The following is a 57671-nucleotide window of genomic DNA, read 5'->3' as shown; positions in this document are numbered from 1 at the left end:
ATGAGGGATACCAGAAAATTCTTGCAGATGAACTGTACAATGTATTCCTGAAATTTATTCAGGTCAGCAGAGGAGGCAGAGGATTTACCTCTCTGGTATTCGGCATGGGACAATTGTCCGAAGAAGGAATCGCGAAAAAAATCGCCGAACAGATCAGTGTGATCGCGTTCAAGGCACCACGCCTGCTTCACATGGAAAAAGAATTCACCCTGCTCCGGGAAGCCGCCCTCCGGGCATATCGGCAGGAGTATCCGAACAGGGAGCATTTCCTGAACAAATATTGAGATGATTGCAGGAAATATCTGAAAAGTGGCAGACGGAAAGAGAAAGGAGAACAAAATGGAATACAGAAAATTTGACAATGTCATAGTAGCAAGGATTGACAAAGACGAGGAAATACTGGAGCAGCTGAAGGTAATTGCCATAAAGGAGAATATAAAGCTTGCCAGTATCCAGGCTCTTGGAGCGATCAACGATTTCACAGTTGGAGTATATAAGACAGACAAAAAGAAATATGATGCAAACAGCTTCCAAGGGTATTATGAAATTACATCACTGACAGGTACAATCAATACAATGGACGGAGAATATTATGCACACCTTCATATGAGCGCCGGAAATCAGAACGGCGAGGTGGTTGGAGGACACCTGAACAGAGCGATTGTCAGTGCAACCTGTGAGATGGTCATCACGGTAATTGGCGGAAGAGTGGACAGAGTTCATGATGAAGAAACCGGACTTAATATTTTTAAGTTTAACTGAAGCTGCAAAGCAGCTATTCGGTTATGAGCAAGTAGCGAAGCGGATTGCGAATATCCGCTTGACTTAAAAGCCTGAGAGGAAATAGTGAGAAGCAACATCGGGATGCAGCGTAAGCGAAATCGAGATGTGATCTGAAGAGATAATACAATTTACAAAAAAGTGGATTTTCCACATAAATACCTGAACTGGAGGTGTATGGGCTATGATAAAAGAACATTATTCGATCCTGTTTTGCAGCTTAACGGGTAATACAAAGAAGCTGGCTGATGTAATCTATGAAACGTTGCCAAAGGACAAATGCGATTATTTTGGCACAAACGATTCGCAGGTACCGCAATCCGACGTATGCTATATCGGATTTTGGACGGACAAAGGGAATGCGGACCAAAAGACATTAGAATTGTTGTCGAAATTAAAAAATAAAAAGATTTTCCTGTTTGGAACAGCTGGATTTGGCGGAAGTGATGCCTATTTTGAAAAGATTCTCGGACAAGTCAAACAGTCGATCGATGCAAGCAATACGGTCATCGGTGAGTATATGTGCCAGGGAAAGATGCCACAGTCTGTGCGCGAACGGTATATGAAAATGAAAGAAAACCTGGAACATCCGGCCAATCTTGATCTGCTGATTCAGAATTTTGACCGTGCTTTGTCACATCCGGACAGCGAAGATTTGGAAAGACTGAAAAAGTCATTATGAGATAGAAAAGTATGTTGTGCTTGATAAAAATAATCAGATAAGAGCAAAATTCGCGAAATGATTGCAATGGGTCGTCAAATGGAATAGAATGGAGAGAAAAAAGAAAGGTGTGGAAAAGGCAGGGCTGGCAAAGCATATCCGGCAGATGAGGTCATGCAGAAGTAAAAACAATGAAAACTACAACAAAACAAACTCATTTATACAGTAACACGGATCTTCGCAAGCTTTTAATTCCGATCATCATTGAACAGTTACTTTCTTCCCTGATGGGAACTGTCGACACGATGATGGTCAGCAATGTCGGGTCTGCCGCAATTTCGGCAGTCTCGTTGGTGGATTCCATTAATATCTTAGTCATTCAGGCGCTTTCTGCGCTGGCGGCAGGAGGAGCGATTCTCTGTTCGCAGTATATTGGAAGCGAAAAACGGGATGGAGCAATCCGTTCGGCACAGCAGGTGCTTTTTGTTATGACAGTTTTGTCCGTCGCATTATCCGCGGGCTGCCTGATTTTCCGTGTTCCGCTGCTGCGTGTGATTTTCGGGGCAGTGGAAGCGGATGTTATGAAAAATTCACAGGTGTATTTCCTGTTTACGCTGCTGTCATTCCCGTTTATCGGTCTTTACGATGCGGGCGCATCCATTCTGCGGGCGCAGAACAACAGCCGCAGTCCGATGGTGATTTCGGTGATTTCCAACTTTATGAACATCGGCGGAAATGCCATTCTTATTTTCGGCTTCCATATGGGTGTCGAAGGAGCCGCGATTTCGACTTTAATTTCGCGTATTTTCTGTGCGGTTGTCGTACTGTGGAAGCTTCGGGATGAAAGCAAACCGATTTTTGTGAAGCAGTATCTTTCCATTCGGCCGGACTTTGGTTTGATCAAAATAATACTGTTCATCGGTATTCCATCGGGAATCGAGAACAGTATGTTCCAGTTTGGAAAGCTGGCGATTCAGTCCACTGTGTCCACACTTGGCACGGTTGCCATTGCCGCGCAGGCGATGACGAACATCCTTGAGAACCTGAACGGTGTCGCTGCGATTGGTGTCGGCATCGGACTGATGACGGTAGTCGGTCAGTGTCTCGGCGCGGGCCGGAAGGATGAAGCAATCTACTATATTAAAAAACTGTGCTGGCTGTCAGAAGTGGTTATCGTTGCAAGCTGTCTGCTGGTATTTGTGCTGACAAAACCGATTACGATAATCGGCGGTATGGAGGCAGAGAGTGCAAAGCTCTGCATGCAGATGATGATCTTTATCACGATTGTAAAGCCACTCTGCTGGGTCATGGCGTTTGTCCCGGGATACGGCATGCGGGCTGCCGGGGATGTAAAATTCTCCATGATCACGTCCTGCTGTACGATGTGGCTGTGCCGTGTGAGTCTCTGCATTTATCTGTGCCGCGTATGGGGATTCGGCCCGATCGCCGTCTGGATCGGCATGGCGGCAGACTGGAGCCTGCGGTCCATTCTCTTTACCATCCGGTTCAAATCAGGAAAATGGCTGAATCATCATTTGATAGAAGAAAAGAAACAGGAGAGCTAAACATCTTCTTCCGGTAAAAAGGAAAGCGCATATGCAAGAGAGTCGTTGAGATGAGATTTTTGACCGCGGCTGGAAGCCGTACCGGATCAATCACCTGAGCTGGTGGAAAGAGGAGCTTGCATCCGAAGAAGAGATGGAAGAGGGACGGAACAATCTTGCAGCACATGACAATCGGAATGTAGATGAAAAGAAAATCCTTTTGTATGAACAGATCATTCGGGTTGTGTAGAAACAGGAAGAAAAAACTGGATTTTTCCAGTACCGGATGATAAGATAAAACTGTGTTTCGGGATGGCTTAAACATATGGAGGTGCAGGATGGAACCAATTTATTTGTCAATCCAGCAGAAAGAAACTGGCAGCCGCATCAAATCCCTTCTTCGTGAAAGCGGATACACCGTGAGAGACATTCAGAATGCCATGGGTTTTGAAAATCCACAGGCGGTCTATAAATGGATTTCCGGCAAGTGCCTGCCAAGTCTGGACAACTTTCTCATTTTAAGCAGATTATTAAACACAAGCATCGAAGATATCCTCGTCATTGACGGGGATATTCCTCGCTTCAGGATAATTTTAAACTACACACAACGGTGGCAGGAAAGTCTCCACCGGCTCCGTTGACTTTATATGTGCAAACTGATAAGATACTCATAAGTATGTTCTTAGGGGTATCTTATTTTTGTATTTCAAAAAGAAAAGGGGAAATTAAATAATGACAAAAAAGAAAATCATTGGCCTTTGCATCGGCGCTGTCGTTCTTGCCGTGGCTGCGGCCGGTGTGAAGGAAGGCAGCTGGCTGATGAAGCATCGCCGGATGCAGAATGAGTTTACGCATGAGATGAATGCATTCACGACTAAAACAAACGCTGAGCTGATCCAGCCGACGATTGTTGCGGAGGATGATATCTACGGCTGGCTTTTCCATGAGGAAGATGACGGGCTGTACATGAATCTCTATTACCGGATCAAAAACGAGTCCAATCAGCACGAAATTGCATCCAGTGAATTTCCTGTGAAGATCAAAAAGGAGCTTCTTGCGGATGATGAAGTGTGGAGCAGAACGACGCGGACCGCGAAAAATCAGGTTCACGCGGAATACCTGGAAGGAGAAGATGACATGACGGTTTCGTTTGACGTCTATTACCAGTGTGAGGGTTCCTGCGGGGAATATTTTGCGGATATTACCGTGACGGACAGTGAGACCGGAAAGCTCTACTACAGCAGTGAAGCAGAAAATGAAGCGGCAGAATAGGAGGAGCGATGGCCGAAAAAGAAAGCAAAAATAAATGGCACACACCGGCGGAGCGGATTATGATGCTGGGGTTTGCTGCGGTGATTCTGCTGGGGACAATTCTTCTTTGCCTGCCGGTTTCTGCGGCGGACGGAAAAAGCGTTTACTGGCTCGACGCCCTGTTTACCGCAACGACATCTGTCTGCGTGACGGGCCTTGTCACCGTTCCGACGGCGACGACATGGAGTACCTTTGGAAAAATTGTGATACTCGGGTTGATTCAGTTCGGAGGTCTTGGCATCATGGCGTGCCTGACGATGGTGTTTCTGATCCTGCGCCGGAAAATCAGTCTGCAGAGCCGTAAACTGATCCAGGACACTTACAATCTGCCGGTTTTAAAGGGCAGCGTCGGTATTGTGCGGAAGCTGCTGATCGGCACGGCGGCGGTGGAGCTGGCGGGAGCCTTTTTCTACAGCTTCTGGTTTGTGCCGGAATACGGTTTCTGGAAGGGAATCGGCTACAGCCTGTTCCACTCCGTATCCGCCTTCTGCAACGCCGGAATTGACCTCGTCGGGGAATCCTCGTTCGCCCCGTTTGTGACGAACCCTCTTATCAACTTTACGACGATGGGCTGATTTTCTTAAGCGGCCTTGGCTTTCCGGTCTGGTGGGAAGTGCTGGAGCGCGTGCAGGATCTTGTAAAAGGAAAACGGACCCGGAAAAACTTCGTGCGCGGCTTCACGCTCCACACCAAACTGGTTCTGACGACAACCGTCATTCTTCTGTTCGGCGGGGCGCTTCTGATCCTCGCGCTGGACTGGAACAACGCATCCTCGCTTGGCAGCTTAAAACCGGCGCAGAAGGCTATGGCGGCCTTCTTCCAGTCCGTGACGACGCGAACCGCCGGCTTTGAGACGATCCCGCAGGCAAACTTCTCGGACGGCTCCGCGATGGTAAGTATGATCCTCATGTTCATCGGCGGCTCTCCGATGGGAACGGCGGGCGGTGTCAAGACGACGACTGTTGCGATTCTGCTCGTGGTCGTCGCATCCTACATCCGCGGCGATTCCGACACCGTGGTCTGGGGACGGAAGGTCATGGAAGAAAACATCCGCACCGCGGTCGTTATTTTCTTCTTCGCACTGACGATGGCATTCACCGCGACGGTGCTTCTGATCTCTGTCACCGGAAGTCCTCTGCTGGACTGCCTGTATGAGATCGTTTCTGCTGTGGCAACTGTGGACTGACGCGGTCGCTTACGCCGACCCTTCCGGCGGCGGGAAAAATCATCGTAATTCTGGTCATGTTCATGGGACGTCTTGGACCGGTTACGCTGGCTATTGCACTGCGGCGGAGAAGCGGAAGAAAAGATGTGGATATCCAGCGCCCGGAACAGCGGGTGCTGATTGGATAAAAGAGGAGAAAAAACATGAGTAAACAATACGCAGTCATCGGACTTGGAAAATTCGGCTTCGCCGTGGCGACGACGCTGGCGCAGGCAGGAAAAGAAGTGCTCGCGGTCGATAAAGACCCGGAGCTGGTACAGGAGATCGCCGATCTCGTCACATATGCGGCGCGCGCGGACATCACCGACAGCCGTGTTTTTGCATCGCTTGGCATCAGCAACATGGATGTCGTGATCGTCGGCATCGCTGAAAATATGGAGTCGAGCATCCTCGCCACCCTGCAGGCAAAAGAGGCGGGCGTGCCGCTCGTCATCGCAAAGGGCATGAGCCAGATGCATGCCAATATTTTGAAAAAAGTCGGCGCGGACCGCGTCGTGATGGCGGAAAGTGAGACGGGCATCCGCCTCGGAAAAAGCCTGATTTCCGGCGGCTTCCAGGACTTCTTCATGCTGTCGGATTCGTTCTCCATGGTAGAGCTTCCCGTGCCGGAAGCGTGGACGGGGCATAACCTCGAGGAGCTGGATCTGCGGAAGAAATACAGTATCAACGTAATCGCCGTCAAGGACGGGGAAGACATCCGTGTCACGGTCAATCCGAAGACGCTGCTCCGCGCAGAGGAAGTGCTGATTCTGATCGGCGAAAACAAAGAACTTGCCAAATTGATGAAAAACAGGAAATGAGGGGACCATTCATGATTACAAGCAGCAGCAATGCACAGGTAAAAAACATTATTGCGCTGAACAAAAAAGCAAAAGAACGCCGGGAGCAGGACGTTTTCGTGGCGGAGGGCTGGAAAATGTTCCAGGAAGCGCCGCGGGAATGGCTGAAAAAAGTATATGTGTCTGAGAGCGGCAGCAAAATGCATGAAATGCCGTCCGACGGGACAGAATACGAAGTAGTGGACGACCGCGTGTTCCAGTCCATGTGCGACACGAAGACGCCGCAGGGTGTTTTAGTGTGATCCGCATGCCGCATTACACCGAAGAGGAGGTGATGGACAACGGAAAGACACCGCTTCTGATGGTACTTGAGGATCTGCAGGACCCTGGAAATGTCGGAACAATCATCCGCACCGCAGAGGGCGCAGGAGTCACCGGCATCATCATGAGCCGCGGTACCGCGGATATCTTCAATCCGAAAACGATTCGCTCGACGATGGGCTCGATTTACCGTATGCCGTTTCTGATCGTCGACGATGCGGTCGGATTTGTAAAAGGCTTAAAAGCGCGGAAGATCTGTACGTACGCGGCACATCTGCACGGCGTGCATTCCTACCGCGAGGAGGATTACACAAAAGGAACGGCATTCCTGATCGGAAATGAGGGAAACGGCCTGACTGATGCAATGGCAGAGGCCGCCGAGTGCCTGATCCGTATTCCGATGGAAGGAAAAGTGGAGTCGTTAAACGCAGCGATTGCATCCGCCGTTCTCATGTATGAGGCACACGGCCAGCGCGCATAAAAGAAAGAGCGTTACCGGTTTTCTTACATTTCTCTTAACCTGCCGGAAACCTACTCGACAGAACCGGTATTTTGAGCTAAAATAGAAAGAGCAGAGTCCGGGCTGAATTTCTGTCAGTCCGGTAAAACTGTAATATTTGCCAGAAAAGCAAAAGCTGTTTTGGGAGGAAGGAAAAATGAGTGAGAAAAAAAACATCAGTAAAAAGGAGCTCCGAAGAAGAAAGCGGAAGCGTGCGCTGATGATCAAAACAGGAATTCTATGTGTTCTGCTTGTCATCTTCGGCATTGGAATATGGCTTTGGCCGGAGGAACAGAAAAAATCCAGCAGAAAGCACAGGAAAAAGAGGATCAGAAAACAGCAGAGGTGGACGGTTCCGTATCGTCGGACAGCACGGGAAGTGCTGAAGCGCCGACAACGAAAGCACAGATTATGGCGGAAGCCGATGCACTTGCGCAGACATACGATTACGATGGAGCCATTGAAAAGCTCCAGAGCGTAGAGGGCGCAGCGACCGACGCGGATATCATCACAAAAGTAGCAGAGTACACCAGCACGAGAGATGCCTGTGTGCGCGTCAACGTCAACGAAGTAACCCACATTTTCTATCATTCTCTTGTAGTCGATCCGCAGAAAGCGTTCTATCAGGACAACGCACAGACCGCAGGCTTCTGCCAGTGGATGACCACCGTGGATGAGTTCAACGCGATCACCCAGCAGATGTACGACAGAGGATATGTCATGGTTTCGATCAACGATCTCGTGAAAAAGACCGTAGATGATGACGGAACCGTTCATTACGAGGAAGGGGACATTTACCTGCCGGAGGGCAAGAAAGCATTCGTTCTTTCTCTGGATGACCTTTCCTATTACCACTCTTACGACGGACGCGGCATTGCCAGCAAGATGGTAGTCGGCGACGACGGAAAACCGACCTGCGAATATATTCAGGATGACGGAACTGTTGTGACCGGTGCTTACGACTGCATCCCGCTGATGGATCAGTTTATCGAAGCGCATCCGGATGCCGTATACCACAATGCGCGCGGAACCGTAGCACTGACCGGCTACGATGGAATCCTCGGATACCGCACCGACGGTGATTACAAGACGAGAGAAGATCTGACGGATGATCAGGTAGCATGGCTTGATGCACACCCGGATTTCGACTGGGATAAAGAGTGCGAGGAGGCGAAAAAAGTAGCCGATGCGATCAAAGCAGACGGCTGGACATTCGCAAGCCATACCTGGGGCCATATCCGTGTCGGCGACAAACCGATCGAGACGATCCAGGCGGATACCGAGAAATGGCTGACGTATGTTGCACCGCTCATCGGCGGAAGCGATATCATCATCTTTGCACATGGACAGGATCTTTCCGACTGGCACGATTACACGATGGACAATGAGAAGTTTGCTTACTTAAAGAGTCAGGGCTTCAACATCTACTGCAACGTAGATTCCTCCCAGTATTTCGTTCAGGTAAGAGACAATTACCTGCGTATGGGACGAAGAAACCTGGATGGATACCGCCTGTACCAGAACCTCTACGGAGGCGGCGAGGACAGAACAAGCGATCTGTTTGATTCTGCCTCTGTTATTGATCCGCAGCGGCCGACAGATCCATCTCTTTACAATTTAGGTTAAAGAATTTTGAAAATGAAAAAGATCTCACAGAACTTTCTATTATTTATAGAAGAAAGTTTGTGAGATCTTTTTTTCAGCAGGGCGAACCGTTTACAGATATTTTTCTACGAGCGGAAACGGCAGAGGCCCGAGACGGAGCAGTTTTTCATGGAAACCGATCAATGAGAATGAGTCACCTTCCTGTTCCTGCACTTCCGAGAGGAGCTGTGAAAACGAGAGCGATCCGACACAGTATTTCAGATAGTTCGCAGGTGTCTCGAGAATATACTGATATAAAGAGGCAGCGGCCGACGCATCCGTGATTCCGAACTGCGCCAGAAAGGCTGACGCATCCGAGAGGAGCCATCCCTGGCTGTGGATTCCGAGATCCAGCAGCGAGCAGAGGGTAAGATGCACCGAGCGGTTCAGATACCAGAGACGGCAGAGCGCCTGCGTGTTTGCATCGAGATTACGTGCGGCGTAGCGGCAGGCATATGATTCAACGTAAGTTGCCCATCCTTCCACATAACCCGACGGCGCGTAGAGACGGCGGATCAGAAGCGGGTCGGAGCGCGAGAACGAGACGGTCTGGTACAGATGGCCGGGAAAGCCCTCGTGGGCAAGTGTGGAATACAGCTCGATGCCGGTCATCTCATCCGCGGGATTCAGGTAAATGGAGTTGGGTGAATTGACATCGGCGGGCGGTGTGAGATAAAAGGCGGGGCTTAAAAAATCCTTGAGAGAGTCATCCACGGTCTTTACTTCGTATGCGATACCCGAAAGAACGGGAAAATCTTCAGAAACGGCATTCTGCAGATCGGCAAGCATTTCCTCCGGCGTGGAGAACGGCAGCACGAGCGCCTGCTCGGAGAGGGAGAGCGACGGATTCTGATCGAGAATGATCTGCATTTCGGCACACTGGTCCGCAAGCTGCTGTGTTAAAAGGCGGGTCAGCTCCTCCGGTGAAGCATCAACACCGACGCGGCTGCGGAGCAGATACGCATAGTAGGAAAGTCCGCCTTCCTGCCGGGAAAGACCACCGGCGTTCTGTGTTCCTTTGCCGCGGAGTGAAGAAAGCGCATCGGAAAGAGAGCGGTAGGCGGGAAAAACACAGGAGGTAAGGAGTTTTTCATGCGTCTGCAGACAGAGATTCCTTTCCGCCTCAGAAAACAGTGAAGACGCCTGCAGTTTATTCTGAAAAACGGTGTGGAGCAGATGGCTTTCCGGTGTATCCGCGTCGGCGAGAAAAGCACTGCACTGGTGGATAATGCCATCGACCGCAAGGTCATTCTGAAACACGCCCTGCCGGGATTTTTCCTGTTCGAGTGCGATGAGGTCGGAGAAATAGCGCGGGAAATCCTGCAGAAGATGGAGGTAGTCGGCGATATCCTGCTGTGTGCGGAACGGGTACTCTGCGAGCAGAATGGGAAGCTGTGCCTGAATCCCGAGCGACGGACCGAGCGGTTCCGCAAGAAGGCTGGTGCTGCCCGGCATTTTCTCGCAGTCCAGCTCGTAGAGCAGAAGATCGAGCGTGATCTGATTTTCTGCGGAGAGGCGGTTTCGATGAAAGGATGTGAGCGTTGTTTCCACACTCTGCAGCAGGGCATCATACGAGGTGCGGTCAGGGATGGAAACCGTGCCGAACGAGGCAGTGCCGGGGGCAATTCCGCGGGAAGCCGGATCGGCGAGGGTATAGTGGAGCGTGATGGCAGAAGAGGTTACCTCGGAGTGGAACCGTTCCTCCACATACGCGGAAAACCGGCGGTTCTCACCAGGGGAAAAGAACGGGGAAAAATACCAGAACAGCAGGGCGAAAAGAAGTCCGCCGCACAGAAGCAGAGGGAACAGGATGCGGCGGTGCAGAGAAGCTGGTTTCATAGAATAGGCTCCGGTGCGGACAGTTATCATAAAGTATGTAAAAAATGCTGATTTTATGCGCTTTTTCCGTGGCCTTTCATTTGACTTTCCAAAACGGCTTTGCTATAATCAGTAACGAATGAAATAAGGGACTTTTCAGTGCAGAACGGATTTGAAAAAGAATCCGCGAAGGTAAAAGAGAATCAGGTGGAAATCCTGAGCGATCCGGTCACTGTAAGCAGGGAGTGTTAGCTGCAGAAATGCCATTGTGCGAAACGCATGAGAAGGCGCGGCTGCCGTGAAGATCTGCGAGTCAGGAACCTGCTGGAAAGGTTAGTGAATCGCTTCCGATGAAAGCATATATTCATGGAAAGATGTACGAAGTAAAATCGGACATCTGCTTTTTTGTCGCCATGCGTCCGAAAAAGAGCTCCGGTGGAGAAACTCTTTTGCAGAAAAAGCAGATGTCTGTTTGTCTTTTCGCAGAAAAAATGTGTCCTCAAAAACAAGATTACTTGCAGGGAGACATCATTGACGGGGGCAGGCACCGCCCAGCTGCCTGAAAAAGTCAGACGGAATCCGGAGCAGATGCGCGAAGGAGATCCGAAGAAAAGGAGAAGTTATGAAAGGAAATTCAAGCAAATTTCTGGCACTGCTGCTGTCGGCGTCCATGATCATGAGCCCGACTGCCAGCGTATTAGCAGATACGCAGGAAAAAGCAGCACAGACAGAAAGCAGCGCAGCCGCAGAGGAAGCGCCGCAGAGCGAAGAAACAGCAGAGACGGCAGAACCGGAAACAACACCGGCAGAAACCGAGAGCAGTGAAAGCACTGCAGAGACTCCGGCAGAAGAGCCGACGGAAACACCGGCTGCGCCTGCAGAGGATCAGACACCGGCAGGATCTGACGAGACCGAGACACCATCTGCAGATGAGGATGCTTCGGAAGATACTGCAGAGGACACTGCAAAAGACGGTGAAGAGACTGCCGATACCACAGAAAAAGAGCCGGAAGCAGCAGATGAGACTTCCCAGGATGCTGAAAAAGAAACACCGGCAAAAGAAGAAACCAAAGATGCTGTAAAAGAGAATACCAGTCCGGCGGCAGAACAGCCGAAAACGGAAGTAAAAGAAACAACCAAAAATGAGGCATCCAATACAGCCGAGGAGAAAGAAACAAAAGCAGCGGAAGCAGCAAAACCGGCAGATGGTGAGTATGAGACTTCTGCAGAAGCAACCGGAAGCATGTTCCGTGTGATTTCTTCCAGACTCATCGTAAAAGATGGAAAACTGAAAGCATCCATTCTGCTGAGTGGAACCGGCTATGATTACCTGTATACGGGAACAGCAGCAGAAGCTGCGGCAGCAGATGAAAAGAGCTGGATTGCTCCGACAGGAAGCGAAACCTATACGGATACGAAGACCGGTGCAGAAAAGACCGGATATCGTTTTGAAATTCCGGTGGAAGAGCTTGACAAACAGATGGATGTTGCCGTTCGCTCAGCCAAGAAAAAAACATGGCTGATAAAACTGTTACGATCCACAGCACCGCTGCAATCCCGACCGTAACCCCGGAACCGACCGAGCCCCCGGCCCCGAGTGAAACACCAGGCGATGATTCTTCCGAGACACCAGTCAGCGTAGAAGCACCTGTTGTAAAGGACAACGGTCAAGCATTCAAAATGTTCCTCATCTCTGAGGCAACCATGATCAACAAGGGCGACAAACTTGTTCTTACCCTGAAAACAAACAACACATCGTTTGATAAACTGTATTTTGGAAATAATGATGACCTTGCAAAAGCACCGGTTATTCAGGGAATGCAGGAAGCAAACGACGGTTTTTCCTTTGCGTTTGAAGTAGATGCTGACAAAGCCGGCACAACCGTTCCGATTGTTCTTGGAAAGAAAGACGGAACCTGGTATACGAAACAGCAGCTTTACTTTGTGATTCCGGGAACGAAAACACCAGATGTTACACCAACCCCGGAACCGACCGTAACCCCGGAACCGACTGAGACCCCGGCACCAACCGCAACGCCGACCCCGGAGCCATCTAAAGTTCCAAATGGCATTTACAGCGGAACCGCCGAGACGGGTGCTCAGATGTTCAAAGTAGTGGCTGTGGAGCTGACCGTAAAAGACGGTGATATGAAAGCTAAGATCACCTTAAGCGGTGTTGCTTATGACTACCTGTATATGGGAACTCCGGAAGAGGCAGCTGCTGCAGATAAGAGCGCATGGATCGCGGGCATCGGAACAGCGGATTATACGACCGATGACGGACAGACCAAAACCGGAATGCAGTATGAAATCCCGGTAGCAGCACTTGATCAGCCGCTTACCGTTGCATCCCATTCTGAAAAACGGGACAAATGGTATGCAAGAACCATCACCATCGCATCAGCAAGTCTGAAAAAGACCTCAGATCTTCCGGCAGATGAGACAAACAAAATTGCAGACGGTATCTACGAAGCAACTGCTGAGACTGGTGCAGCAATGTTTAAAGTAGTCAAAGTAAAACTGACTGCAAAAGATGGAAAAATGACAGCACTTATCACCTTAAGCGGAGTAGGTTACAATTACCTGTATCTGGGAACAGCAGCAGATGCAGCAGCAGATGAGAGTGCATGGATTGCATCCAAAGGAGAAGGTGAGTACACCTTAAACGGCGAGACCAAAACAGGACTGCAGTTTGAAATTCCGGTAGAAGCACTGGATCAGGGCCTGGCAGTGGCAGCTCACGCAGTAAAGAGCGGCAAATGGTTTGACAGAACCATCACGATCGCATCCTCCAGCCTGAAAAAGACCGGAGATCTGCCGTCGGATGATTCCAACGATCCGAAACCAACCATCGTTCCGACCAAGACCCCAACCGTATCTCCATCTGAGACACCGGTTGTAAAACCGACCAGCACCCCGGCTCCGGCACCGACCCAGAAACCGGCCGATACCAAACCGGAGCAGGAATCCAAATATGAGTCTGACTTAAGCGGCGGCACATCCAAAGTAGACAGTGCAACCACATTGGCAGACGGCGTTTACACACCAGACGGATTCTCCTTCTCCGGCGGATCCGGAAAGGTAACCATCTCCTGCAGCAAGATTACTGTAACGAACGGACAGGCTTATGCAACGATCGCATTCAGCAGTCCGTACTACGGATATGTAAAAGCAAACGGAAATAAATACATGGCAAATGTCAGCGGCGGAAGCAGCATCTTCACCATTCCGGTTGAGCTGAACAAGAACAATACCATCATCGGTATGACCACCAGAATGTCCGTTGCCCATGAGATTTCCTACAACATCTTCATCTCCCTGGCAGCAGCAAAGAAGGGCGGCAGCACTTCTTCCAGCACAGGATTTGTAAAAGCAGACGGAACAATCTCCACGATCAGCACCGATAACTCCAAGCTGGATACCACCGCTCCGGAGATCATGGGACTGGAATACAAAGCAGAGACAAAACTTGCTTACGCAGAGTACTTCAAGATGTATCATTACGACGAAGGCATCACCCTGCTGGAGATCGATATGACAAAAGATACCGAGCGTGATCCGGAGAAACAGACCGAGGACGACAAGAAAGCAGAAGATACCAATACCGCGGCAGCAACCGACGAGGAAGAAGCGGCAGCAGCATCCGATTCCAAAAAGACCGGCACTGAGAAAGCGAAAGATCTGACCGAAAAGACAAAAGAGCTGTACGAAGGCAATGTTGTCAAATATCTGATCGTTCCGAAAGATGTTGAGATTCCGGCAGGACTGGACAAAGATATGATCGTGATCCAGCTTCCGGTTGAGAAAGCATACGTAGCATCTGAGGATGCCCTGAAACTTCTCGACGAGCAGTTAGACGCAGCAGAGAGCATCAAAGCAGTCGGCATGGAGCAGAAAGACTGCCAGATCGAAAACATTGCAAAAGCAATGGAAGACAAAAAAATCTCCTTCGACGGAGCATTCGATGATCTGGACTACAAAGCTCTGGTAAAAGACGAAATCGACTTTGCAATTCTTCCGTCTGAGTTCCTTCCGGGAAATGCAAAAGATGAGGAAGATACTGACGCAGCCGACGAGACCGCAGATACCAAAGCTGAGGATCAGAAGGACGATAAAGACGATAAGACAACGGATGAGAAAGCAGACGAAGACAAGACTACGGAAGAACTTCTGAAAGAGGAAAATGAGCGTCTGTCCGACACCGCAGAGCGTCTGGCAACCCTGACCATTCCGATGCTGGTTGACCGTTCCGCAGACGAGAAGACCGATCTTGCGAAAGCAGAGTGGCTGAAAGTCTACGGCGTGATCTTCGGATGCGAGGATCAGGCAAACGAGCTGTTCCAGCAGATGGTAAAGGCAGAAGAGAATAAATAAGTACAATAATTTGCAGCAAAAAATGAGAAAGGGCTGCTGCCGTATGGCAGCGGCTTTTTCTTTAAGAAAGGAATATCAAATGACAGGAAAAAACGAAAGAAAGCTGAAAAAATGGGCCGCACTTTTTCTTGCAGCAGCGATGTCACTGACGGCCTGCGGCAGCATCGCATCAACGGGAAGCAGCACATCGTCCGCGTCGGGCACTTCGGCAGTTTCTCAGAGCAGCACATCCACAGCATCCGCAGCAGACGTTTCCGAAAGCCAGACGGAGAGCACATCCGTCTCGGAAAGTACGGCTGAAAGTGAAAGCATCTCCGAAGCCACTGCCGCGAGCAGCACCTCCGGGAGTGATACCGCATCCGCGGATGGTTTCGCAACGACAGACGATGTCAGCGACGCACCGGACATCACCGGAATCACCATCGAGAGCCAGATGGTCCTGAATTACGCCGAGTGCTTTAACGTATACTACTGCACAGACGGCTATAAACTGATCGATGTCAAAGACGGCGCGCAGTATCTGCTCGTCCCGGACGGAAAAGAGGCGCCGGATGACCTCGATTCCGACGTAATTGTAATCCATCAGCCGCTGGAACGCATCTACATGGCAGCAACCTCTCCGATGGCGCTGTTCGATGCCATCGACTCCCTCGATACGATTCGTCTCTCCGGTGAAACCGCAGACAACTGGTACGTACAGGATGCCGTTGACGCGATGAATGCCGGAACGATGATCTTCGCCGGAAAATACAGTGAGCCGGATTACGAACTTCTGGTCAGTGAGAACTGTGATCTGGCCATTGAATCCACGATGATCCTCCATTCCCCGAGGTACAGGAGATGATCGAGATGCTCGATATTCCGGTCTTCATCGACCGTTCCAGCTACGAATCCCAGCCTCTTGGCAGAACCGAATGGATCAAACTCTACGGTGCCATGCTGGACAAAGAGGAGGAGGCAGCCAACTTCTTTGCAAATCAGGCAAGTGTTGTGGAAAATCTGAAGGATTTCCAGAATACCGAAAAAACGGTCGCTTTCTTCTATATTAATACGAGCGGAGCTGCCGTTGTGCGGAACCCGGAGGACTATATTTCCAACATGATCGAGCTTGGCGGTGCGCGCAACGCCTTCCGTGATCTCCAGGACGACAGCGGAAAAACATCCGTGCCGATCACGATGGAGCAGTTCTACGATACGGCCGAAGATGCGGACTACCTGATCTACAACGCAAGCATCGATTCCACCGTCAAAACCCTGGACGACCTGCTGGCAAAGGATTCCATGTTTGCCGATTACAAAGCAGTCAAAGAGGGCAACGTCTGGACAACCGAGAAATCGATGTATCAGGCAACCGATAAAATTGCACAGTTTACCAACGACATTAACCTTCTGGTAACGGGCGGCGATCCGGATCAGATGGTATTCTTAAGAAAATTATCCTGATGGAGGAACGTATGTCAGAGAAAAAAAATATGACAGGAAAAGAGAACAGTTTCCATATGGAAACTTCCGGCGCCGTTCGCGGTATGCCGCTGTGTTCCTGGTGCTGATTCTGGCGTTCGCCGCCATCACCGTGCTGAATATCAATTCCGGAAACGTAAATATTTCGATTCCGGAAATTTTCCGGATTCTGCTGCGGCGGACCGGAGAGGGGAAAGAGTACAATATTATCTGGAAAATCCGCCTTCCGCGTATTCTGATGGCGGCAATCCTGGGCGGTGCTCTGTCCCTGTCGGGCTTCCTTTTACAGACTTTCTTTGAAAACCCGATTGCCGGTCCGTTTGTTCTTGGAATTTCCTCGGGAGCCAAAATGGTCGTGGCGCTGACCATGATCTTTTATCTGGAGCGGGCGCGCAATATCACATCTTACACGATGATTGTTGCAGCATTCTTAGGATCCCTTCTCTCCGTCAGCTTCATTCTGCTGATGTCCCGGCGGATCAAAAATATGGCAGGACTTCTCGTCGGCGGTATTATGATCGGTTACATCTGCTCGGCGGTCACGGATTTTGTTGTCACCTTCGCGGAGGATTCCGATATCGTCAACCTCCACGGCTGGTCACAGGGAAGCTTCTCCGGCATGAGCTGGAGCAACGTAGCGATCTCTGCGGCTGTGATCGGCATCACCTTTGTCATCACGTTCCTGATGGCAAAACCGATCGGTGCATATCAGCTCGGTGAGGCGTATGCGCAGAGCATGGGTGTCAACATCAAAGTATTCCGCATCGCGCTGATTCTGCTTTCGAGTATTCTCTCCGCATGCGTCACCGCATTTGCCGGTCCGATTTCGTTTGTCGGCATTGCCGTCCCGTTCCTCGTTAAACAGAGCCTCGGCACATCGCGTCCGCTCGTCGTAATCCCGGGAACGTTCCTCGGCGGAGCCGTCTTCTGTATGATGTGCGACCTGATCGCGCGTATGGCGTTTGCACCGCTGGAGCTGTCCATCAGTACGGTCACATCGATCTTTGGTGCGCCGGTCGTCATTTTCATGATGCTGCGCCGGAAAAGGGGGTAAGAGAATATGAATGAATATTATTTTCATCTGGACCACCTGACGGTCGGCTATGATAAGAAGCCGCTGATCAAAGATATCTGCATCAGCATCGAAAAAGGCGAGATCGTTACGCTGATCGGACCGAACGGTTCCGGTAAATCAACGATTCTGAAAAGCATCACCCGCCAGTTAAAGCTGGTCGGCGGAAATGTGGAGTTTGATGGGAAAAACCTGCATGAGCTTTCGTTCCGCGAGTTGTCCACGAAGATGGCCGTTGTGCTGACGGAGCGCATGAAGCCGGAGCTGATGACCTGCCACGATATTGTGGCAACGGGCCGCTATCCGTACACCGGACGGCTCGGCATGCTGACCCGCGAGGATGAGGAGAAGGTCGAGAAGGCGATGCGCGCCGTTCATGCCGAAGAGCTCGGCGGCCGCGATTTCAACGCCATCAGCGACGGCCAGCGCCAGAGAGTGCTTCTTGCGCGTGCGATTTGTCAGGAGCCGGAGGTCATCATCCTCGACGAGCCGACTTCTTTCCTCGATATCCGCCACAAGCTGGAACTGCTCGCGATTCTGCGCCGCATGGCAAAGGAGAAGGGCATCACCGTCATCATGTCGCTGCATGAGATCGATCTGGCACAGAAAATTTCAGATAAGATCATCTGCGTCAAGGGCGATGCTATTTCCCATTTCGGCGCACCGGAGACAATTTTCCGCGAGGATATCATCCGCGAACTGTACGAGATTGACAATGGTTCGTTTGACCCGTGCTTCGGAAGCATCGAGCTGCCGCGGCCGGAGGGAACACCGCGCGTCTTTGTCCTCGCAGGCGGCGGAACGGGAATCCCGGTGTTCCGGAAACTGCAGAAGGAAAATGTCCCGTTTGCGGCAGGCGTCCTGTATACGAACGATATCGATTACCAGCTCGCCCGCATTCTGGCGATGGAGACGGTAACCGAAGCACCGTTCCAGGAGATCAGCGACGAGGCATTTGCCCGCGCCTGCGAGCTGATGAAGAGCTGTGAACGTGTCATCGACACCGGCGTCCCGGTGGGCATGTGCAACCGCCGGATCGAAGAGCTGAGGGCAGAAGCAAAGCGGCTTGGAAAGCTGGCAGAGTAAAACAAAGAAAAATCCAATCAAAATCTCCTGTCTGGGAACGAAACAATCGTTTTCCGAACAGGAGATTTTCTTTTTGCAGCCATTGTAAAAACAGCAAAAGAACACGAAAAATGTAATATTAAATTGTACGAAAAATTCACACAATTCAAGTCAAAAACCAACAGAGATTGACACTTAAAAAGTCAAGTGCTTTATAAAATCTTTTGGCGAAATAACGGTTTTCTCTGTTATGACCAAAACACGCGTTCTGATTTCGCAAGATTTAAACACATGCTTTCCACACCGTTTTTCGTGGATAATGTGGATAACTCGGTGTATAACTTGTTTTTAGGCATGTTTTCGGTGGTTAACCATGTGGATAACTTGTGGACGAGATGTTTATAAAATTGGCCCGTGTGGAAAAAACCCGGTTTCTTTGTGCAATTTCGACAAAAGAGGTTTTAAAGTTTTATACGACTGACATGAAAGGTTTTTCAGATTTCAGAAACTACGGAAAAACAGAAAAAGCAGGCAGTTCTCCGTACAATACGAAGAATGCCTGCTTTTGCTGTATTCTATTCGAAAGAAGCCATCAGTGGCTGATCAGATATTTCTCTACCGAAGTCACACAGTTCGCGCCGTCGGCGGCTGCCGTGATGATCTGACGGAGCTGCTTCGTGCGGACATCGCCTGCGGCGAACACGCCCGGCACGCTCGTCACACCGTCTTCGCCGGCTTTGATGTAGCCAGCCTCATCGGTTTCTACGGTGCCTGCGATCAGTGCGGAGACCGGAACGATGCCGACGGCAATAAACACGCCGTCCACCGCGATCTCACCGGCTTCCCCTGCCTTTTTGTTCGTTACCTTCACGCCGGACACCATCTCGTTTCCTTCGATGGAATCCACAACCGTATCCCACACCATTTCCACATTCGGCAGTGCCAGCAGTGCATCCTGGAGAACACCGGCTGCCCGCAGTTCATCGCGGCGGTGGATCACGTAAACCTTTTTGCACGTTCTGGCAAGGAAAATCGCATCCTCCACGGCGACATCGCCGCCGCCGATAACGGCAACGGTTTTGTCTTTGAAAAATGCGCCGTCACACGTTGCACAGTAAGAGACGCCCATGCCGGAGAGTTCCTTTTCACCAGGTACATTTAACGCGCGGTGCTCCGCACCGGTTGCAAGAATGACCGTTCTGGCATGATACTCATTTTTTCTCGTGCGGACAATCTTGATCTCTTCGTCAAGAACAAGCTCCTTCACACGCTCGCGGGAAAATTCCGCGCCCATTTTTTCAGCGTGTGCGCGCAGCGTGCTTCCGAGATCCATGCCGCTGATGCCCGGAAGGCCGGGATAGTTGTCTACTTCATAGGTATTCAGCACCTGGCCGCCGCTTGCAAAGTTTGCCTCAATCGTAAGAGAGGAGAGCTTTGCGCGTTTCGCATAAATCGCGGCAGAAAGACCCGCCGGGCCGGAGCCGATGATGATAACGTCGTATAAGTTTTCCATAAAAATCCTCGTTTTCGTCTGTAGTAAGCTGCCATGCAGCCATTTTTCTGAAAGTATCGTTACGGAGCCGGTGTTTCGGACGGTTCCTGACTGTCGGAAACGGAAGATGAATCTTCCGCGGAAGTTTTTTTGGCTTCTTCTTCCGGCGCTTCCGGCTGGTTGTGAACCACCTTGATGCTGCGTACCAGCTTCAGATCGTTGTCGATGCCGATTTCAGTGTAGTCCAGCTTTTCGTCATCACTATAGAATGTGTAGAGTGTCAGGTTACTATCCTCTTTTTCCGTTTTTTCTGATTTGGCATCCCCTGCCTTCGCCAGAAAATCGCTCTCGGAAGTGCCGAGCGTGATGCCGTTTGTGATTGAAATCGGAATCTTTGTCGTATCGAGATCGCCGTACAGCGAAGTAACAAAACAGTTGCGCACTGTCGTCGCCTCCGCGCCGTAATTATGTACGGTGCAGTAAAGCTTCTGACCGCCCTTTTCCAGCGTGACGTAGCCGTATTTTCCGTTTAAAACGGCCGTATCGGACTCTTTCGTATTGACGGTCCAGTCGTGGTCCAGAAGTTCACTGACCGGAACGGGAAGATGATAGAGTACATCGTCAAAGCGGACGGTCCAGTCGTTGATTTCAATGCTGTCGGCTTCCGGTGCCTGGTAGGCCTCCACTTCCGGTGTTGTGGCATCGCTGACACCATCGAGCGCTTCTGCATCAGCCGTGGTCGTAAAGTTCTGCATATCGAGGAATACAGAATTCCCGTTTTGTTATCGAAGCCGAGCGTGATCGTCTGGTACAGCCCGTACTCATACGTGAACTGCACAGAGGTATCGGTCTCATAACGGTCCTTTGGCGCACCGTAGATGCTTTCCGCATCCTCCATCAGCGACTGCTGCAGAGTGACGCCGTTCGGCAGGCCGACATAGATATTCTGGCCCTCAGCGGTCGAGGTGTCGATGTGAATGCCTCCGATCAGGCATTCCGCCACTGGCTTTGCCGTGGTATCCGGATTGGCAATATCGACGGTAATCTGGTTTCCGTCCTTTTCAAAACTTTCGCCCTTTGAGAAGGATTCCGGCTGGATTTCCTTCGTGTCGTCGCCGCTGTAGACCCAGCCAAGCGCTGTAAAATCCGCGTAGGATTCCGGAATTTCGTATGTATCGCCCCAGATGGCAAGCTGAAAACTGTTCAGGTTCTTCGAGAGATCCACATCGTATTCCGGAATCTCATCGGAATCGCCGGAGGCCGCCAGATTGTCTTCGGGGTCGTCATCGTCGGTACTCTGACTGATGGTTGTGATCGGAATCGTTTCTGTTTTCTTTCCGCAGCCGCTCGTTCCCACGAGGAAAGCGGCAAATACTGCTGTTAAAACCCAACGGTATTTTTTCATCAAAACCTCCTCATAATAAATGGTTAAAAATATTTGAAAGTTACTTCATGTAAGTAACGATATCAGTTCCCCCTATTCTATCACATTCCGCTTCGTTTTCCAATGTCTGAAGCGGATTTGAGAAAAATGGTTTTTCAAAAGCGCGGTACGGAATACATATTTAGTAAGGAACTGGAAAGGGCAGAAGTCTGGGAGGAGGCTGTGTATGCGTTTTACAAAAATGCAGGGCTGCGGAAATGATTATATCTATGTAAATGCCATGGAGGAGCGGGTGGAGAGTCCGGGGCGGCTGGCAAAAGCGGTAAGTGACCGCCATTTCGGCATCGGCGCGGACGGGCTGATTCTGATCGGGGCATCCAAAACAGCAGATTTTTCGATGGAAATGTACAACGCCGACGGCTCGAAGGGCGCGATGTGCGGCAACGGCATCCGCTGTGTGGGAAAATACGTGTACGAGCATGGGCTGACGAGAAAAACGACGCTGACTATCGAAACCGGCAGCGGAAACCGTGTGATTCATCTGCAGACGGGGGAGAATCCGAATGAGATCTGTCAGGTGACAGTGGAGATGGGAACGCCGGAATTCCGCGCCGCACAGATCCCCGTTGTTTCTCTGGGGGAATATGTGCTGGAGCATAAAATTACCGTGTGCGGGGAAAATTATACGATGACCTGCCTTTCGATGGGAAATCCGCATGCGGTGATTCAGGTGGAAGATGTGGAAAAAATATCCATTGCAAAGACCGGTTCCGCTTTTGAACACCTTTCCTGCTTCCCGGACCGTATCAATACAGAGTTTATCCAGACTTTAGATCAACACACAATAAAAATGAGAGTCTGGGAACGTGGGAGCGGTGAAACGCTGTCCTGCGGAACGGGAGCGTGTGCGGCAGCCGTCGCGGCGATGCTTTCCGGCTGTGTTTCAGAGGGAGAAACTGCCGTAGAACTGCGCGGCGGCAGGCTTTTCGTTACATGGGACCGGACGAAAAATAAGGTCCTTCTGACCGGCCCGGCCGAGACCGTTTTTGAAGGAACGCTTGCAGAACGAATTTGAAAAATGCAGATTTCTGTCTGCACGAAAGAGCAGTATGCAATATTCTGAAAATAAAAACTTACAGGAAATGCCTTTTCTTTTCAAAAGAAACATGCTACAATATGTGGTGCCCGCTACAAGAAAAGGGTGGGGGACACACAAGATATAGTGTTTGATTTGGAGGACACCACAATGGTTTATATTATCAAAAAGGACGGCACCAAAGAAGAATTCGACGCGCAGAAGATCGTCCGTGCCGTAAATAAATCCGCACAGAGAATCCTGTATACCTTCTCACAGCAGGAGATTGACTTTATCTGTAAGTTCGCAACCGAGCACGTATATTCCCTTGGAAAGACCGAAATTCCGATCAGCGATATGCACAATATCGTGGAGGGAGCACTCGAAAAAGTAAACCCGGCTGTGGCAAAAAGCTACCGCGATTACCGCAATTACAAAACTGATTTTATCCATATGATGGACGAGGTCTACACGAAGAGCCAGTCCATCCGCTACATCGGCGACAAGAGCAATGCCAACACCGACAGCGCCCTCGTTGCAACGAAGCGAAGCCTGATTTTCAACGAGCTGAACAAAGAGCTGTACCGCAAGTTCTTCATGAACCGCAACGAGCTGCAGGCCTGTAAGGACGGTTACATCTACATCCACGACCAGTCCGCACGTCTCGATACCATGAACTGCTGTCTGTTCGATGTCGGAAACGTTTTAAAAGGCGGTTTCGAGATGGGAAATGTCTGGTACAACGAGCCGAAGACACTCGACACCGCATTTGATGTCATGGGCGATATCGTCCTCAGCACCGCTGCACAGCAGTACGGCGGCTTTACCGTGCCGGAGGTGGACAAGATCCTTGCTCCGTACGCACAGAAGAGCTACGATTACTACGTAAAAGAGTTCCTGAAATATACCGACGCATCCTGGGAGGGTGCACAGGAGAAAGCCATCGAGTATGCGATCGACAAAGTAAGAAGAGAGTGCGATCAGGGATGGCAGGGAATTGAGTATAAACTGAACACTGTTGGATCTTCCCGCGGTGATTATCCGTTCGTTACCGTGACCCTCGGCCTTGGAACGAGCATGTTCGAGAAGATGATTTCCATCTCCCTTCTCGAGGTCCACAAAAACGGACAGGGCAAGAAAGGCCACAAAAAGCCGGTGCTCTTCCCGAAAATCGTCTTCTTATATGACAAGGCAATTCACGGAGAGGGCGGCATCGCAGAAGATGTCTTTGAGGCAGGACTTGACTGTTCCTCTAAAACCATGTATCCGGACTGGCTGTCGATGAGCGGCGAGGGCTACATCGCCGAGATGTACAAGAAATACAAGAGAGTCATCAGCCCGATGGGATGCCGTGCTTTCCTTAGCCCGTGGTACGAGCGCGGAGGCATGGAGCCGGCAGATGAGAACGACAAACCGATCTTTGTCGGACGTTTCAACATCGGAGCCGTTTCCCTTCATCTTCCGATGATCCTGGCAAAATCCCGTTCCGAGAACCGCGATTTCCACGAAGTGCTCGACTTCTACCTCGAGATGATCCGCGATCTGCACAAACGGACCTACGATTACCTCGGCGAGATGCGTGCATCCACGAACCCGCTGGCTTACTGCGAGGGAGGTTTCTACGGCGGCCACTTAAAACCGTCCGACAAGATCCGCCCGCTGTTAAAGCCGATGACCGCATCGTTCGGTATCACGGCGCTGAACGAGCTGCAGGAGCTGTACAACGGAAAATCTCTTGTTGAGGACGGACAGTTCGCACTCGACACGCTGAAATATATCAACGACAAGGTTGCCGAGTTTAAGAAAGAGGACGGCATCCTCTATGCGATCTACGGCACACCGGCAGAATCCCTGTGCGGCCTGCAGATAGAGCAGTTCCGCAAACAGTACGGCATCGTCCGCAACGTTTCGGACCGCCCGTATGTGAGCAACAGTTTCCACTGCCACGTAACCGAGGACATTACCCCGATCCAGAAACAGGATCTCGAGGGACGTTTCTGGGAGCTCTGCAACGGCGGAAAAATCCAGTACGTGCGCTATCCGGTCGGCTACAACAAAGGCGCGATCAAGACACTGATCGAGCGTGCGATGGAGCTTGGCTACTACGAGGGCGTCAACCTGTCCCTGGCTTACTGCGATGACTGCGGCCACCAGGAACTCGACATGGATGTCTGCCCGGTCTGCGGTTCCAAGAACCTGACAAAGATCGACCGTATGAACGGCTATCTTTCCTACAGCCGTGTCCATGGCGACACACGTCTGAATGAAGCAAAGATGGCGGAAATTGCAGAGAGAAAATCGATGTAAAATCATTGCGATATTTGTAATACGATAAAAGAACGAAATCCCCTGCGGGAAATCCATTCGGTTTGGATTTTCCGCAGGGGATTTTATAGTTCGGCAATTATTCTTCGATATCGCGGGTGATGTTGCGTACCCAGACGTATTTTTTATAATGAAGATAAACCGCAGGCAGTTTCACGATCTCATCGAGGTTTACGATACAGTAGACAACCATGACCGGCAGCTTCAGCCAGAACGCGGCGAGGAAGCCAAGCGGTACGGAAAAGCACCACATCGCGCCGATATTTCCCTGCATATCGAATTTTGCATCGCCGCCGGCACAGAAGATGCCGTCGAGAACGGTGGTGTTGACCGACTGTGCCATCAAGTTCAGACCGCAGAAGAGAAGCATGTACTGCAGATATTCTGCCGCGGTATCGGTAAGCGGAGCGAAGTGGACGATTGCAGGAGAGATCAACATCAGAAGACCGCCGGTCACAACGCCGATGGCAATTGCAAGATGCGTCAGGCGGCCGCCGTATTCGCGTGCTTTCTCGAGTTCATCTGCACCGAGCAGGTTTCCGATCAGAACACCGGCACCGCCGCTCACACCGCGGATCAGGCAGGAGAGGAGGCTCTTTGCAATCGAGGTAATCGAGTTTGCTGCAACAGCATCGCTTCCCATGTGGCCCATGATAACGGAGTACAGAACGTAGGCAATTCCCCAGACGAGGGAGGCCGCAAGCACGGGAAGCGTGTAGCGCCAGAAGTCTTCTGAAAGTATTTTCCCTGCGGAAGAGAAGAGGCGGTTCCAGAGAATCCGTACACGCTCCGGTTTCTTTGTCTCGAGATAAGCCCAGATCAGTTCCACAACGCGGGCAGCTACCGTTGCATAAGCTGCTCCGCGGATCCCAAGTGCCGGAGCACCGCAAAGACCGTAGATGAGGATGGCATTTAAAATGATGTTCAGTACAACCGCAGTGGAACTGATGCGGGAGCTGACTGCTGCATGACCGGTGTTTTTCAGCAGGATCAGATAGACCTGCGAAATACCGCAGAGTACGTAGGAGAGTGCAACAGCGCGTAAATACTGGCTTCCGCTTGCAACCAGGGCCGCATCATTTGTAAAGATGCGCATCAGCATTTCGGGACAGAAACCGGCAAGGATGGTAAACAGGCCGGAGAACAGCAGGTTGGTGCGAAGTGCGATCGGAATCACTTTTTCGATCGAAGCGGCATCCTGTTTCCCCCAGTACTGCGCTGCCATAATACCGGCGCCCGCCGCGATGCCTGAGATAAAAAGGCTCAAAACAAACTGCACCTGTCCGGCCAGCGAAACCGCCGACAGCGAGGTCTGGTCAATCCATCCCAGCATGATTGCGTCCGTCGCGCTGACGAGAGCCAGCATAAAGTTCTGAATCGCAATCGGGAGGACGAGGAGCTTTAATTTCTGGTAAAACTCATCCTTGAAATTCATTCGTGTTTTCATAAAATTCCCCCAAAATAGTAAGTGATATTAGATGGTATTCTGCTGTATTATAACGGAAAGAAAATGGGAAAACAATGGCTAAAACAAGCTATTTTCTGGTCAATGTTGACATTCCCTGTATAATATAGAAGAAAAAGAACTTTTCCGGTGCCCGTGTCCGGTACGCCGGAAAGCGGAGAAGAAGTTTGATCAGAAAATCATGTTTCCTTCAGCAGAAACTCCAGGATTTCTGCTATCAGAATAAATATGCCGGCAGCGGCTGTCTTTATAAAATCCAGAAATCCATGCAGGAGCTGGAGAAGCTTTTGAAAAAGAAAGATAAGAAACGGAAGTAGGTTCGGCTGCCATTGGAGCCGTCATCGAAACAAACGGAAATATACGAAAAAATTGTGAAATTTAATAGAATTATAAGACCTGTTTTCGCTGTTTTTAACAAAAGTAAAGAAACAGTGAAAAAAAGGTTGCTTTTTTCGGCAGAATCCTTTATAATCTTATTTGTGTTCAGCGAGTGGATCATCCAATGAAACACAGAAAAACAAAAGTAAGCGCCTTTAGCTCAGTTGGTAGAGCAGTAGACTCTTAATCTATTTGTCCAGGGTTCGAGTCCCTGAAGGCGCATCGAAAGCACTGTTTTTGCAGACCTGAGAGCTGCGGGGACGGTGTTTTTCTTGTTTTACAAGCAAAATACCAAAAGTCTGTGTATCAACTTTTTTACATTGCGATAGAAACAGAGAAAAACCGGCAGCGGAGCGGTCTTACTTTTCAAGAGACCGTTCTGCTGCCGGTTTGTATTTTGGATGGGAATCAAATCATTTGCGAAAGCATTCCGCTACAGAAACCGTGCCTCCATCTTACAGATCGGGTTTCCAATTGAGGAAAACTTCTCCTCATATTCCGTCATTACATTTCCTTCTGAGAGAACCACATCGTGGTGCAGATCGTATGTGAATGCAGTGAGTTCCCATCCCTCTGCATTTTTCATCTCTTCAAGAGAGAAGTCAAACAGATCTTTATTATCGGTTTTGAATTCCAGTGTTCCGTCCTTCTTTAAAATCTTCTCGTACCGTGCAAGAAACTCATGCGACGTCAGTCTCCGCTTCGCATGGCGGTCCTTCGGCCACGGATCGGAGAAGTTAAGGTAAATGCGGTCCACTTCGCCTTCTGCGAATACTTCCGGAAGCTGGCGCGCATCCATGCGGATAAAGAACAGGTTTTTGATTTCCGTCTCCAGTTTTTCCCGTTTCTGTACTGCGCGGAGCAGTACGCTGTCGTACATTTCAATGCCGACGTAGTTGATTTCCGGATGCAGAACCGCCATATCCATCAAAAAGCGGCCCTTTCCCATACCGACCTCAATATGAATCGGATTTTCATTTCCAAAAATTTCAGCCCACCGTCCCCGGCAGCTCTCCGGCTCCTGCACAACGAACGGACAGGAAGCAATCACATCTTTTGATCCTCTGATATTTCTAAGGCGCATATGCGTAAAATTCCTTTCTTAAGTGATAAATATTAGAATAAAAGCCAATCATATCCAGTATATCATAGCTCCCGAAAAAGCAAAACAGAAAAATCCCGTTTTCAAATTTTCGAAGTTTTCAAAATACTATATACAATATCAACCTGCACATAGCATTTCTTATCAGCAATATGACAATCGGATTGGAACCATATCGAAATCATATGAGGGACCATCTTTTGGCTATTGAGATTGGAAGAAAAAATATGACCCATTGTCTATTTTTAATCAAAAAGTCGATCGAAATCCCACTTTTTTTTACGATTTCAATATGTCAACTTTGGAAAAAAAGGTGTAGAATACTAACAGCAAAGATGCGGGGAGTTTTCCTCGTCTTTGTTGTCTTTTAAATAAATAAGGAGGGAAAGCGATGCTATGGAATCTGTAATTAACAAACTTGCAGAGATCGAAACGGCTGCTACCAAGATTATGCAGGCTGCCGAGAATCAGAAGAAGCTCCAGGATGAGCAGCAGGAAGAGCGGATTGCAAAATTCGATGCAGATCTGGAAGCGGAAACGGCAAAGCGGATTGAAGAGATCACAACAAAACTTCATTCTACTACAGATGCGGATCAGAAAAAGCAGCGGGACTCTGCCGCCGAACTTCTATCTTCACTGGACGCTTATTACGAACAGAATCACGGAACACTGTCCACGCAGATTTACGAAAACATTATAAGGAAGTGAAACGATGAGCGGTCTATTATCCTACAGCGGCCTTACCACAAAGATAAGAGCCATGCAGAGCCATCTTTTAAACGACCAGAATTTTCGGGAAATCGTGGAACTGGAGAGTGTACCGCAGGCAGTTTCTTACCTCAAGCAGCATAAAGGCTATGAGGATCTGTTTGAGGGCTACAACGAAGCTGACCTTCACCGAGGTCAGATCGAGAAAATGCTGCGCCTGACGGTATACCGGGATTTTTCCAAGCTGTACCGTTTTGCAAATGTGGAGCAGAGAAAGTTCCTTGCGCTCTACTTTAAACGATACGAAGTGTCCGTTATCAAAGAATGCCTGAACACGGTGTTTGATCACCGTGATGTGGTATTGAACCTGTCCATATTCGACGAGTTCTTTAACAAGCATTCCCAGCTGGACATCAATCTTCTGGCGTCCTCCAGGACGATCGAAGAACTGATTGCGAACCTGAAAGGGACAGAATATTATGCCCCGTTGTCGCAGCTCGCGGATATCGAGCGTCCGACCCTGTTCGACTATGAGATGACCCTGGATCTGTATTACTTTGCACAGATGTGGAAAGACAGATCAAAAGTAGTGACAAAGCGGGATCTGGAAGAGCTGACCGCTGCATGGGGAAGCAAGTTTGACATGCTGAACCTTCAGTGGATCTACCGTTCCAAACGCTATTATCACATGACCAGCGCACAAATCTACGCCCTGCTGATTCCGGTTCATCACCGGCTGAAAAAGGATGTGGTAAAGGCACTGGTAGAAGCCGAGAATATGAGTGCATTTTCCCAGCTGCTGGAACAAACCTATTATGCGAAACGGTATGATTCCTTCAAGGTCGATACGCTGGAATCCATGTATGCAGCCATTATGAAGCACATACTTTCCAGTGAATCCAGACAGGATCCTTATTCCGTTGCCACAATATACTCATACCTCTATCACAAAGAGCACGAGGTAAACCGGCTTATTATTGCACTCGAGTGCGTACGTTACCGTATCAGCGCTGACGAGGCAATGCAGCATATCGCAAAAACTTAATACACGGGGAGGTGTACTCATTGATTGTCAAGATGAAATTTTTGAGCATCACCGGGCCGAAAGCCGACATTGACCGTGTGGTCAACACTTATCTCTCAAAATATGAGATACATCTGGAAAACGCTCTGACGGAGCTGTCTACGATGCAGAATATCACACCGTATATCCAGATCAACCCATACAAAGAGACCTTAAAACAGGCGGAAGATTTTACAGCACTTCTGCCGGAAGAGAAGCGTACCACCACGAAAAGACTTTCCCTGGAAGATGCCATCAACTGTGTCCATGGTTTGGATCACACCCTTGGCCAGTTGAACCAGGAGCGTACAGAACTGGAAGCAAAAAAGAAAGACTTGATGGAAAAAGCACAGAAAATCGAGCCGTTCCAGGATCTGCACTGCAATCTTTCCTCCATTCTGGATTTCCACTTTATTAAATTCAGATTCGGAAAGATCACAAAAGAGTATTACAACAAATTTGAGAGCTACTGCTATGAGAACAGCGATACGGTATTCTACCGCTGCCATTCCGATGAGCAGTATGTATGGGGCATTTACTTCTGCCCAAGAGATCAGGTCACGAAAGTGGACGCCGTATTCTCATCCCTGCACTTCGAAAGAATCTACGTTCCGGACGAGTACAGCGGAACGCCGGAGGATGCTTACGCAGCACTTCAGGCAGAAATCAAAAAGACAGACGATGCACTCAGCGAGTGCTCACGGAAACTGGCAAAATGCCTTTCGGATTCCGCAGAGGATCTGGTTGCAGCAAAAGAGCAGTTAGAGCAGCTCTCCGGCAACTTTGATGTCCGTCGCCTGGCAGCCTGCACAAAATCCAAGAAGGAAACTTTCTATATTCTGTGCGGCTGGATGTCGGAAAAAGATGCCGCTTCCTTCCAGAAGGACATCGAAAACGACACAAATCTCTTCTGCTTTATCGAGGATGATGCAAACAACGTTCTGCGTCAGCCGCCGACAAAGCTGAAAAACCCGAAAATCTTCCGTCCGTTTGAGATGTATGTGAAGATGTACGGACTGCCAAATTACAATGAAATTGACCCTACGATTATCGTAGGACTCACCTATGCCTTTATTTTCGGAATCATGTTTGCCGATGTAGGACAGGGATTGTGTCTGCTGATTGGCGGCGCACTGCTGTACCACTACAAGAAGATGGATCTTGCAGCGATCATGAGTACCTGCGCGGTATTCTCTGTGATCTTCGGATTCTTGTTCGGCAGCTTCTTCGGATTTGAGAATGTCATACCGGCCCTCTGGCTGCATCCGAAGGAAGCGATGACAACGCTTCCGTTCATCGGTTCGATGAACACCGTATTTGTCGCAGCGGTTGCATTTGGTATGTTCATGATTCTGACAGGAATGGTTCTGCATATGATCAATGCAGCAAGAAACCATAAGCTCGGCGAGCTTCTGTTCAGCCAGAACTCCCTAGCAGGCTTCATTTTCTACGGAGCCCTTGCCGTTACACTCGTTCTCCTGTTCAGCGGCCATAAAGCTCCGGCTGTCGGCGTGATGGTAGTCATGTTCGGTATTCCGCTTCTTGCGATCTTCTTAAAAGAGCCACTGGAGCGTATGGTAGAGAAGAAGGGCAATGCATTTCCGGAGACCGGAAAGGGAATGTTCTTTGTACAGGCATTCTTCGAACTCTTCGATGTGCTTTTGAGCTACTTCTCCAACACAATTTCCTTTGTCCGTGTCGGCGCATATGCAGTCAGCCATGCGGCTATGATGGAGGTTGTCCTGATGCTCGGCGGAGCAACAGGCGGCGGCAGCATCAGCTGGCCGGTTATTGTTCTCGGAAATGTCTTCGTTGCCTGCCTTGAGGCACTGCTGGTAGCGATCCAGGTACTGCGTCTGGAGTATTACGAGATGTTCAGCCGGTTCTATGAAGGAGACGGAAAACCATTTGTTCCGTTTTTGAAAAAAGGCGAGAAATAAAAGAGGATTCAGAGCCATGCGAAATGGAAGTGAATATGGCGGGAAGCTGTATCGGGAAAAAGTGAAAATGGCTCCGGATCGCAGCAAAGAGTAAATTTAATGAATTAACTTCAGGAGGAAAACTATTATGAACTCAGCATTTGTACAGGTACTTACTGCAATCGCAATGGTATTAACCATCGTTGTTCCTATGACTTATTACTTCAAAGGTGAGCACAACAAAAATCGTTACAAAAAATCTCTGGCAGCCAATGTAAGCGGCTTCTTCGGCCTTCTGCTGATCGCAACCGTTGTTTCCTTCGCAGGCGCAACAACTGCATCTGCTGCAACAGAAGCAGGCGCTGGTCTTGCAACCGGTCTTGGTTACATCGGTGCAGCTCTTGTTACAGGTCTTTCCGGTATTGGTTCCGGTATCGCCGTTGCATCTTCCGCAAGCGCAGCTCTTGGAGCAATCAGCGAAGACGGCAGCATCTTTGGTAAATCCATGATCTTCGTAGCTATGGCCGAAGGTATCGCTCTGTATGGTCTGATCATCTCCTTCATGATTCTTGGTAAACTTTGATTCCAAAACCGGAAGGTATTGATCTTCACCTTAAGTTGGAGGAATCATAAATGAAAATGTTCTTGATCAGTGATAACGTAGACACTCAGACGGGCATGCGCCTGGCCGGAGTGGAAGGCGTTGTCGTTCATGAGCGCGAGGAGCTTTATGATACACTGCAGAAAACACTGGCAGACAAAGAGATCGGAATTATTCTCCTTACAGAAAAGTTCGGGAAGGAATTCCCGGACATTCTGGAGGATGTCCGCCTCAACCATAAGCTTCCGCTGCTCATCGAGATTCCGGACCGCCACGGTACTGGAAGAGCGCCGGACTTTATCACTTCCTTTGTAAACGAATCTATTGGATTAAAACTGTAAGAATGCCCTGGAGGTGACACAATTGACTACTGAGGAGAAACTTCAGAATTTTTATAATCATTCCCTGGACAGTGCAAACCGTGAAGCAGAACGTGTGATCGGCGATCACCAGAAAGCTCTGGATAAGATCTTCGAGGAGCATAAAGCAACTGCAAGACGTCAGGCAGAAGAAGAAATTGCTGCCGAGACCGAGAAAGCAAAACGTGATGTCAATAAGACACTGTCAGCGGATCAGCTTCATATCAGACGGAAGCTGTCCCGTAAAAATCTGGAATTAAAAGAAAAACTGTTTAAAGAAGTTCGTGAAAAACTTACCGCTTATAAAAAGGATCCATCCTATGAGGAGTATCTGGAGCGCAAAATCCGCGAAGCCGTTACTTTTGCCGGAAATGACAAACTGACCTTATATCTGGATCCGTCAGACGAAGCTCATAAGGCTTCCCTGGAGCAGAAACTCTCCGTAACCCTTACCATTTCGGCCATGCCGTTCCTTGGCGGCGTGCGCGCGGTCATTCCGGAGAAAAATATTCTGATCGATAATTCCTTCGAGACCCTTCTGAACGAAGAGCGGGAGAATTTCATCTTTCACGGAGGTGTAGAGCATGAATAAAACCGGAGTTATCTATGGAATCAACGGTCCGGTCGTATATCTGAAAGGAAACACCGGATTTAAAATGTCCGAGATGGTTTACGTTGGTAAAGAACGTCTGGTCGGCGAGGTTATTGCCCTGACAAAGGATACCACTACAGTACAGGTTTTCGAGGAAACCACAGGACTGAAACCAGGCGAAACAGTTACCGCATCCGGAGATGCCCTCTCTGTTACACTGGGACCTGGAATCCTGAACAACATTTTTGACGGTATTGAGCGTCCGCTGTCCGAGATTGCAAAGCAGTCCGGTAAATATATCAGCCGCGGTCTTACCGTAGATTCTCTGGATACAGAGAAAAAATGGGATGTCCATGTAACTGTTTCAGAAGGCGAAGAGCTGATGGGCGGCGCAATCATTGCAGAGACACAGGAGACCCGTTCCATCGTACACAAATCGATGGTTCCGCCGGATGTCAACGGCACGGTTATCTGGCTGCCAAAGACGGAAAGTACACCATCCTTGACCCGATTGTAAAACTGAAACTGGAAGACGGCACCGAAAAAGAGATCACACTGGCACAGAAATGGCCGATCCGTGTACCGCGTCCAACCCTGAAAAGATATCCGGCATCCGTTCCGCTGATCACAGGACAGCGTATCCTGGATACGATGTTCCCGATCGCAAAAGGCGGCACAGCAGCCATCCCTGGCGGATTCGGTACCGGAAAAACCATGACCCAGCACCAGATCGCAAAATGGTCTGATGCCGATATCATCATCTATATCGGATGTGGAGAGCGTGGAAACGAGATGACACAGGTTCTGGAGGAGTTCCAGGAACTGATCGACCCGAAGAGCGGCAACCCGCTGATGGACCGTACCACCCTGATCGCCAACACATCCAACATGCCTGTTGCAGCCCGTGAGGCATCTCTGTATTCCGGACTGACACTGGCTGAGTATTACCGCGATATGGGCTATGATGTAGCAATCATGGCAGACTCCACATCCCGTTGGGCAGAGGCACTCCGTGAGCTGTCCGGCCGTCTGGAGGAAATGCCTGCCGAGGAAGGTTTCCCGGCATATCTGGCATCCCGTCTGTCCGCTTTCTATGAGCGTGCCGGCATGATGCAGACCCTTTGCGGAGCAGAGGGAAGCGTATCCATCATCGGAGCCGTATCTCCGCAGGGTGGTGACTTCTCCGAGCCTGTTACCATGAACACCAAACGTTTCGTCCGCTGCTTCTGGGGACTGGACAAATCTCTGGCTTACGCCCGTCATTTCCCGGCGATCCACTGGCTGACCAGCTACAGTGAATACCTGCAGGATCTGTCGCCGTGGTACAAAGATCACGTAAACAAAAACTTTGTAGATATGCGGAACCAGTTAATGGGAATCCTGAACTCCGAGAGCTCCCTGATGGAAATTGTAAAACTGATCGGTAGCGATGTTCTTCCGGATGACCAGAAGCTGACCCTGGAAATCGCCAGAGTTATTCGACTGGGCTTCCTGCAGCAGAACGCATTCCATCCGGATGACACCTGCGTATCCTTGGAAAAACAGTACAAGATGATGGAAGTTATTCTTTATCTGTACAAGAAATCCAAAGCGCTCGTGACGATGGGCATGCCAATGTCCGTACTGAAAGAGGACAAGATCTTCGACCGCGTCGTTTCTATTAAATACGATGTACCGAATGACCGTCTGGATCTGTTTGACACATACAAAAAAGATATCGACACCTTCTACGATAAGGTACTCGAGAAGAATGGTTAAGGAGGGAATTCATCATGGCAATTGAATATTTAGGCCTTAGTGAGGTCAATGGCCCTCTGGTTGTTCTGGAAGGTGTAAAAAATGCTTCCTACGAGGAAATCGTAGAATTTACCGTAGACGGCAATGAGAAAAAACTGGGACGTATCGTTGCTGTATACGAAGACAAAGCCGTTATTCAGGTATTTGAGGGAACTTCGAGCATGTCTCTTACCAATACCCATACCCGTCTGACCGGACATCCGATGGAGATCGGACTTTCCGAAGAAATCCTTGGACGTACCTTCGACGGTATCGGAAAACCGATCGACCGCATGGGACCAATTGACGCAGAGGTAAGAAGAAACGTCAACGGCCTGCCGCTGAACCCGGTTACCCGTAAATACCCAAGAAACTATATCCATACCGGTATTTCTGCAATCGACGGTCTGACTACCCTGATTCGTGGCCAGAAGCTGCCGATCTTCTCCGGAAACGGACTTCCGCACGACCAGCTGGCCGCACAGATTGTACAGCAGGCATCCCTGGGAGATTCCGATGAGAAGTTCGCAATCGTATTTGCCGCTATGGGTGTTAAATACGATGTAGCAGAGTTTTTCCGCCGGACCTTCGAGGAAAGCGGTGTATCGGATCACGTTGTTATGTTCCTGAACCTGGCAAACGACCCGGTTGTAGAGCGTCTGATCACTCCGAAGGTAGCGCTGACAGCTGCCGAGTACCTTGCATTCGAGAAAGGAATGCATATCCTGGTTATCCTGACCGATATCACTTCCTTCTGCGAGGCTATGCGTGAGGTTTCCTCCTCCCGTGGAGAGATTCCTTCCCGTAAAGGTTATCCTGGATACCTGTACAGTGAGCTGGCTACGCTGTATGAGCGCGCCGGTATTGTACAGGGTGTAGAGGGTTCTGTAACGCAGATCCCGATCCTGACCATGCCGAACGATGATATCACGCACCCGATCCCTGACCTGACCGGTTACATCACCGAGGGTCAGATCGTACTGGACCGCCAGCTTCACGGCCAGTCTATTTACCCGCCAATCAGCGTGCTGCCGAGCCTGTCCCGTCTGATGAAGGACGGTATCGGTGAGGGCTACACAAGAGCCGATCATCAGGACGTAGCGAACCAGCTGTTCTCCTGCTATGCAAAGGTAGGAGATGCGCGTTCCCTGGCATCCGTTATCGGTGAGGATGAGCTTTCTCCGATCGATAAACAGTACCTGGTATTCGGTAATGAATTCGAGCATGAATTCATCGGCCAGGGAATGGATGAGAACCGTTCCATGGAAGATACGTTGAATAAGGCATGGGAGCTTCTTGGACTGCTTCCGAGAGAAGAGCTCGACCGTGTCAACACCAAGGTTCTGGATCAGTATTATCATCCGACCACCATTGATGCAGTAGCAAAAGCAAAGGCAGAAGCCGATGCCATGAATGAGTAAGCGAGAGGAGTGAGATCGGAATGGACCCGAATACCTTTCCTACCAAGGGAAACCTGATTCTTGCAAAGAACTCTCTGAAACTTGCCCACATGGGTTACGAGCTGATGGACAAGAAGCGGAATATTCTGATCCGCGAGCTCATGGGCCTGATCGATGAGGCAAAAGACATTCAGCGTCAGATCGATGTGACGTTCCGCGAGGCTTATGCGGCACTGCAGATTGCGAACATGGAGATCGGTATCACCAACGTACAGACCGTGTCCTATACCGTTCCGGTGGAGGAATCTATCCGGATCAAGACAAGGAGTATCATGGGCGTGGAAATTCCGCTGGTAGAGGCTGATCCGTCCGGACAGGCCCCGACTTATGCTTACTACAGCACGAAGGAGTCCCTGGATCAGGCAAGACAGGCCTTTGAAAAAGTAAAAGACCTGACCTTAAACCTTTCCATGATAGAGAACTCGGCGTACCGCCTTGCTGCGGCAATCAAGAAAACACAGAAGCGTGCCAACGCGCTGAAGAACATCACGATTCCGCATTACACCCAGCTGTCCAAGGATATCGCGGACGCACTGGAGGAGAAGGAGCGCGAGGAGTTCACACGACTGAAGGTCATCAAACAGAGAAAGAACAAGGCAAGCTGATAAGGCTTTCCCGGAATAGAGATGAAAAACCCGCTTGGGCCGCGAAGAGATTTGCGGTGCCGGGCGGGTTTTTATGTGTCATGCAAAAAATATGTTTTTGGCTGCACTTTTTGTGCAAAAATTTTATAAAAATTTTCTATCTTTTTAAAACGGTCTTTGCTATAATACGTAAGGCGATTGTAAAGAAAAGTTAAGATTTTGTAAGCTGTAATGCTTTTTGGAGGTAGGAAGATGAAACACAAGAAACAGAAAAAAACGAAAAAAGCAGGGCGCATTCTGCTGGCTGTGTTTGCAGTGTTGATCGGAACGCTTGGCGTGCTGCTGTTTACGTCCGAGCGCTGGATGCGGAAAACATGGCCGAATCTGAGCATGGAAGAGCTTGTTTACCAGTTAAAGGCCCCGATTGCCGGAACCAGCCATGATCTTCTGATGAGTTATGTCTGCTCAAGTGCGCTGATCGCAGCGGCAGCACTCATCCTTCTGATTCTGGTCAGCATTTTTCTTCGGGAAAAACGCAAAGCCCATGTGGCGTTCGGGATGATCTGTATCGCGGCAGGAGCCGCCAGCATCGTCTATTCCATCAATGACGTGTGGGCAGCACTGGACGTAAAAGATTATCTGAAAAATCAGAGCACGTACAATACCGTGGTAGAAGACAACTACGTAGATCCGGACCGCGTGAATATCACGTTCCCGGAACAGAAACGAAATCTGATCTATCTCTATCTGGAATCCATGGAGAGCACCTACGCAGACAAAGCTTCCGGCGGAGCATTCGATAAAAACTATATCCCGGAGCTGACCCAGCTTGCCGCAGACAACATCAGTTTTTCCAATTCGGAGCTGCTCGGCGGCGGCCAGCCTACCGTAAACGCAACCTGGACCATTGCCGGAATTTTCGCACAGACCTCCGGTCTGCCTCTCAGCATCGGAATCCAGCGAAATGAGATGGCATATCAGGCCAGCTTCTTCCCGGAAATCAATACCCTGGGTGATGTCCTGGCGGATGAAGGCTACAAGCAGTATTTCTTCATCGGTTCAATCGGACAGTTCGGCGGCCGGGAAGAGTACTTTAAAGAGCACGGCGACTACGAAGTAGACGATTACAACTGGGCTATGGAAAAAGGCCTGATCCCGGAAGGATATTACGAATGGTGGGGCTATGAGGATGAAAAACTCTTTTCCTTTGCCAAAGACCGTCTGACCGAAATCGCAGCAGAGGGAGAGCCGTTCAACTTCACCATGCTGACCGCAGACACCCATTTTGAGGATGGCTATCCGTGTGAGCTCTGCGATGAAGAAAACGACGGTGACAACCAGTACGGAATGGTTCTGCACTGCTCCAGCAAGCAAGTCACCGAGTTCGTTTCCTGGATTCAGCAGCAGGATTTCTACGAGAACACAACGATCGTAATTTCTGGCGACCATCTGACGATGGATTCCGATTTCTGTGAGAACATTGATCCGGACTACACCAGAACCGTATACAACGTGATCATCAACTCTCCGATCCAGCCGCAGCAGGAGAAAAACAGAAGTTTCACCACCATGGACATGTTCCCGACCACCATCGCAAGTCTCGGAGCTACCATTGAGGGTGACCGCCTCGGTCTTGGAACGAACCTGTTTTCAGGTGAACAGACGCTTGCAGAGAAGCTGACTTTCGACCAGCTCAATGATGATCTCTCCCAGAAATCCAAATTCTTCGAAAAAATGGAAGAGCAGGTAACCTCCATTTGGACCAAAACCGATGAGGGCTGGAAGTTCTATATCGAAGACGAAGACCGATGGGCCAAAAGCGAATGGGTTTCCCTGAACCCGCACCGCTATGCAAACGACACCGAGCAGAGATATTACATTGACGCAAACGGCTACGCCGTAAAAGGATGGAAACTGATCGACGGAAAATGGTATTACTTCTCCACACAGGGCAGCTACCGCCTCCTCGAGGACCGTGCGACGAACCGTTTGAGGTGGATGAGTCGCAGTATTCTTAAAAAATAAAAAAGAGAAGGATTTTCGGCAGCAAAAAGCCGGGAATCCTTCTTTTTTTAATGCAGAATTGTGCCGCTCCGCCTTTTGGCGGAATTTTCTGCATTTTTTGGTACAAAACGTATAAAGATTGTGAAATAAATAATTATCAATTGAATCATCTTACAAAACATGGTAAAATATGGCTATCAATCGGCGGACAAAGCGGAAAAAAGAAAGGGGATTTTAAAACAATGGGTTACAAATCAGACATTGAAATTGCACAGGAATGTACCATGCAGCCGATCACAGCGATCGCAGAAAAAGCAGGTATTGATGACAAATATCTGGAGCAGTACGGAAAGTACAAAGCAAAAATTGATTACAACCTGTTAAAAGACACCAATGCGGAGGATGGAAAACTGATCCTCGTTACAGCCATCAACCCGACACCGGCAGGAGAAGGAAAAACAACAACTTCTGTAGGTCTGGTAGACGGACTTTCCAGAATCGGTAAAAAAGCAATGGTTGCACTTCGCGAGCCATCTCTTGGACCGGTCTTCGGTGTAAAAGGCGGAGCAGCAGGCGGCGGATACGCACAGGTTGTTCCAATGGAAGATATCAACCTTCACTTCACCGGTGACTTCCATGCAATCGGTGCAGCAAACAACCTGCTGGCAGCTATGATCGACAACCACATTTTCCAGGGAAACGCTCTGAATATCGATCCGAGAAAGATCACCTGGAAACGATGCGTAGATATGAATGACCGTCAGCTTCGAAGCGTTGTAGACGGCCTTGGCGGAAGAACAAACGGAATGCCGAGAGAAGACGGCTATGACATCACCGTAGCATCTGAGGTTATGGCAGTTCTGTGTCTGGCAAGCGACATCACAGATCTGAAAGAAAGACTTTCCAAGATCATCATCGGATATACCTACGGAAAAGTATCCGAGCAGAAACCGGTAACCGCAGGTGACCTGCACGCAGAAGGCGCTATGGCAGCACTCTTAAAAGATGCCCTGAAACCAAACCTGGTACAGACTCTGGAAGGAACTCCGGCTATCGTTCACGGCGGACCATTCGCAAACATCGCACACGGCTGCAACTCTGTAACAGCAACCAAAATGTGCCTGAAATTAGCAGATTACACTATCACAGAGGCAGGCTTCGGTGCTGACCTTGGTGCTGAGAAATTCCTCGACATCAAATGCCGTATGGCAGGCCTGAAACCGAATGCAGTTGTAGTCGTAGCAACTGTTCGTGCCCTGAAATACAACGGCGGCGTTCCGAAAGCAGAACTGAACGGCGAGAACCTGGAAGCTCTGGAGAAAGGTATGCCGAACCTTCTGAAACACGTAAGCAACATCACAAACGTATACAAACTGCCATGTGTCGTTGCCATCAACGCATTCCCGACCGATACCGAAGCAGAGCTGAAGCTGGTTGAGGAGAAATGCAAAGAGCTCGGTGTCAACGTTGTTCTGTCCGAGGTATGGGCAAAAGGCGGCGAGGGCGGCGTAGCCCTGGCAGAAGAAGTTGTCCGTCTTTGCGAGCAGCCGAACGATTTCACCTATGCATACGATCTGGAAGGCTCCATCGAAGAGAAACTGAACGCCATCGTTCAGAAGATCTACGGCGGAAGCAGAGTTGTCCTGACCGCAAATGCACAGAAACAGGCAAAACAGTTAGAGGCTCTCGGATTTGGCAACTGCCCGATCTGTATGGCAAAAACCCAGTACAGCCTGACCGATGATCAGACCAAACTCGGCGCACCGACCGGATTCGAAGTTACCGTACGTAACCTGAAAATCTCCGCAGGTGCAGGCTTCATCGTAGCCCTGACCGGTGACATCATGACCATGCCAGGTCTGCCGAAAGTTCCGGCAGCAGAGCGTATCGATGTAGACGCTACTGGAAAGATTACAGGATTGTTCTAATAACACAGGATATTGTCTTGAAAAGACAGAATAAAGCGTGAAATAAAACACAGAAAAAAAGAGACATTCCTTCGTGAATGTCTCTTTTTTTACGTTTTTATTGCAAAATATTACAAAAGATAATATAATTTCTAATGATAACATGGAGAGAAAAGCAGATATAATATAGTAAGGGAGTTACTTGCCAATGACATCGAAGAAAAAATTGAGAAGTCTTCTGGGCGGTACACTTTTTATGGTGCTGATGCTCAGCGTACATCCGACGACTGTTTCCGCGAGTGCTGTGGGGAGCAGCACGGTGATGGACCAGTCTGTGGAGACAGAGGATCAGCAGAGCGGGATACAGAGTGAAACGCAGACACAGGCTTCACAGGACAGCGGTGCTGCTGTGCGGGCCAGTCAGAATGGCTGGGTTAAGGCAGGCGACGGCGGCTGGTATTTTTATGAGAACGGACAGCTGAAAACAGGATGGCTTTACCGGAATGGAAACTGGTACTGGCTGGATCCGGACCGGAACGGCCGCATGGCAGAAAACAGCTGGTTCACATACGATAATAATTTTTATTATGCCAAGGGAGACGGAGCAATCTATAAAAATGGTTTTCAGGAAGTAGATGGAAACCTTTATTATTTCCAGAGCTGGGGCGGCATTCAGAGAAATGTGTATCTCAGCATCAGTGGAAAAATGTACTATGTACAGGAAAATGGTATCGTTGCCCGTGGAATAGTCAGAACAATGAATGGACATGGTGATCTCTGCGCATTTGATGATACTACGGGAGCGCAGATCACACAAAAAGGCTGGCTGAAAAAAGGCACATCATATTATTGGGTAAGAGAAGACGGCGTCCTGCAGACCGGCTGGCTGCTGTACGATGATAACTGGTACTGGTTTGATGATAATGGTGTCATGATGGCATCCGGCTGGAAAGAAATCAACAACAATCTGTATTACTTCCAGAGCTGGGGCGGCATTTATAAAAACGGTTTCCAGAGCATCGGAGGAAACGAGTATTATTTCCGGAGCTGGGGTGGTGTATATCGAAACACCTTCTTTACCGTAAAAGGAAAAACCTACATAGCGCAGAATGACGGATCGATCTATCATGCCAGCCAGACCGGCTGGGTTCAGCTGGGAGATCAGACTTACTGGATCAATCAGGATGGTTCTGTTCAGACCGGCTGGCTGAAGCTGGAAGGCAAATGGTACTGGCTGAAAGCGGACGGCACACGTGCTGCATCTGAATGGATCACGTATGACAACAACCGATACTATTTCGACGGTGACGGTGTGATGTACACCGGAATGAAAGAGGTTGACGGAACAAGATATTATTTCCACAGCTGGGGCGGCGTTTACCATAACGAATCTTTTACCTGGCAGGGAAAGAAATACTGGGCAAAGGATGACGGAACCTTCTATACAGGTGTCTGCGATATCAATGGAAAGAAATACTATTTTCTGGAAGACGGCGAGCAGATTACAAAAGAGGGCTGGTATCTGACCAACGGAACGTATTACTGGATCAACAAGGATACGTCGCTTCAGACCGGCTGGGTGAAATATGACAACAACTGGTACTGGATGAAAGAAGACGGTACGATGGCATCGTCTGAATGGATCACCTACGACAAAAACCGCTACTATTTCCGAAGCTGGGGCGGCATGTACACCGGAATTCATACCATCGGCGGAACAAAATACGCATTCCAGAGCTGGGGCGGTCTGTACCATGATCAGACATTTACCATCGGCGGTAAAACATACTATGCCAATTCAGATGGAACATTTGCCACCGGCTGGGTGCAGAACGGCGGAAAAACGTATTATTTCGATGAGGACGGCACAAGCCATACGGGCTGGCTGCTTCTGGACGGAACGCATTACTGGATCAACGCCAATGGAACCAGAAGAGATGACGAGCTGTTTCAGTACGACGGAAACTATTATTATGTAGACAAAAACGGCGTTATGGCGACAAGCGGCTGGGTATACTGGGATTATAACTATTATTATCCGAGAAGCTGGGGCGGCATGTACAAGAATGCGTTTATTACCTATGATAATAACCTCTATTACCTTGGATCTGACTCGAAAATGGCAATCGGCTGGCAGTCGATTGGCGGAAATACGTACTATTTCCGAAACTGGGGCGGCATGATAACCGGAAAACAGGTGATCGACGGAAAAACGTATGTGTTCGATGAGGACGGCAAGCTGGTACAGAGTCCGGACGGATTTGAACCGTCCGCGCAGATCGGTGTCCGCACCGTACGGAACTTTCTGAAAAATGCACTGCTTCCGCTTGGAAACACCCTGTATATCTGGGGAGGCGGCCACACAGACGCAGAGGCAGAGAGTTACGGCGTCAATGCGCAGTGGAAACAATTCTTCAATACACAGAATTCCACCTACAACTATTCCGATCATCTGTATGAGTACGGAAAAGGTCTTGACTGTTCCGGCTATGTCGGATGGACCGCACATCAGGTGACGAAAGAGTATGCAACGACAACCTCCACTGGAATGCCGGCCTACTTTGCAAGAAAAGGCTGGGGAACCTGCGTGACAGGCGATACGTCCCAGAAATTTACGCCGGGTGATGTGGTCAGCAAGAGCGGTCATGTCTGGATTGTCATTGGCCAGTGCTCGGACGGCAGCGTGGTTGTCATTCATTCGACACCGCCGTATATTCAGCTTGGCGGAACCGTTTCTTCAACAGGAAGCATTAACAGTGAAGCTATTGAGCTGGCAAATGAATACATGAAAATGTATTATCCGGTTGCGTATGAGCGGTATGGTGTAAAAGTTCTTGACCGGTCCTATCTGACCGGTGTGAATCATTTCACCTGGAGCAGCAGTATCTTAAGTGACAGTGAAGGCTACCGCAGGAAGAAACCGGCAGAAATCCTGAACGATCTGTTCCAGTAAAATATCTTCTATAAAAAATAAGAGAGAATACAAAAAAACTTTGTAGTTCGTGTATTCTCTCTTTCTTTTTGCGCTGGAATTGTCTATACTAGAAGGTGCGTGAAAGACGCAGATCAGAAATACAAAAGAAAAAATCTGGAAAATAAAAATACAAGGGGAGTAAACATGCGAAAGAGCTGGAAATGGGCGCTCTGTCTTGGCGCAGTGTCGTTGCTGCTGCTGGGCGGCTGCGGAAAAGAAAAGACGGAACCAGTGGATCTGGTGCTGGTAACCGACGGCAGTGAGGTAGCTTCCGATGCCGTGTATCAGTCAGCATGGAACGGTCTTGCGCAGTATGGAGACGAGAGCGGTCTGAAATATGAAGCAAGTGTTCCGGCAGGACGGACAACAGAGGACTATGAAAACACCATCAAAGAGGCGGCGCAGAAGGGAGCATCCGTTATCGTCTGTGCCGGAACGAGCATGAGCCGCGCCGTTTACGATGCACAGCGCGACTGGAAGGATGTCCGTTTTCTGCTGCTGGAGGCAGAACCGGTCAGTGAGAGCGGCCGCAGCCGTCTCCGCGGAAATACAGAAAGCCTGGAAATTGATGTATCAGAGGCCGGCTACCTGGCAGGATATGCGGCAGTACAGGCCGGCTACACGCACCTGGGCTATATCGGACAGAAAAACGAAGAGAACGGAACAAAGTACGGGACAGGTTATGCACTCGGTGCAGAGGCGGCCGCTGCGGATCTGGGACTTGGAGAAAACAGCATCACGCTGGATTATACGTATCGGAAAAGCAGCAGCGTATCACCGTCGTATTTGGAAAAAATCAAAAGCTGGTATGGTGAGGGCGGACAGATTCTCTTCTCGGACGGTGCATCGTATCAGAATGTACTTGGCGCAGCAGCATCTGCGGCAGGCGGAGCACTGATCGCAAACGGCGGCGTGGAGGAGTACGCCAATGCCGTGTTGAAAGTACGTCTGGATTATGGAACTGCAGTTTACAATGCGTTAAAAGAAATGAAACAAAAGGATTTTGAAGGCGGGAAAATTGTAACGCGCGGCGTGACCAATCAGGAAATCAGTCTGGAATGGAATCAGGATGCGGTGCCGTACTTTACAGAGGATCAGTACCGGGCACTCTGTGCGAAATTCTCCGCAGAGGACTTTTCAATCCCTGACGGCGATGCGCTTTCCTCGCCGGATCAATACAAATTGAGTTGTGTGAGTGTACAGAAGGTAAAATAACATGTATCGTTACTGTTCACGAATTGTTTACAAAAAGTCGGGATATTTTTCCTTGCATCCATTTGTGAATTGTGATATTATGTAAAAGAATTGGGAAAAATATTTCAAAATTGTTACAGAATAATTGAATTTCTAAGAAACAGGGAAACCTGAAACAAAGAAACCTACATACAACGAATCAATTTGGGAGTGAAAGAATGAGAAAAAAATTTCTTGCCTTAAGTTTAGCAGTGATCGTAAGTGCAGCTCAGGTAATGACAGTAAGCGCCTCGAAACAGGAGCAGTTACAGCAGCAGCAGGCAGCACAGGCAGAGACCAGCGCACAGCTTGACAACGCAAAAGCAGAAATCGACGATCTGGAAACCAAAAAGAATCAGATTACCGGCGAGATTGATGACCTGGACGCACAGCTTGTCGTAACCATGGCATCCGTGGAAAATCTGAAAAATGAAATTGCAGAGAAACAGACAGAAATGAAACAACACAGGAAAAACTGGCACAGTCCCAGGCTGAAGAGGACGAGCAGTACGAGCTGATGAAAAAACGAATCCAGTTCCTCTATGAGAGCGGCGGAGACAACGGCTGGGCAGCACTTCTTCTGGAGGGAAAAGATTTAAGCAGCATTCTCAACCAGGCTGAGTACACCCAGAAGTTATACAAATACGACAGAGAGTGCCTGCAGGAGTACATGGATCTTGTACAGCAGGTAACAGACTACAGCGATCAGCTTGCAGATGAAAAAGCAGATCTCGAAGCTAGTGAGGCAGAGCAGGAAGCACAGCAGCAGTCCCTTGAGGCAATGCTTGAGCAGAAAAAAGCCGTTTCCGATGACTACGAAAACCAGATCGCAGACCTGAACGACATGGCTGCACAGTACAACGCAGTACTGGCAGAGCAGAACGCAAAGATCCAGCAGATCCAGGAGGAGATTGCAGCCGAAGAGGCAGCAAGAAAAGCCGAAGAGGCCCGTCAGGCAGCAGAAGCAGCCGAGGCAGCCCGCCAGGCAGAAGCAGCAAGACAGGCAGCAGCAGAAGCAGCCGCAAGCAGTGCTGCAAATAATACAACAACGGCAGACAACACACCGTCCAGCACAGGAAGCTCCACCACGACAACAACACCGTCTAACGGAGGAAGCTCTTACGATGATTCTTCGTCCAGCGATACCAGCAGCTCGGATGATTCCAGCAGCTCCAGCAGCACCGGAAGTGCAACAGGAAGCGCCATCGTATCCTATGCAACCCAGTTCATCGGCAACCCGTACGTATGGGGCGGCACAAGCCTTACCAACGGAGCTGACTGCTCCGGCTTTATCATGAGCGTTTACGCACACTTCGGATACGACCTTCCGCATTCCTCCAGTGCACTGCGTGGTGTAGGACGCGGTGTATCTTATGCAGAGGCTCAGCCGGGCGATATTATCTGCTACAGCGGCCACGTAGCCATCTACATCGGCGGCGGTGCAATCGTACACGCAAGCAATGAGCGCGACGGTATCAAGATCAGCAGCAACGCAGCGTATACCACGATTCTTGCGGTAAGACGTGTGGTTTAAAAAAGAATTACATAGTAAGAATTTTCAGATCCCGGGAGAGAAAAATCCCGGGATCTTTTGCGTTTTGCTTAAAATTGAGTGCATTCGCGTTAAAACTGTGATATACTAAAGCACATCGGAGATACAAGGGCGTATTGACCAACAGAAGGTCAGTATGCCCTTTTGCTTGTTAGGAAGAAGGGAGAATCGTTATGAAACTGGAAAATTATGAAGTGCATCTGCCAAGCTATTCCATCGGATCCATCATTTACGACAAGATCGGTCCGGTATGCGAGTCGTATGGAAAAACCGTTCTGGTCATCGGAGGAGAAAAAGCGCTTGCTGCTGCCTACGATAAAATCAAAGCAGCCGTAGACGAGACGAATCTTGTCATCATCGGAAAAGAGATTTTCGGAAAAGACTGTACGTATCAGACGGTCGAGCGCCTGCGCAGCATGAAGCTGTATCAGCTTGCCGATATGGTCTTCGGCGTGGGCGGCGGAAAAGCACTCGACACCGTAAAATGCCTCTGCATCACAGACGACAAGCCGGTCTTCACGTTCCCGACCATCGCATCCAACTGCGCCGCCTGCACATCCGTCTCAATTATGTACAATGAGGACGGTACTTTCTTAAAGCCGCATTTCTTCATCCGCCCGGCGATGCATGCGTTCATCGACACGGAGATCATCGCGAAAGCCCCATATCAGTACCTGTGGGCGGGAATCGGCGATACATATGCAAAATATTATGAAGCGACCATTTCATCAAGGGATGAGCGGCTGGAGCATTTTACATCTCTTGGCGTTGCACTCAGTAAAATGTGCCGTGACCCGCTGCTGGAATACGGTCCGAAGGCGTTTGCAGACCACAAACAGAAACTCTGTACTTACGATGTGGAGCAGGTTATCCTGGCGATCGTCGTCACAACGGGAATCGCTTCGATTTTCCTTACAAAGGATTTCACACCGGATTACAACAGCGGCCTGGCGCATGCCATTTTCTATGCACTGACCTCATATCCGGTCATCGAAGAGCGCCATCTGCACGGAGAAGTCGTGGGCTTCGGCGTCCTGCTTGCCCTGCTCGTCGACGGACAGGAAGAAGAGTTTGAGAAAGTCTATGAGCTGAACCGCAGTATCAATCTCCCGGTATCGCTGGAGCAGATTGAAATTTCCGAAGAACAGTGGAAGGAAAGCATGACACGCATCCCGGAGATGTCCGATGTGAAGCATTATCCATACCGTGTGACACCGGAGATGCTCGATGCGGCGATGACAAAACTGAAGGAGAGGGTGAAGAAAGATGAGTAAGAAAAACAAAGCAGGATCGATGATTCTCGGAGTGGCGTTCGTGTGGTTCACGACCCATTTCGGAGGCGGCTTCGCCTCGGGCGCACAGATTTACAGCTATTATGTAAGATACGGTATCTGGAGTCTTTTTCTGCCGCTCTTTGCAATGGCGTACAACGGTGTGTTCTTTGCATACTGCCTGTATTTCGCGCGGAAGCACGAAGTTTACGATTATCGTTCCTATAACAATGCGTTTTACGGCAGATTCGCGCCGTTGTTTTCCAATCTGTTTGAGCTCTTGTACCTCTGCGTTATGTGCGTCGCCCCGGCCGTTGCCTTCGCAACCGGCGGTGCAACGCTGAGCACCCTGACCAGTCTGCCGTACCTGCTCAGTACCTTTGTGATCGGAGCGTTTATTTTCGTCGTTTCGGTATTCGGAACGGATCTGGTGCGGAAAGTAGCGTCAGTGCTGTCCATCTGCATTATCGCCGGTCTGCTGATCGTCTACGTCCCGAACATCATCGCCGGAGCCGGAAAGATCGGCGATACTGTAAACGCCATGAAAACCGCAGACCTCCCATTCGGCAAAGCCCTGTACGCCGCATTCCTCTACGGAACCTTCCAGCTTGCCAATGTCGCAGTCTTCGTCCAGCATGCCAAATCCTTCGAAAAACCGCAGGATGCCGGAAAGAGCATGGCAGTCGGTGCCGTATTAAATGCCCTTCTGATGATCATGGTCGTCCTCGGAATCATGACCGTATACCAGAACCCGGAAATGAGCCAGCAGAGCGTCCCGACATTATTTATGGTTCAGCAGGGCGTCGGCAGTAAATTCATGACACCGCTGATTTCCGTACTGATCATCCTCGGTGCCGTATCCACAGCCGTCAACATGGTTGCCGCCATGGTCAAACGAATCCACGCCGGCCTTGCAAAGCGAAGCGGAAAACCAGAAACAGCGGGCAGCATCAGCCGCACCCAGATCCTCGCCGCCCTCGCTTGCTGCATCGCAGACTTCCTCATCGCCCAGCTCGGCCTGCTGACGCTGATCCAGAAAGCGTACAGCATTCTCGCCTACCTCGCAATCCCGGTCATTCTCGTGCCGTATGTGGTGCATATGATTGCGACGAGGTTTGATACGAAATGAAATATGCTGCCCGTCATGTATCATAAAGTAAATAGGAAAAAGAGATTGCGGAGTCCTGCCAAAACAGGGTTTCGCAATTTTGGTTTTTACAGAAAGATTCAACTGAAAAACGAAGGATAGGCAAAAACGAAAAATTACGCTAAAATAAACATACAAGTATTTCAAATAAAACAAAAGAAAAATCAGGGGGGATCTGATATGGAGGAACAGAAAAGAAGACGGGAAAGAAAATCAGCGGCATACTGGTTGAGCAAAAGCTCGATTTTATATCCGATCTGTATCTTGTATGTGATGTATGTGAAACAGGTTGAGGTATATATTACAGAATGTTCCGTCCATATTTCGTCGGGGACAATGCTTTTTGCCTATGCGCTGTGCCTGATTTTGTGGCTGGCCTCACCCATTCGAAGCTACTGCGCAGATGGAACTGCAAATGAAGTTTTATTCTATACATTTCCGCCGAGCATACTGATGCTGTTTTTATTTGCCCAATATTCACTGAAAATTGTGTTGTTTCTTGCAGTGCTGGATGGGATATTTCTTGTTACGGTTTTAAGAGATTTACATAGAAAAAAACGAAAATATTCTCCGAAAAAATTCTGGAGATTAAAAAGAAGTGACTTAAACGCATTTCTGTTTGTTTCAGTATGCGTGAGTATGGTACCGACTTGTATGATGATATATTGGAAGCTTGAGTCTCCGTCCGGAGTGGCAGAACTTTACGAACGAAAAAAGGACTATAATCTCGTCCAGAATCAGGAGAACATTTTTCAGGAAAATAAAGAATTTCTGCTGAGCTTAAAGGAGAGCGAATGGAGGCAAAAAACACTGGAAGAAAGAACAATTGCAGCGCAGAAGATGGTACGGCTTGAAACAGAACGACTTGGAATTCCCGAAATTCCGCTGTATGTGAAAGAGACAGGATCATCGAATTGCGTTGCATTATATAATAATGAAGAGAACGAAATATGGTATGCTCCAGAGCATTTAACATCTCAGACAGCAGAAGAATTTTTTACGGGAATTTGCGAAGAATGTTATCATGGAATGGAGTATTATCTGCTGGAGCGAATGGACTGGAATTCGGAAATGGCGAATACTGCTTATTTTGAAGAAATGAGGAAGTGGAAACTAAATGATAATCGCTACATATCTGGACGCGACGAGGGCGATTCGTTTGAAGCATATCAATCACAGCCGCTGGAAGCATCTGCCAAAAAGTATGCCAGTTCCGAAACAGAGGCACTGATTCATTTTATTGCTGTGTACGGCGATGAATAAAAATCTTTTAGGGGGGGAGGGAGAAAAGGAGCGTCGGGAAAAAAATAAAAATTAGCACTCTCCTCTTGACAGTGCTAACAACTAGTGTTATAGTACGACTAGAACAAAGAAAGAAAAGAAAATTCACATCAACGCTCTTTTTGTTCGGAGCGAATGTTAGCACCCAAATAGATAAGGAGGAAGCCGATTATGAATATTAGTAAATTCACACAAAAATCGCTGCAGGCTGTACAGGACCTGGAAAAGACCGCATACGATTTCGGCAACCAGGAAATAGAGCAGGAGCATCTGTTGTATAACCTCCTGCATCAGGACGACAGCCTGATTCTGAAAATGATCGAAAAGATGGAAATCAACAAAGATCATTTTCTGAACCGTGTCGAGACGGCGCTGAACGACCGCGTCAAAGTATCCGGCGGTCAGCCGTATATCGGTCAGTATCTGAATAAAGCATTGATAAATGCTGAGGATGAGGCGAAAGCCATGGGAGACGAGTATGTTTCCGTAGAACACCTCTTCCTGGCAATGCTGAAAAACTCAAGCCCGTCCATGAAAAAACTGTTTCAGGAGTACGGCATCACAAGAGAACGTTTCCTGCAGGCATTAAGCACCGTGCGCGGAAACCAGAGGGTTACCACCGACAACCCGGAGGCAACATACGACACCCTGGAAAAATATGGCCAGGATATCGTAGAAAAAGCCAGAAACCAGAAAATGGACCCGGTTATCGGTCGTGATACCGAAATTCGGAACGTTGTCCGTATCCTGTCCCGTAAGACAAAAAACAATCCGGTTCTGATCGGTGAGCCTGGTGTTGGTAAAACCGCAGTCGTAGAAGGCCTGGCCCAGCGAATCGCCAACGGCGATGTACCGGAGAGCCTGAAAGATAAAACCATTTTCTCCCTCGATATGGGAGCCCTGGTAGCCGGAGCAAAATACCGTGGCGAATTCGAGGAGCGTCTGAAAGCCGTTCTGGAGGAAGTCAGAAAGAGCGACGGAAAAATCATTCTGTTCATCGATGAGCTGCACCTGATCGTCGGCGCCGGAAAGACCGACGGCGCGATGGATGCCGGAAACATGCTGAAACCTATGCTGGCACGAGGCGAACTGCACTGCATCGGTGCCACAACGCTGGATGAGTACCGCCAGTACATCGAAAAAGATGCCGCCCTGGAGCGCCGTTTCCAGCCGGTTCAGGTTGATGAGCCGACCGTAGAGGATACGATTTCCATCCTGCGTGGCTTAAAAGAGCGCTACGAAGTTTACCACGGCGTAAAAATCACCGACGGTGCCCTCGTTGCAGCCGCAACCCTTTCGAACCGTTACATCAGCGATCGTTTCCTGCCAGATAAAGCAATCGACCTGGTCGACGAGGCATGCGCTCTGATCAAGACAGAACTGGATTCCATGCCGGCCGAGCTGGATGAGCAGCGCCGTAAGATTCTGCAGATGCAGATCGAGGAAGCTGCACTGAAAAAAGAGACCGACAATCTGAGCCGCGAGCGTTTGGAAACACTGCAGAAAGAGCTGGCTGAGTTAAAGGATACCTTCAATTCTGCAAAGGCACAGTGGGAAAATGAAAAGAGTTCCGTTGAGAAACTGTCCAAACTGCGTGAGCAGATCGAGGACATGAACCGCCAGATCCAGAAAGCAAAGAATGATTACGATCTGAACCGCGCCGCTGAACTGCAGTACGGTGAACTCCCGAAATTACAGCAGATGCTGGAAGCAGAAGAGAAAAAAGTTAAAAATGAAGATCTCTCCCTGGTACACGAGAGTGTAACGGATGAAGAGATTGCCAGAATTGTCTCCCGCTGGACCGGAATCCCGGTTGCAAAACTGACCGAAGGCGAGAGAACTAAGATCCTCGGCCTGGAAGATGAACTTCACACGAGAGTTATCGGCCAGAATGAGGCAGTCACCAAGGTTTCGGATGCAATCATCCGTTCCAAAGCCGGAATCAAGGATCCGACAAAACCGATCGGTTCGTTCCTGTTCCTTGGACCTACCGGTGTCGGTAAAACAGAGCTTGCGAAAACGTTGGCAGAAAAGCTGTTTGATGATGAGAACAACATGGTTCGAATCGATATGAGTGAATACATGGAGAAATACTCCGTCTCCCGTCTGATCGGAGCGCCTCCGGGATATGTAGGCTACGAGGAGGGCGGCCAGCTGACCGAGGCAGTGCGCAGAAAACCATATTCTGTTGTTCTGTTCGATGAGATCGAGAAAGCGCATCCGGACGTCTTCAACGTTCTGCTGCAGGTACTCGATGACGGCCGTATCACCGACTCCCAGGGCCGTACCGTAGACTTTAAAAATACGATCCTGATCATGACCTCCAATATCGGATCCCAGTATCTGCTGGACGGCATTCAGGACGACGGCAGCATCTCCGAAGAGGCGAGAAACCTGGTCATGCAGGATCTGCGTGCACACTTCCGTCCGGAGTTCCTGAACCGTCTGGATGAAACAATTATGTTCAAACCATTGACAAAAGACAACATTGGTCATATCGTAGATCTGTTGCTGAAAGGACTGAACAAACGTCTGGCAGACCAGGAGCTTACCGTCGAACTGAGCCCGGCTGCAAAACAGTTTGTCATCGAGGGCGGCTACGACCCTGTTTACGGCGCCCGTCCATTGAAACGTTTCGTACAGAAAGAGGTAGAAACCAGCACCGCAAAACTGATCCTTGGCGGTCAGGTCAGCGAGGGCGATACGATCCTTCTGGATGTGGAAAACGGCGGCCTGAAGGCAATGATCAAACCAGGTGTGGAGGTAGTAGACGAATGATGCCGAAAGATCCCGTAATGCTGCTGAGCTATGTCAATACGCAGTTAAGAGATTTTTACCCGTCGCTCGCAGAATTCTGCGCGGCCATGCAGACAGAGGAATCCGATCTGCGGGAAAAACTGGCGCTCATCGACTATGAGTACGATGAGAAAACGAACCAGTTTGTATAAGAATAACCAGGCCCTGAAAAAAATGGCGGAAAAAGGCGTTCCGTATGTGGAAAAAACACATACGGGGCGCCTTTTTTACGCAAAGCGTGTTTCTTATAACTGACAGGAAAAATCATATCTATAATAGAAGAAATGTGGTAAAATGGAGGAAAAGAAAATCCGCTGAAAATGGGGAAACAGCGGATCTGGAGAAGGAGGAAACAAATATGTATTTTGGTGTACAGATGTATGGGGTATCCAAAGAATGGAAACAGGATCCCGAAGGATTTTTAAAGAAAATCTATGAGGCAGGCTACCGTCAGATCGAGCCGTGTCTCGGATTCCGTGTTGATGCCAGGGACTACGGTTTCTGGATCCCGGAGGATCTGGAGCAGGCAATGCCGCTGCTTGCAAAATACCACATTGAGGTTCATGCGGTCCACATTTTCCTGGATGAATACCACTATGAAAGAGAACTTGCCATTCTTACAGAACTGGCGCAGAAATACCACATTTCCTGGTTTGTCGTAAAGAGCCCGGCACGCCTGACAAAAGATGTTCTGGACGAAACCGCTGCAAGATACCGCGAACTGGCAGAAGAACTGGAAAAAGCCGGAGCAGGTCTTCTGATCCACAACGAAAAAGAAGATATCTGTATCCGCGTGAATGGAAAAACAGCGTACGAATATCTCCTGGAAGCCTGCGGTGAAAAAGTCGGAGCAGAAGTAGATGCCGGCTGGATGTACTGCGGCGGCGTCGACCCGGAAGAGTTCCTCTGGGCGCATGCGGACCGAGTCAAAGCCGTTCATTATAAAGATATGAAAATCACCGGCCAGGAAGCGCCGCTTGGAAAAGGCATGGTTGATCTGAAAGCCTGCTTCCAGTTCGCCCGTGCAAACGGTGCACTGCAGATTGTGGATATGGATGCGGCAACACTGGAGGATACCTGCCGCGCCGGAAAAATGCTCTCCGGATGGACAGGGGACAGAGACAACACCGACAGCATTCTCTGCACGATGGATGTGGAGACCGGAGAAGAAACCGTGCTGCATGAGTTTCCGGGAATCATCGAGGCACCGAACTGGCTGAACGATGGAAACACCCTGCTTTATAATGCGGATGGAAAAATCTACCGCTATGAGATCGACAAAGACCATGTGGAGCAGGTTGATACCGGTTTCTGCGTGCAGTGCAACAATGACCACGTTCCGTCACCGGACAACCAGCTGCTGGCGGTAAGCTGCATGCCGCCGGAACTCACAGATGGAACGTATGAATCCCACATCTACGTGCTCCCGATGACAGGCGGTGAACCAAAAGACCTCACCGGACCGGGTCTCAGCTATCTGCACGGCTGGTCGCCGGACGGAAAAGAGCTTGCGTACTGTGCCTTCCGCAAAAGCCGGAGGAGGAGACTATGCGCATTGAGATCTGTACGATTCCATCAGACGGCGGCGAGGAAACCTGCCTGACGGACGGCAAAGGCTACAACGACGGTCCGGAGTATTCACCGGACGGAAAGCACATCTGGTTCAACAGCACCAGAAGCGGTCTGATGCAGGTATGGCGGATGAACCGTGACGGCAGCGGTCTCACCCAGATGACCGATTTCGATGCCAACAACTGGTTCGGCCACGTTTCGCCGGATGGAAAACACGTCATTTACCTGACCTTCGCTAAAGGTGAGCTGGAACCGAATGAGCATCTGCCGAACATGTATGTATCGCTTGGAATGATGGATTATGACGGACAGAATAAGAAAAAAGTGCTGGATCTTTTCGGCGGCCAGGGCAGTATCAACGTCAACTCCTGGGCACCGGACAGCCGCAGAATTGCGTATGTGAAATATGTGCTTCATCACAAATAAAGGAATATCTTAAGAAAATCTGACGGGCCGTAAAAATTCATGGAAGTATTGTGAAAAAACGTTGAAAGTATTTTAGCGGAAATGCACAAGAATTCTTACGAATTTTTACGGCCCGTTGACTCTTTTTCTGACACACGTATAATGAAAGTAACAAGAGAAACTGCGGCCCCTGGCGGCTGCAAAACAATCAAAAGGAAAGGAGGATTTGTGTTATGAAGAAAACGAAAAAAATGCTTTCGTTTGTACTGTCCATGCTTCTGATCGTGACGATGTTCCCAACCATGGCATTCGCAAAAGAGGAAGCCAAAACGTGGAAGTTCGGAGAGCTTTCGCTGAAAGCAGGCGACGTTCTCGGCAAAGATACGGAGATTAAAAATGATGCAGAGAACAGAGAAATCCGAATACTTTCAGAAAAAACAAATCTGGATGAAAAGAAAGATGACAAAGAAAGAATAAAAACAGAAAAAGAGGCTGTGATCGCAGCGGCGGCTTCCTGGAATCTGAAGGATCTTACGGAAAAGGCCAAAAAGGCTCCGGCAGATTATCTGCTTAAAAAGGCAGACAGCTGGAACGGAAGCTGGATTGTAACAAAGATCGCAGAAACGGAAACAAAAGATGCCATTGAAATCCAGATAAGAACCTATGAGTACGCAGCTGTAACAGAAATCCAGGGCATACCGAAAGAAATCCCGGGAACCACCGCACTGACGGGCAAAGCAGTTCCAGAAAATGCAGATCAGAAACAGATCACATGGGAAATCACGGATGCCGGAATGACAGGTGCTGTTTTAGACGGCACAAACCTGAAAGTAACGAATGCCGGAACCGTAAAACTTCTGGCGACAATCAAAGACGGAAAGAAAACCGGCGTTGACTTCACACAGGAATTCACTGTGATTGTAAAAGCCGCAGATTACACCAAAGTAACAGAAGCGCTGGCGCTGATCCCGGAGGACATGGGCCGGTATACAGAAGAAAGCGCGGCAGCTGTTCAGAAAGCAAAAGATGCGGTAAAAGAGAACCTGCCATCAGCTGAACAGGAAACCGTAAATGGTTATGCGGCAGCCATTCAGACAGCAGTAAACGCACTGACGCTTCTTGGCGCAGATTACACAGAAGTTGATGCAGTACTTGCCAAAGTTCCGGGAGATCTTTCTATCTATACGGAAGAAAGCGTGGAAGCACTGAATGCAGTCATCGCATCCATCGACCGCACCAAAACGGTAGAAGAGCAGCAGGCAGTTGATGCTTATGCGGAAGCACTGGAGAATGCAATTGCAGCACTGGTACGCAAACCGGTTCCGGCAGATTATCAGGGAGTGGAAGAACTCCTGGGAAAGATTCCGAAAGACTTATCCATTTATACCGAAAAGAGTGTAAAAGCACTGAATGCGGCAAAAGAAGCCATTGTATGGGATCTGGATGACAGCAGACAGGAGGAAGTCGATCAGTCTGCAGAAAACCTGAAAGCAGCTCTTGACGGACTGACCCTGAAACCGGCGGACTACAGCGCCGTAGACGCGGCTCTTGCCAAAGTTTCGAATGATCTGAGTATTTATACGGAAGAAAGCATTCAGCCGCTTCAGACAGCGATCAACAGCGTAGAAAGCGGAAAAACCATTCTGGATCAGGCAGAAGTAGACGGCTGGGCAGCAGCAATTGAAAATGCACTGGCAGGACTGCAGGTTCGGAAAGCAGATTATTCCAAAGTAGAGGAAGCCATCAAAAAGATTCCGGCGGACCTCAGTCTGTATACCGATGCGTCTGTAAAAGCACTGGAAGATGCAAAGAACAGCGTCGTAACCGAGCGGCCGGTCACAGAGCAGGAGAGCGTAGACGGTTACGCAAAAAAGATCGAGGCAGCGATTGCCGGCCTTACGTATAAAGATGCGGACTACAGCAAAGTAGATGCCGCAGTGAAGAAGATTCCAAACGATCTGAAGAAATACACGGACGAGAGCGTAAAAGCAGTCAATGATGCAAAAGCAGCGATTGTACGCGGAAAGAATATCACGGAGCAGAAGACGGTGGATGGTTATGCGGCAGCGCTGGAAAAAGCGATTGCCGGCCTGAAACAGAAACCGATGACTGCGCAGAATCTTCCGAAGATTACCAAAGGAGTCAATCAGTCAGGTATGCAGGGCAAGGAGCTTTCCTTCACCGCAGATTTTGAAGCAAAGGATCTTAAAAAGGTTCTCATCGACCAGAAAGAGATTGATGCGAAGAATTATGTGACGGCTGGAAAAGAGAATACGCAGGTTACGCTGAAGGCCGAGTATACAAAGAGTCTGGCAGAAGGCAAGCATACGATTTCGATCGTTTCAAGCAAGGGCCAGGCGGATACCGTATTCTATCTGAAGAAAGCAACAAAAAGTCCGGACACGGGAGACCGCACACAGGTGATGCTGTGGGTGATCCTGCTCGGCGTTTCTGCAGCAGCAGTGGTCGGAGCAGTTGTTTATCGTAAACGTGAGAAATAAGAGTTGAAAGGGAAAGGGCGCCGGAAGGCGCCTTTTCTTTTGGACGGCTTCGGATAGATTGTAAATAGTCAGATAAAATACGAAATATGCAGAATTAACTATATTTTTCTAAAAATAAGAAAATTCGAAAAAAGGTGTTGACTTTTGCTTTGGGCGGTGTTATTATAACTAAGCTGTCAGCGAGAGCTGAT

Annotated in this window: 47 protein-coding genes, 1 tRNA gene, 2 pseudogenes and 1 riboswitch (1 of these 51 running past the window's edge); of the genes and pseudogenes, 45 read left to right on the top strand and 5 right to left on the bottom strand. The window is 49.3% G+C overall.

Annotated features, from left to right (window positions below):
• The 11 genes and pseudogenes from DWZ60_RS11690 to DWZ60_RS11640 all read left to right on the top strand — a co-directional run.
• Positions 1-284, top strand: partial view of a DUF6553 family protein gene (locus DWZ60_RS11690; protein ID WP_055228551.1) — the final stretch only. The gene continues 289 nt to the left of window position 1, outside the view; the window shows 284 of its 573 coding nt (coding positions 290-573); its start codon lies beyond the left edge, outside the window; it ends in the stop codon at positions 282-284.
• 55 nt (positions 285-339) lie between these two features.
• Positions 340-762: a PPC domain-containing DNA-binding protein gene (locus DWZ60_RS11685; RefSeq protein ID WP_117801656.1), complete on the top strand. Its 423-nt coding sequence runs from the start codon at positions 340-342 to the stop codon at positions 760-762.
• 202 nt (positions 763-964) lie between these two features.
• Positions 965-1462: a flavodoxin family protein BilS gene (bilS, locus tag DWZ60_RS11680; RefSeq protein ID WP_119221666.1), complete on the top strand. Its 498-nt coding sequence runs from the start codon at positions 965-967 to the stop codon at positions 1460-1462.
• Between the two features lie 170 nt (positions 1463-1632).
• On the top strand, positions 1633-3006 hold the full coding sequence (locus DWZ60_RS11675; RefSeq protein ID WP_119221665.1) for an MATE family efflux transporter: 1374 nt from the start codon (positions 1633-1635) through the stop codon (positions 3004-3006).
• 317 nt (positions 3007-3323) lie between these two features.
• A complete protein-coding gene (locus DWZ60_RS11670; protein ID WP_055220202.1) occupies positions 3324-3626 on the top strand; it encodes a helix-turn-helix domain-containing protein in 303 nt (100 codons plus the stop codon).
• A gap of 91 nt (positions 3627-3717) precedes the next feature.
• Positions 3718-4257 (top strand): hypothetical protein, encoded by a 540-nt coding sequence (locus DWZ60_RS11665; RefSeq protein ID WP_055267721.1) that lies wholly within the window; start codon positions 3718-3720, stop codon positions 4255-4257.
• Positions 4258-4265: 8 nt separating this feature from the next.
• Complete coding sequence (locus DWZ60_RS18695; protein WP_119198442.1) at positions 4266-4871, top strand: potassium transporter TrkG; 606 nt, start codon at positions 4266-4268, stop codon at positions 4869-4871.
• Between the two features lie 50 nt (positions 4872-4921).
• A complete protein-coding gene (locus DWZ60_RS18690) occupies positions 4922-5482 on the top strand; it encodes a potassium transporter TrkG (protein ID WP_279220336.1) in 561 nt (186 codons plus the stop codon).
• Positions 5483-5664: 182 nt separating this feature from the next.
• Entirely contained in the window at positions 5665-6321 is a 657-nt protein-coding gene (locus DWZ60_RS11650) for a potassium channel family protein (RefSeq protein WP_117805224.1), read from the top strand.
• Between the two features lie 11 nt (positions 6322-6332).
• Positions 6333-7102: pseudogene (locus DWZ60_RS20845) on the top strand (TrmH family RNA methyltransferase).
• A gap of 297 nt (positions 7103-7399) precedes the next feature.
• Positions 7400-8746 carry a polysaccharide deacetylase gene (locus tag DWZ60_RS11640; RefSeq protein WP_119199201.1) on the top strand — a complete coding sequence of 449 codons (1347 nt, stop codon included), beginning with the start codon at positions 7400-7402 and terminating at the stop codon, positions 8744-8746.
• 90 nt (positions 8747-8836) lie between these two features.
• On the opposite strand, the gene DWZ60_RS11635 is transcribed toward DWZ60_RS11640, so the two are convergent.
• A complete protein-coding gene (locus DWZ60_RS11635) occupies positions 8837-10603 on the bottom strand; it encodes a DUF885 domain-containing protein (RefSeq protein ID WP_158576391.1) in 1767 nt (588 codons plus the stop codon).
• A gap of 119 nt (positions 10604-10722) precedes the next feature.
• A riboswitch (cobalamin riboswitch) is annotated at positions 10723-10925 on the top strand.
• Between the two features lie 7 nt (positions 10926-10932).
• On the opposite strand from DWZ60_RS11635, the gene DWZ60_RS17125 reads away from it, so the two are divergent.
• From DWZ60_RS17125 to DWZ60_RS11610, 7 genes are all read left to right on the top strand, one after another.
• Positions 10933-11145 carry a hypothetical protein gene (locus DWZ60_RS17125; protein ID WP_147397743.1) on the top strand — a complete coding sequence of 71 codons (213 nt, stop codon included), beginning with the start codon at positions 10933-10935 and terminating at the stop codon, positions 11143-11145.
• 59 nt (positions 11146-11204) lie between these two features.
• Positions 11205-12149: a hypothetical protein gene (locus tag DWZ60_RS11630; RefSeq protein WP_119221662.1), complete on the top strand. Its 945-nt coding sequence runs from the start codon at positions 11205-11207 to the stop codon at positions 12147-12149.
• Positions 12098-14956, top strand: coding sequence for a hypothetical protein (locus tag DWZ60_RS11625; protein ID WP_119221661.1), 2859 nt, complete (start codon positions 12098-12100; stop codon positions 14954-14956). Before DWZ60_RS11630 ends, DWZ60_RS11625 begins: the two co-directional genes overlap by 52 nt.
• A gap of 79 nt (positions 14957-15035) precedes the next feature.
• Positions 15036-15800, top strand: coding sequence for an ABC transporter substrate-binding protein (locus DWZ60_RS18245; RefSeq protein WP_243038312.1), 765 nt, complete (start codon positions 15036-15038; stop codon positions 15798-15800).
• Between the two features lie 5 nt (positions 15801-15805).
• Entirely contained in the window at positions 15806-16399 is a 594-nt protein-coding gene (locus DWZ60_RS18240; protein WP_243038311.1) for an ABC transporter substrate-binding protein, read from the top strand.
• 91 nt (positions 16400-16490) lie between these two features.
• Positions 16491-17471: a FecCD family ABC transporter permease gene (locus DWZ60_RS11615; RefSeq protein WP_243038310.1), complete on the top strand. Its 981-nt coding sequence runs from the start codon at positions 16491-16493 to the stop codon at positions 17469-17471.
• 6 nt (positions 17472-17477) lie between these two features.
• The gene (locus tag DWZ60_RS11610) at positions 17478-18575 is read left to right on the top strand and encodes an ABC transporter ATP-binding protein (protein ID WP_119221660.1); all 1098 of its coding nucleotides are present in this window, start codon (positions 17478-17480) and stop codon (positions 18573-18575) included.
• A 571-nt stretch (positions 18576-19146) separates the two neighbouring features.
• Here the strand turns inward: DWZ60_RS11610 and trxB are convergent.
• Together trxB and DWZ60_RS11595 are read right to left on the bottom strand one after the other, a co-directional pair.
• Positions 19147-20067, bottom strand: coding sequence for a thioredoxin-disulfide reductase (trxB, locus tag DWZ60_RS11605; RefSeq protein WP_119221659.1), 921 nt, complete (start codon positions 20065-20067; stop codon positions 19147-19149).
• A 508-nt stretch (positions 20068-20575) separates the two neighbouring features.
• Complete coding sequence (locus tag DWZ60_RS11595; RefSeq protein WP_119221657.1) at positions 20576-21451, bottom strand: hypothetical protein; 876 nt, start codon at positions 21449-21451, stop codon at positions 20576-20578.
• A gap of 205 nt (positions 21452-21656) precedes the next feature.
• On the opposite strand from DWZ60_RS11595, the gene dapF reads away from it, so the two are divergent.
• Together dapF and nrdD are read left to right on the top strand one after the other, a co-directional pair.
• Positions 21657-22505: a diaminopimelate epimerase gene (gene dapF, locus DWZ60_RS11590; protein WP_119221656.1), complete on the top strand. Its 849-nt coding sequence runs from the start codon at positions 21657-21659 to the stop codon at positions 22503-22505.
• 171 nt (positions 22506-22676) lie between these two features.
• Positions 22677-24812, top strand: coding sequence for an anaerobic ribonucleoside-triphosphate reductase (gene nrdD / locus DWZ60_RS11585; protein WP_119221655.1), 2136 nt, complete (start codon positions 22677-22679; stop codon positions 24810-24812).
• Between the two features lie 97 nt (positions 24813-24909).
• On the opposite strand, the gene DWZ60_RS11580 is transcribed toward nrdD, so the two are convergent.
• Complete coding sequence (locus tag DWZ60_RS11580) at positions 24910-26277, bottom strand: MATE family efflux transporter (protein WP_117510099.1); 1368 nt, start codon at positions 26275-26277, stop codon at positions 24910-24912.
• A gap of 185 nt (positions 26278-26462) precedes the next feature.
• On the opposite strand from DWZ60_RS11580, the gene DWZ60_RS17315 reads away from it, so the two are divergent.
• Together DWZ60_RS17315 and DWZ60_RS11575 are read left to right on the top strand one after the other, a co-directional pair.
• Positions 26463-26612, top strand: coding sequence for a hypothetical protein (locus DWZ60_RS17315; protein WP_158555013.1), 150 nt, complete (start codon positions 26463-26465; stop codon positions 26610-26612).
• 210 nt (positions 26613-26822) lie between these two features.
• Positions 26823-26895 (top strand) — tRNA-Lys (locus tag DWZ60_RS11575).
• Between the two features lie 211 nt (positions 26896-27106).
• On the opposite strand, the gene trmB is transcribed toward DWZ60_RS11575, so the two are convergent.
• Positions 27107-27757, bottom strand: a complete 651-nt coding sequence (gene trmB, locus DWZ60_RS11570) for a tRNA (guanosine(46)-N7)-methyltransferase TrmB (RefSeq protein WP_117801545.1) — start codon at positions 27755-27757, stop codon at positions 27107-27109.
• A 414-nt stretch (positions 27758-28171) separates the two neighbouring features.
• Here trmB and DWZ60_RS11565 point away from each other — a divergent pair, with 414 nt between their 5' ends.
• The 23 genes and pseudogenes from DWZ60_RS11565 (at position 28172) to DWZ60_RS11460 (ending at position 57480) form a co-directional block, all read left to right on the top strand.
• Positions 28172-28483: a hypothetical protein gene (locus DWZ60_RS11565; protein WP_022461691.1), complete on the top strand. Its 312-nt coding sequence runs from the start codon at positions 28172-28174 to the stop codon at positions 28481-28483.
• A gap of 4 nt (positions 28484-28487) precedes the next feature.
• Positions 28488-29528 carry a V0D/AC39 family V-type ATPase subunit gene (locus tag DWZ60_RS11560; RefSeq protein WP_022461690.1) on the top strand — a complete coding sequence of 347 codons (1041 nt, stop codon included), beginning with the start codon at positions 28488-28490 and terminating at the stop codon, positions 29526-29528.
• 11 nt (positions 29529-29539) lie between these two features.
• Positions 29540-31486, top strand: a complete 1947-nt coding sequence (locus DWZ60_RS11555; RefSeq protein WP_373142148.1) for a V-type ATP synthase subunit I — start codon at positions 29540-29542, stop codon at positions 31484-31486.
• A gap of 127 nt (positions 31487-31613) precedes the next feature.
• Positions 31614-32048, top strand: a complete 435-nt coding sequence (locus DWZ60_RS11550) for an ATP synthase subunit C (RefSeq protein ID WP_022461688.1) — start codon at positions 31614-31616, stop codon at positions 32046-32048.
• A gap of 50 nt (positions 32049-32098) precedes the next feature.
• Positions 32099-32407, top strand: a complete 309-nt coding sequence (locus DWZ60_RS11545; protein ID WP_055220228.1) for a V-type ATP synthase subunit F — start codon at positions 32099-32101, stop codon at positions 32405-32407.
• A gap of 22 nt (positions 32408-32429) precedes the next feature.
• Positions 32430-33017 carry a V-type ATP synthase subunit E gene (locus DWZ60_RS11540; RefSeq protein ID WP_158555012.1) on the top strand — a complete coding sequence of 196 codons (588 nt, stop codon included), beginning with the start codon at positions 32430-32432 and terminating at the stop codon, positions 33015-33017.
• A pseudogene (locus DWZ60_RS11535) lies at positions 33010-34775 on the top strand (V-type ATP synthase subunit A). The gene DWZ60_RS11540 and the pseudogene DWZ60_RS11535 overlap by 8 nt, the downstream one beginning before the upstream one ends.
• Positions 34776-34789: 14 nt before the next feature.
• Positions 34790-36214 carry a V-type ATP synthase subunit B gene (locus DWZ60_RS11530; RefSeq protein ID WP_022461684.1) on the top strand — a complete coding sequence of 475 codons (1425 nt, stop codon included), beginning with the start codon at positions 34790-34792 and terminating at the stop codon, positions 36212-36214.
• A gap of 20 nt (positions 36215-36234) precedes the next feature.
• Positions 36235-36858, top strand: coding sequence for a V-type ATP synthase subunit D (locus tag DWZ60_RS11525; protein WP_022461683.1), 624 nt, complete (start codon positions 36235-36237; stop codon positions 36856-36858).
• Positions 36859-37089: 231 nt separating this feature from the next.
• Positions 37090-38862 carry a sulfatase-like hydrolase/transferase gene (locus DWZ60_RS11520; protein WP_119221654.1) on the top strand — a complete coding sequence of 591 codons (1773 nt, stop codon included), beginning with the start codon at positions 37090-37092 and terminating at the stop codon, positions 38860-38862.
• A gap of 221 nt (positions 38863-39083) precedes the next feature.
• Positions 39084-40769 carry a formate--tetrahydrofolate ligase gene (locus DWZ60_RS11515; RefSeq protein WP_022461681.1) on the top strand — a complete coding sequence of 562 codons (1686 nt, stop codon included), beginning with the start codon at positions 39084-39086 and terminating at the stop codon, positions 40767-40769.
• A gap of 187 nt (positions 40770-40956) precedes the next feature.
• The gene (locus tag DWZ60_RS11510) at positions 40957-43701 is read left to right on the top strand and encodes a hypothetical protein (RefSeq protein WP_119221653.1); all 2745 of its coding nucleotides are present in this window, start codon (positions 40957-40959) and stop codon (positions 43699-43701) included.
• Positions 43702-43866: 165 nt separating this feature from the next.
• The gene (locus DWZ60_RS11505) at positions 43867-44937 is read left to right on the top strand and encodes a BMP family ABC transporter substrate-binding protein (RefSeq protein WP_147345114.1); all 1071 of its coding nucleotides are present in this window, start codon (positions 43867-43869) and stop codon (positions 44935-44937) included.
• A gap of 197 nt (positions 44938-45134) precedes the next feature.
• The gene (locus tag DWZ60_RS18235; protein ID WP_243038309.1) at positions 45135-45473 is read left to right on the top strand and encodes a hypothetical protein; all 339 of its coding nucleotides are present in this window, start codon (positions 45135-45137) and stop codon (positions 45471-45473) included.
• A complete protein-coding gene (locus tag DWZ60_RS11500; RefSeq protein ID WP_243038308.1) occupies positions 45473-46489 on the top strand; it encodes a C40 family peptidase in 1017 nt (338 codons plus the stop codon). The genes DWZ60_RS18235 and DWZ60_RS11500 overlap by 1 nt, the downstream gene beginning before the upstream one ends.
• A gap of 191 nt (positions 46490-46680) precedes the next feature.
• Positions 46681-47781: an iron-containing alcohol dehydrogenase family protein gene (locus DWZ60_RS11495; protein WP_119221652.1), complete on the top strand. Its 1101-nt coding sequence runs from the start codon at positions 46681-46683 to the stop codon at positions 47779-47781.
• On the top strand, positions 47774-48907 hold the full coding sequence (locus DWZ60_RS11490; RefSeq protein ID WP_119221651.1) for a YkvI family membrane protein: 1134 nt from the start codon (positions 47774-47776) through the stop codon (positions 48905-48907). Before DWZ60_RS11495 ends, DWZ60_RS11490 begins: the two co-directional genes overlap by 8 nt.
• 198 nt (positions 48908-49105) lie before the next feature.
• A complete protein-coding gene (locus tag DWZ60_RS11485; RefSeq protein ID WP_117510090.1) occupies positions 49106-50188 on the top strand; it encodes a hypothetical protein in 1083 nt (360 codons plus the stop codon).
• 189 nt (positions 50189-50377) lie between these two features.
• Positions 50378-52984 (top strand): ATP-dependent chaperone ClpB, encoded by a 2607-nt coding sequence (gene clpB / locus DWZ60_RS11480; protein WP_119207727.1) that lies wholly within the window; start codon positions 50378-50380, stop codon positions 52982-52984.
• On the top strand, positions 52981-53154 hold the full coding sequence (locus DWZ60_RS11475) for a DUF4250 domain-containing protein (RefSeq protein WP_022461670.1): 174 nt from the start codon (positions 52981-52983) through the stop codon (positions 53152-53154). Before clpB ends, DWZ60_RS11475 begins: the two co-directional genes overlap by 4 nt.
• 206 nt (positions 53155-53360) lie before the next feature.
• Positions 53361-54605, top strand: a complete 1245-nt coding sequence (locus DWZ60_RS17550) for a TIM barrel protein (protein WP_199669419.1) — start codon at positions 53361-53363, stop codon at positions 54603-54605.
• On the top strand, positions 54551-55000 hold the full coding sequence (locus tag DWZ60_RS17545; RefSeq protein ID WP_199669418.1) for a TolB family protein: 450 nt from the start codon (positions 54551-54553) through the stop codon (positions 54998-55000). Before DWZ60_RS17550 ends, DWZ60_RS17545 begins: the two co-directional genes overlap by 55 nt.
• 212 nt (positions 55001-55212) lie before the next feature.
• Positions 55213-57480 carry a hypothetical protein gene (locus DWZ60_RS11460; protein ID WP_119221650.1) on the top strand — a complete coding sequence of 756 codons (2268 nt, stop codon included), beginning with the start codon at positions 55213-55215 and terminating at the stop codon, positions 57478-57480.
• Positions 57481-57671: the final 191 nt, after the last annotated feature.

The organism is Blautia sp. AF34-10 (assembly GCF_003477865.1).
Lineage (GTDB): Bacteria > Bacillota > Clostridia > Lachnospirales > Lachnospiraceae > Fusicatenibacter > Fusicatenibacter saccharivorans.
This window is presented reverse-complemented; position numbering and strand designations above follow the sequence as displayed.

Bases quoted from the DNA above. Each gene is read 5' to 3' on its own strand.
- DWZ60_RS11560 (WP_022461690.1), top strand. From the start codon at position 28,488: ATGAGCGGTCTATTATCCTACAGCGGCCTTACCACAAAGATAAGAGCC.
- DWZ60_RS11525 (WP_022461683.1), top strand. From the start codon at position 36,235: ATGGACCCGAATACCTTTCCTACCAAGGGAAACCTGATTCTTGCAAAG.
- DWZ60_RS11650 (WP_117805224.1), top strand. From the start codon at position 5,665: ATGAGTAAACAATACGCAGTCATCGGACTTGGAAAATTCGGCTTCGCC.
- DWZ60_RS11495 (WP_119221652.1), top strand. From the start codon at position 46,681: ATGAAACTGGAAAATTATGAAGTGCATCTGCCAAGCTATTCCATCGGA.
- DWZ60_RS17545 (WP_199669418.1), top strand. From the start codon at position 54,551: ATGCGCATTGAGATCTGTACGATTCCATCAGACGGCGGCGAGGAAACC.
- DWZ60_RS11545 (WP_055220228.1), top strand. From the start codon at position 32,099: ATGAAAATGTTCTTGATCAGTGATAACGTAGACACTCAGACGGGCATG.
- trmB (WP_117801545.1), bottom strand. From the start codon at position 27,757: ATGCGCCTTAGAAATATCAGAGGATCAAAAGATGTGATTGCTTCCTGT.
- nrdD (WP_119221655.1), top strand. From the start codon at position 22,677: ATGGTTTATATTATCAAAAAGGACGGCACCAAAGAAGAATTCGACGCG.
- DWZ60_RS11675 (WP_119221665.1), top strand. From the start codon at position 1,633: ATGAAAACTACAACAAAACAAACTCATTTATACAGTAACACGGATCTT.
- DWZ60_RS11475 (WP_022461670.1), top strand. From the start codon at position 52,981: ATGATGCCGAAAGATCCCGTAATGCTGCTGAGCTATGTCAATACGCAG.
- DWZ60_RS11580 (WP_117510099.1), bottom strand. From the start codon at position 26,277: ATGAAAACACGAATGAATTTCAAGGATGAGTTTTACCAGAAATTAAAG.
- bilS (WP_119221666.1), top strand. From the start codon at position 965: ATGATAAAAGAACATTATTCGATCCTGTTTTGCAGCTTAACGGGTAAT.
- DWZ60_RS11550 (WP_022461688.1), top strand. From the start codon at position 31,614: ATGAACTCAGCATTTGTACAGGTACTTACTGCAATCGCAATGGTATTA.
- DWZ60_RS11625 (WP_119221661.1), top strand. From the start codon at position 12,098: ATGGCTGATAAAACTGTTACGATCCACAGCACCGCTGCAATCCCGACC.
- DWZ60_RS11610 (WP_119221660.1), top strand. From the start codon at position 17,478: ATGAATGAATATTATTTTCATCTGGACCACCTGACGGTCGGCTATGAT.
- DWZ60_RS11595 (WP_119221657.1), bottom strand. From the start codon at position 21,451: ATGAAAAAATACCGTTGGGTTTTAACAGCAGTATTTGCCGCTTTCCTC.
- DWZ60_RS17550 (WP_199669419.1), top strand. From the start codon at position 53,361: ATGTATTTTGGTGTACAGATGTATGGGGTATCCAAAGAATGGAAACAG.
- DWZ60_RS11665 (WP_055267721.1), top strand. From the start codon at position 3,718: ATGACAAAAAAGAAAATCATTGGCCTTTGCATCGGCGCTGTCGTTCTT.
- DWZ60_RS17125 (WP_147397743.1), top strand. From the start codon at position 10,933: ATGAAAGCATATATTCATGGAAAGATGTACGAAGTAAAATCGGACATC.
- DWZ60_RS18245 (WP_243038312.1), top strand. From the start codon at position 15,036: ATGACAGGAAAAAACGAAAGAAAGCTGAAAAAATGGGCCGCACTTTTT.
- DWZ60_RS11630 (WP_119221662.1), top strand. From the start codon at position 11,205: ATGAAAGGAAATTCAAGCAAATTTCTGGCACTGCTGCTGTCGGCGTCC.
- clpB (WP_119207727.1), top strand. From the start codon at position 50,378: ATGAATATTAGTAAATTCACACAAAAATCGCTGCAGGCTGTACAGGAC.
- DWZ60_RS11485 (WP_117510090.1), top strand. From the start codon at position 49,106: ATGGAGGAACAGAAAAGAAGACGGGAAAGAAAATCAGCGGCATACTGG.
- DWZ60_RS11670 (WP_055220202.1), top strand. From the start codon at position 3,324: ATGGAACCAATTTATTTGTCAATCCAGCAGAAAGAAACTGGCAGCCGC.
- DWZ60_RS18695 (WP_119198442.1), top strand. From the start codon at position 4,266: ATGGCCGAAAAAGAAAGCAAAAATAAATGGCACACACCGGCGGAGCGG.
- trxB (WP_119221659.1), bottom strand. From the start codon at position 20,067: ATGGAAAACTTATACGACGTTATCATCATCGGCTCCGGCCCGGCGGGT.
- DWZ60_RS11685 (WP_117801656.1), top strand. From the start codon at position 340: ATGGAATACAGAAAATTTGACAATGTCATAGTAGCAAGGATTGACAAA.
- DWZ60_RS11565 (WP_022461691.1), top strand. From the start codon at position 28,172: ATGGAATCTGTAATTAACAAACTTGCAGAGATCGAAACGGCTGCTACC.
- DWZ60_RS11520 (WP_119221654.1), top strand. From the start codon at position 37,090: ATGAAACACAAGAAACAGAAAAAAACGAAAAAAGCAGGGCGCATTCTG.
- DWZ60_RS11530 (WP_022461684.1), top strand. From the start codon at position 34,790: ATGGCAATTGAATATTTAGGCCTTAGTGAGGTCAATGGCCCTCTGGTT.
- DWZ60_RS18235 (WP_243038309.1), top strand. From the start codon at position 45,135: ATGAGAAAAAAATTTCTTGCCTTAAGTTTAGCAGTGATCGTAAGTGCA.
- DWZ60_RS11490 (WP_119221651.1), top strand. From the start codon at position 47,774: ATGAGTAAGAAAAACAAAGCAGGATCGATGATTCTCGGAGTGGCGTTC.
- DWZ60_RS11515 (WP_022461681.1), top strand. From the start codon at position 39,084: ATGGGTTACAAATCAGACATTGAAATTGCACAGGAATGTACCATGCAG.
- DWZ60_RS11510 (WP_119221653.1), top strand. From the start codon at position 40,957: ATGACATCGAAGAAAAAATTGAGAAGTCTTCTGGGCGGTACACTTTTT.
- DWZ60_RS18240 (WP_243038311.1), top strand. From the start codon at position 15,806: ATGCTCGATATTCCGGTCTTCATCGACCGTTCCAGCTACGAATCCCAG.
- DWZ60_RS11505 (WP_147345114.1), top strand. From the start codon at position 43,867: ATGCGAAAGAGCTGGAAATGGGCGCTCTGTCTTGGCGCAGTGTCGTTG.
- DWZ60_RS11500 (WP_243038308.1), top strand. From the start codon at position 45,473: ATGAAAAAACGAATCCAGTTCCTCTATGAGAGCGGCGGAGACAACGGC.
- DWZ60_RS11635 (WP_158576391.1), bottom strand. From the start codon at position 10,603: ATGAAACCAGCTTCTCTGCACCGCCGCATCCTGTTCCCTCTGCTTCTG.
- dapF (WP_119221656.1), top strand. From the start codon at position 21,657: ATGCGTTTTACAAAAATGCAGGGCTGCGGAAATGATTATATCTATGTA.
- DWZ60_RS11460 (WP_119221650.1), top strand. From the start codon at position 55,213: ATGAAGAAAACGAAAAAAATGCTTTCGTTTGTACTGTCCATGCTTCTG.